General features: G+C 65.0%; 48 protein-coding genes (1 of these 48 running past the window's edge). 40 read left to right on the top strand and 8 right to left on the bottom strand.

The genetic code is table 11. The annotated features are described in order from the left end of the window. The 13 genes from AACH06_RS13600 to AACH06_RS13540 all read left to right on the top strand — a co-directional run. On the top strand, positions 1 to 125 hold the end of the coding sequence (locus tag AACH06_RS13600) for an ABC transporter permease (RefSeq protein WP_341426255.1). Its footprint begins 670 nt before the window's first position; only the last 125 of its 795 coding nucleotides appear in the window; its start codon lies beyond the left edge, outside the window; the stop codon is at positions 123 to 125. Beyond that, positions 122 to 790, top strand: coding sequence for an ABC transporter ATP-binding protein (locus AACH06_RS13595; protein ID WP_341426254.1), 669 nt, complete (start codon positions 122 to 124; stop codon positions 788 to 790). The genes AACH06_RS13600 and AACH06_RS13595 overlap by 4 nt, the downstream gene beginning before the upstream one ends. Further along, on the top strand, positions 787 to 1899 hold the full coding sequence (locus AACH06_RS13590; protein ID WP_341426253.1) for a KpsE/RkpR family capsule polysaccharide export protein: 1113 nt from the start codon (positions 787 to 789) through the stop codon (positions 1897 to 1899). The genes AACH06_RS13595 and AACH06_RS13590 overlap by 4 nt, the downstream gene beginning before the upstream one ends. A 28-nt stretch (positions 1900 to 1927) precedes the next feature. After that, on the top strand, positions 1928 to 4465 hold the full coding sequence (locus AACH06_RS13585; RefSeq protein WP_341426252.1) for a polysaccharide pyruvyl transferase family protein: 2538 nt from the start codon (positions 1928 to 1930) through the stop codon (positions 4463 to 4465). Between the two features lie 18 nt (positions 4466 to 4483). After that, positions 4484 to 5845, top strand: coding sequence for a glycosyltransferase family 4 protein (locus AACH06_RS13580; RefSeq protein WP_341426251.1), 1362 nt, complete (start codon positions 4484 to 4486; stop codon positions 5843 to 5845). Between the two features lie 98 nt (positions 5846 to 5943). After that, positions 5944 to 7548, top strand: a complete 1605-nt coding sequence (locus AACH06_RS13575; protein WP_341426409.1) for a glycosyltransferase family 4 protein — start codon at positions 5944 to 5946, stop codon at positions 7546 to 7548. A 42-nt stretch (positions 7549 to 7590) separates the two neighbouring features. Continuing rightward, on the top strand, positions 7591 to 8727 hold the full coding sequence (wecB, locus tag AACH06_RS13570; RefSeq protein WP_341426250.1) for a non-hydrolyzing UDP-N-acetylglucosamine 2-epimerase: 1137 nt from the start codon (positions 7591 to 7593) through the stop codon (positions 8725 to 8727). Beyond that, positions 8724 to 9998 carry a UDP-N-acetyl-D-mannosamine dehydrogenase gene (gene wecC, locus AACH06_RS13565; RefSeq protein WP_341426249.1) on the top strand — a complete coding sequence of 425 codons (1275 nt, stop codon included), beginning with the start codon at positions 8724 to 8726 and terminating at the stop codon, positions 9996 to 9998. Before wecB ends, wecC begins: the two co-directional genes overlap by 4 nt. A gap of 182 nt (positions 9999 to 10180) precedes the next feature. Then, on the top strand, positions 10181 to 15679 hold the full coding sequence (locus AACH06_RS13560) for an FkbM family methyltransferase (protein ID WP_341426248.1): 5499 nt from the start codon (positions 10181 to 10183) through the stop codon (positions 15677 to 15679). A 9-nt stretch (positions 15680 to 15688) separates the two neighbouring features. Further along, positions 15689 to 16585 (top strand): hypothetical protein, encoded by an 897-nt coding sequence (locus tag AACH06_RS13555; protein WP_341426247.1) that lies wholly within the window; start codon positions 15689 to 15691, stop codon positions 16583 to 16585. Next, complete coding sequence (locus tag AACH06_RS13550; protein ID WP_341426246.1) at positions 16582 to 18606, top strand: glycosyltransferase family 8 protein; 2025 nt, start codon at positions 16582 to 16584, stop codon at positions 18604 to 18606. The genes AACH06_RS13555 and AACH06_RS13550 overlap by 4 nt, the downstream gene beginning before the upstream one ends. A gap of 1 nt (position 18607) precedes the next feature. Next, positions 18608 to 20404, top strand: coding sequence for a polysaccharide pyruvyl transferase family protein (locus AACH06_RS13545; RefSeq protein ID WP_341426245.1), 1797 nt, complete (start codon positions 18608 to 18610; stop codon positions 20402 to 20404). 5 nt (positions 20405 to 20409) lie between these two features. After that, positions 20410 to 21495 carry a glycosyltransferase gene (locus tag AACH06_RS13540; protein WP_341426408.1) on the top strand — a complete coding sequence of 362 codons (1086 nt, stop codon included), beginning with the start codon at positions 20410 to 20412 and terminating at the stop codon, positions 21493 to 21495. Here the strand turns inward: AACH06_RS13540 and AACH06_RS13535 are convergent. The 3 genes from AACH06_RS13535 to AACH06_RS13525 form a co-directional block, all read right to left on the bottom strand. Continuing rightward, positions 21492 to 22979 carry a hypothetical protein gene (locus AACH06_RS13535; protein WP_341426244.1) on the bottom strand — a complete coding sequence of 496 codons (1488 nt, stop codon included), beginning with the start codon at positions 22977 to 22979 and terminating at the stop codon, positions 21492 to 21494. The genes AACH06_RS13540 and AACH06_RS13535 overlap by 4 nt on opposite strands. 61 nt (positions 22980 to 23040) lie before the next feature. After that, positions 23041 to 23766 (bottom strand): hypothetical protein, encoded by a 726-nt coding sequence (locus AACH06_RS13530; protein ID WP_341426243.1) that lies wholly within the window; start codon positions 23764 to 23766, stop codon positions 23041 to 23043. Next, complete coding sequence (locus AACH06_RS13525; RefSeq protein ID WP_341426242.1) at positions 23763 to 24944, bottom strand: GSCFA domain-containing protein; 1182 nt, start codon at positions 24942 to 24944, stop codon at positions 23763 to 23765. Before AACH06_RS13525 ends, AACH06_RS13530 begins: the two co-directional genes overlap by 4 nt. Here AACH06_RS13525 and AACH06_RS13520 point away from each other — a divergent pair. Further along, complete coding sequence (locus AACH06_RS13520; RefSeq protein WP_341426241.1) at positions 24943 to 27141, top strand: hypothetical protein; 2199 nt, start codon at positions 24943 to 24945, stop codon at positions 27139 to 27141. The genes AACH06_RS13525 and AACH06_RS13520 overlap by 2 nt on opposite strands. Positions 27142 to 27152: 11 nt before the next feature. On the opposite strand, the gene AACH06_RS13515 is transcribed toward AACH06_RS13520, so the two are convergent. From AACH06_RS13515 to rfbB, 3 genes are all read right to left on the bottom strand, one after another. Further along, positions 27153 to 28418: a glycosyltransferase family 4 protein gene (locus tag AACH06_RS13515; protein WP_341426240.1), complete on the bottom strand. Its 1266-nt coding sequence runs from the start codon at positions 28416 to 28418 to the stop codon at positions 27153 to 27155. Then, positions 28409 to 29488, bottom strand: coding sequence for a glycosyltransferase family 4 protein (locus AACH06_RS13510; protein ID WP_341426239.1), 1080 nt, complete (start codon positions 29486 to 29488; stop codon positions 28409 to 28411). Before AACH06_RS13510 ends, AACH06_RS13515 begins: the two co-directional genes overlap by 10 nt. 180 nt (positions 29489 to 29668) lie before the next feature. Next, a complete protein-coding gene (gene rfbB, locus AACH06_RS13505) occupies positions 29669 to 30742 on the bottom strand; it encodes a dTDP-glucose 4,6-dehydratase (RefSeq protein ID WP_341426238.1) in 1074 nt (357 codons plus the stop codon). Between the two features lie 112 nt (positions 30743 to 30854). On the opposite strand from rfbB, the gene AACH06_RS13500 reads away from it, so the two are divergent. Both AACH06_RS13500 and AACH06_RS13495 read left to right on the top strand, forming a co-directional pair. Next, on the top strand, positions 30855 to 32321 hold the full coding sequence (locus AACH06_RS13500; protein WP_341426237.1) for a DEAD/DEAH box helicase: 1467 nt from the start codon (positions 30855 to 30857) through the stop codon (positions 32319 to 32321). 52 nt (positions 32322 to 32373) lie between these two features. After that, on the top strand, positions 32374 to 32658 hold the full coding sequence (locus AACH06_RS13495) for a VanZ family protein (protein ID WP_341426236.1): 285 nt from the start codon (positions 32374 to 32376) through the stop codon (positions 32656 to 32658). A gap of 19 nt (positions 32659 to 32677) precedes the next feature. On the opposite strand, the gene AACH06_RS13490 is transcribed toward AACH06_RS13495, so the two are convergent. Next, positions 32678 to 33457 carry an SAM-dependent methyltransferase gene (locus AACH06_RS13490; RefSeq protein ID WP_341426235.1) on the bottom strand — a complete coding sequence of 260 codons (780 nt, stop codon included), beginning with the start codon at positions 33455 to 33457 and terminating at the stop codon, positions 32678 to 32680. Further along, positions 33454 to 34083, bottom strand: coding sequence for a Maf family nucleotide pyrophosphatase (locus AACH06_RS13485; protein ID WP_341426234.1), 630 nt, complete (start codon positions 34081 to 34083; stop codon positions 33454 to 33456). Before AACH06_RS13485 ends, AACH06_RS13490 begins: the two co-directional genes overlap by 4 nt. 51 nt (positions 34084 to 34134) lie before the next feature. Here AACH06_RS13485 and AACH06_RS13480 point away from each other — a divergent pair, with 51 nt between their 5' ends. The 24 genes from AACH06_RS13480 (at position 34135) to AACH06_RS13365 (ending at position 57443) form a co-directional block, all read left to right on the top strand. Next, the gene (locus AACH06_RS13480; RefSeq protein WP_341426233.1) at positions 34135 to 34695 is read left to right on the top strand and encodes a YceD family protein; all 561 of its coding nucleotides are present in this window, start codon (positions 34135 to 34137) and stop codon (positions 34693 to 34695) included. 255 nt (positions 34696 to 34950) lie between these two features. Continuing rightward, entirely contained in the window at positions 34951 to 35133 is a 183-nt protein-coding gene (gene rpmF, locus AACH06_RS13475) for a 50S ribosomal protein L32 (protein ID WP_341426232.1), read from the top strand. Positions 35134 to 35243: 110 nt separating this feature from the next. Next, positions 35244 to 36338, top strand: coding sequence for a phosphate acyltransferase PlsX (gene plsX / locus AACH06_RS13470; RefSeq protein WP_341426231.1), 1095 nt, complete (start codon positions 35244 to 35246; stop codon positions 36336 to 36338). Then, a complete protein-coding gene (locus AACH06_RS13465) occupies positions 36335 to 37339 on the top strand; it encodes a beta-ketoacyl-ACP synthase III (RefSeq protein ID WP_341426230.1) in 1005 nt (334 codons plus the stop codon). The genes plsX and AACH06_RS13465 overlap by 4 nt, the downstream gene beginning before the upstream one ends. A 54-nt stretch (positions 37340 to 37393) precedes the next feature. After that, positions 37394 to 38332, top strand: a complete 939-nt coding sequence (gene fabD, locus AACH06_RS13460; RefSeq protein ID WP_341426229.1) for an ACP S-malonyltransferase — start codon at positions 37394 to 37396, stop codon at positions 38330 to 38332. Next, on the top strand, positions 38329 to 39078 hold the full coding sequence (gene fabG, locus AACH06_RS13455) for a 3-oxoacyl-ACP reductase FabG (protein WP_341426228.1): 750 nt from the start codon (positions 38329 to 38331) through the stop codon (positions 39076 to 39078). The genes fabD and fabG overlap by 4 nt, the downstream gene beginning before the upstream one ends. Before the next feature lie 71 nt (positions 39079 to 39149). After that, on the top strand, positions 39150 to 39389 hold the full coding sequence (acpP, locus tag AACH06_RS13450; RefSeq protein ID WP_324153546.1) for an acyl carrier protein: 240 nt from the start codon (positions 39150 to 39152) through the stop codon (positions 39387 to 39389). A gap of 52 nt (positions 39390 to 39441) precedes the next feature. Then, positions 39442 to 40686, top strand: a complete 1245-nt coding sequence (gene fabF / locus AACH06_RS13445) for a beta-ketoacyl-ACP synthase II (RefSeq protein WP_341426227.1) — start codon at positions 39442 to 39444, stop codon at positions 40684 to 40686. A gap of 543 nt (positions 40687 to 41229) precedes the next feature. Continuing rightward, positions 41230 to 41844, top strand: a complete 615-nt coding sequence (gene rpoE / locus AACH06_RS13440; RefSeq protein ID WP_341426226.1) for an RNA polymerase sigma factor RpoE — start codon at positions 41230 to 41232, stop codon at positions 41842 to 41844. A gap of 31 nt (positions 41845 to 41875) precedes the next feature. Beyond that, a complete protein-coding gene (locus AACH06_RS13435; protein ID WP_341426225.1) occupies positions 41876 to 42523 on the top strand; it encodes a sigma-E factor negative regulatory protein in 648 nt (215 codons plus the stop codon). Between the two features lie 117 nt (positions 42524 to 42640). After that, positions 42641 to 43600 (top strand): MucB/RseB C-terminal domain-containing protein, encoded by a 960-nt coding sequence (locus AACH06_RS13430; RefSeq protein ID WP_341426224.1) that lies wholly within the window; start codon positions 42641 to 42643, stop codon positions 43598 to 43600. 59 nt (positions 43601 to 43659) lie between these two features. After that, positions 43660 to 45156 (top strand): DegQ family serine endoprotease, encoded by a 1497-nt coding sequence (locus AACH06_RS13425; RefSeq protein ID WP_341426223.1) that lies wholly within the window; start codon positions 43660 to 43662, stop codon positions 45154 to 45156. A gap of 137 nt (positions 45157 to 45293) precedes the next feature. Further along, positions 45294 to 45674 carry a hypothetical protein gene (locus AACH06_RS13420; RefSeq protein WP_341426222.1) on the top strand — a complete coding sequence of 127 codons (381 nt, stop codon included), beginning with the start codon at positions 45294 to 45296 and terminating at the stop codon, positions 45672 to 45674. Between the two features lie 32 nt (positions 45675 to 45706). Then, positions 45707 to 47515: a translation elongation factor 4 gene (gene lepA, locus AACH06_RS13415; RefSeq protein ID WP_341426221.1), complete on the top strand. Its 1809-nt coding sequence runs from the start codon at positions 45707 to 45709 to the stop codon at positions 47513 to 47515. Between the two features lie 33 nt (positions 47516 to 47548). Next, positions 47549 to 48514, top strand: a complete 966-nt coding sequence (gene lepB, locus AACH06_RS13410; protein ID WP_341426220.1) for a signal peptidase I — start codon at positions 47549 to 47551, stop codon at positions 48512 to 48514. Positions 48515 to 48543: 29 nt separating this feature from the next. Then, entirely contained in the window at positions 48544 to 48933 is a 390-nt protein-coding gene (locus AACH06_RS13405) for a DUF4845 domain-containing protein (RefSeq protein WP_341426219.1), read from the top strand. Positions 48934 to 48966: 33 nt separating this feature from the next. Next, complete coding sequence (gene rnc, locus AACH06_RS13400) at positions 48967 to 49659, top strand: ribonuclease III (protein WP_341426218.1); 693 nt, start codon at positions 48967 to 48969, stop codon at positions 49657 to 49659. 57 nt (positions 49660 to 49716) lie between these two features. After that, entirely contained in the window at positions 49717 to 50670 is a 954-nt protein-coding gene (gene era / locus AACH06_RS13395; protein ID WP_341426217.1) for a GTPase Era, read from the top strand. A 14-nt stretch (positions 50671 to 50684) separates the two neighbouring features. Continuing rightward, entirely contained in the window at positions 50685 to 51470 is a 786-nt protein-coding gene (gene recO, locus AACH06_RS13390) for a DNA repair protein RecO (protein ID WP_341426216.1), read from the top strand. Further along, positions 51467 to 52261, top strand: a complete 795-nt coding sequence (locus AACH06_RS13385; RefSeq protein ID WP_341426215.1) for a pyridoxine 5'-phosphate synthase — start codon at positions 51467 to 51469, stop codon at positions 52259 to 52261. The genes recO and AACH06_RS13385 overlap by 4 nt, the downstream gene beginning before the upstream one ends. 18 nt (positions 52262 to 52279) lie before the next feature. After that, on the top strand, positions 52280 to 52678 hold the full coding sequence (gene acpS / locus AACH06_RS13380) for a holo-ACP synthase (protein ID WP_341426213.1): 399 nt from the start codon (positions 52280 to 52282) through the stop codon (positions 52676 to 52678). Beyond that, positions 52675 to 53751 carry a beta-N-acetylhexosaminidase gene (gene nagZ, locus AACH06_RS13375; RefSeq protein ID WP_341426212.1) on the top strand — a complete coding sequence of 359 codons (1077 nt, stop codon included), beginning with the start codon at positions 52675 to 52677 and terminating at the stop codon, positions 53749 to 53751. Before acpS ends, nagZ begins: the two co-directional genes overlap by 4 nt. Before the next feature lie 7 nt (positions 53752 to 53758). Further along, positions 53759 to 54817 (top strand): LacI family DNA-binding transcriptional regulator, encoded by a 1059-nt coding sequence (locus AACH06_RS13370; protein WP_341426211.1) that lies wholly within the window; start codon positions 53759 to 53761, stop codon positions 54815 to 54817. A gap of 253 nt (positions 54818 to 55070) precedes the next feature. After that, positions 55071 to 57443, top strand: a complete 2373-nt coding sequence (locus tag AACH06_RS13365) for a TonB-dependent receptor (protein ID WP_341426210.1) — start codon at positions 55071 to 55073, stop codon at positions 57441 to 57443. The last annotated feature ends 228 nt before the right edge of the window (positions 57444 to 57671 follow it).

Below are 57671 nucleotides of genomic sequence, written 5' to 3'. Positions count from 1 at the left end.
GGCTACCGCACTATCAGCCGATTGCGCAACAGTCCTACGCGGTAGTTTTCTTCTCCTCTGCCGTGACTCTGTTCTTCGGCCTGTCTTTGTACCGCCTGCGAAGGCTCAGCCGGGTTACGACATGATTCGCGTCGAGTCTCTGACCAAGAGCTACCTGACCTTGAGGGGCCGCAAGACGGTCTTCCGCGACCTCGATTTCGAGGTGCCGGAGAACCGCAGTGTCGGCCTCATCGGTCGCAATGGTGCGGGCAAGTCCACCATGATGAGACTGTTAGCAGGAGTGGATCTTCCCGACAAGGGACGCATCGTCACTCCACAACGCTTGTCTTGGCCGGTGGGGCTGTCTGGCGGCATGGTGCCTTCAGCGAGCGCGCGCGAAAACGTTCGCTTCGTGTGCCGCTTATACGGCGTCCGCGGCGAAGCAATGAAACGAGTCGAGGAGTTTGTGGCGGGCTTCGCCGAGATCGGTGACTGGTTCGACCTGCCGCTCTCATCCTATTCATCCGGCATGCGTGCGCGAGTTGCATTCGGAACGAGCATGGCCTTCCAGTTCGACTATTACCTGATCGACGAGGTCATGGGCGTAGGCGACGCGCGCTTCAAGGCCAAGAGCCGGGTGTTGTTCGCGGAGCGGATGAAGTCTTCCAAGATCATTCTTGTGTCCCACAGTATGAAACTCATCAAGTCGATGTGCGAGGTGGTGGTCCACCTCGATAGCGGGCGGGCGACCGTCTATGAGGACGTGGATGCTGGCATCGCCGCGTATGAGCGGATCGGAGGCAAGGATTGAAGCGGCTACTGAAATTTCTGTCGCGGCGGAATCTTGCGCTGTTGCTCATCGGCATACCCACGTTACTTTGCGCGATTTACTTGTACGTCTTCGCGGCCGATCGCTACCAAAGCGAATCTGCAATCACGATCAAGCAAAGCGGCGACCAGTCGGTGGGTTTGGCGGGCTTGGCCTCGATCTTTGCGATCAGCGGTGGTACCAATGCGCACGCCGATTTGATGCTGCTGCAAACCCATATCCTGTCGATGGACATGCTGCAGGTCGTCGACAAGCAACTGGGCCTGCGTAAGGCATGGTCGGCCCCCAGGATGGACTTTTTCTTACGCCTGCCCGAGTCGGCGAGCGCCGACGATTTCCTCGAATACTGGCGCAACCGCGTCGAAGCGCGCTACGACGATGAGTCCGGGCTGCTGATCCTGCATACCCAAGGCTTTACGGCCGAGCAATCGCAACAGTTGAATCGCGTCATCGTCCAGGAAAGCGAGACGTTCATCAATCAAATCTCGCAACGATTGGCACGTGAGCAGATGAACTTCGCGGCTGGAGAATTGGCCACCGCATCCGACAAGTATCGCCAGGCCAAAACCAAGATGCTGGCGTTCCAGGAGAAGTACCGGATGCTCGACCCGGCCGCGCAGGCTCAGGCCACTACCGCGCTTTCCCTGGAGTTGCAGTCGCGTCTGACCAAACTTGAGGCAGATCTGCGAACCGCCAAGTCGTATATGGACGAGCACTCTTATCAGGTAAAGGCGATGCGGCAGCAAGCTGACGCCTTGCGTGAGCAGATGGCGGCGGAAGCTGCACGCGGCACAACGGATTCGAAAGGCGCAACGCGCCTGAGCACACTGGCTGGTGATTTTCGCGAACTTGAGATCGAGGTCAATTTCGCGGAGCAAGCTTACAAGTCCGCGACGATTGCCATGGAGACGGCGCGCGTCGAGTCGATGCGCAAGATCAAAAGCCTTGTACTCGTCGCGTCGGCAACCAAGCCTGATGAGGCGGCCTTTCCGCGGCGCGGCTACGACCTCCTGGCCCTCCTGCTGGCCTTCTCGCTCGCATTCGGTATTGTCCGCCTGCTCATCACCACCATTGAAGACCATCTCGACTGAACGTCGGCATTGATACGGATCGATTGCGATGAGTTGGCACAAAGACTCGTTTTGGGCCGGAGCCTGCGAAGCGGCACTCTTGGCCGCCGAAGAGTGTGAGCTGGTGATGGTGCCCAGCGAGTTTCTCGACCTCCACCCGAAGTTCGTCCCGTTGGAGTACTCGTGGGGACTCGACCATGTCGGTCGGCGAATTGCATGGTGCTGCAGCAAGGACGATGCCCATCGGCTGGCACCCTGGGTGCACGAAGACCATGCGAACCGTCGCCACTGTCGCTGGGCCAACGAAGTGTTCGTCCTGTGTGGGCGATTTGGCTGGGCCAAGGCCGCATCTTCGCTGAGCGTGCGGCATTGGCATGCTTGGCGCGAACGTGTCGGCGAATACCTCGCCGGGAGGGGTGACCCGACCAAGGAGTTTCGCCCCGCACCAGGAGCACTGACGGGCAGGGGGCCGCGGGTCCTTGTTGTCGGCGCATCGGCGATGGGCAACATCGGCGACGACCTGTTGTCCTATGTTGTGGCCAATATGCTCCGGCAGTACGCCAAGGCCAGGGTCTGGTGGAGCGACTCTGACGTCGCCCCCGGCCATCTGCGGCGATTCGACGCCGTGGTGGTCGGCGGCGGCGGGCTGATCTATGCGAGCAGGGACGGCCGCAACGAGACGCAGAACCTAGCCAACTATCTGAAGTTCGGCCCGATGTGCCGGGCGGCGGGGCTGCCGGTGGCCTTCATCGGAGTTTCGGACCAGGATCACGCGGGCGGCATCGACCGGGACGAAGCCACCCGCGAATTCGCGCGGCGCTGCCTGCCCGCATTCCAGCTGTCGTCCACACGCGATGCGAACAGCAGTGAGCTGCTTGAACGCTTCGGTGCGGTGGACGTCCGGACCGGGCCGGACTTGCTGTTCGCCTGGTGTTCTCGAGCGCAGAAGGCAGTGCGGCCGACGCGGGCCCAGCCGCCGCGCGTGGCCATGGCCGGCGAACTGCTGGGCAATCCCCACCTCGCCGCAGGTGTCCAGGAGCCTTCCAGCGCCCTGGCCCAGGCATTGGCCGGTCGGCAGATCGATCTGCTGCTGATGTCGAACGATGACGTCTCGCACATGAAGCGACTGTCCCCGCTGTTGATGAAACTTGGGTCGACGCCGTCGATTCAGGATGTCCGCGGCCTGGCTTTTGAGACACTCGTACACGCGTTCGCGCAGTACCAGGGTTTGATCACGACCCGCTTTCACGGGCTGGTCATGGCGATGCTTTGCCAGTTGCCGGTGCTGGCGCTGGATGTCCCGGACGGTAAGAAGTCGCGCCTGCTCAACAAGGTGTCGCGTGAGGCCGGGCAGCAGTTGCTGACCACAGATGTGACCGTGGAGGTTGGCATCCAGCGACTGGCGGACGCGGTTCGCGGCGAAATGAGCGCAGTGCCGATGCGGATGGTGGAAGCGCTTGAGCGACGCACCGTCGTCCACGTCGATGCGATCAAGCAATTGATGGCGCCATGGGGTGCGGTCGAGCCGGTCGCAGGTGACTTGGCCGCTGAGCCGGACGTCCAGCCCTTGCCGCCCACCTCAGGTTGCGGTGAGAGGTACCGCACCGACGACCTCGTTCGTAATGCGGCCGATCGTCGAGGCAGCGTCGCGCTGTGCTGGGCCGCTTCGACACCGGAAACCTCGGGATTCGGTAACTTGGGCGATTCACTGAGCGCGGTGATGGTGGCGGCCTTGTCGGGGCGCCGCGTCCGTCACGTTGGCTTTTCGCGTCCTGAGAGCAAACTGGTGGCCGTCGGCAGCATCGCTCATGCCATCCACGGCGGCGAGGCCATCATCTGGGGCAGTGGCGTATCGATTCGCGGCGGAGTTCTAGCCCGCAGCGTGCCGCGCACGCACTACGACGTCAGGGCTATCCGTGGGCCAATCAGCGCACGCCACCTGCGCGATTTCGGCATCGACGTTCCCGAGGTGTACGGCGACCCGGTGTGGCTGCTGCCCTCGATCTTTTCTGAGCCCGTCGAGAAGCGATACGAGTTGGGTGTCATCCCGCACATTCAGGATGTCCAAGGTTTCGGTCCCGGCGCCCGGCCGCCTGCCGATTCGATGCGCTATCGCATCGATCCCGCGGATGCGGATAAGGTGACGTTGATTAACACTTGGCACGAGCCTACTTGGCAGGGTCTGGTTGATAACCTCCGGAAGATCCTGGCCTGCAAGCGGATCGTGTCGCAGAGCTTTCACGGCGTCGTGATTGCGGAGGCTTACGGTATTCCGGTCCTGAACTTCCGTCAGATGGTCGGCGTCGAGAACGGGCCGATGACCATCTCGCTGCAGGAGGAGTGCACGACCGACCCGCGTATCTGGGAATTCTTCCGTGGTGGTCCTCGGCCGACGTTCGAGATGTATGCGCAGCGCCGCGAAGATCGAACGGACTGGGACCGGGTCATCCGGGCGATCGACGAGCGCTGGACCCCGTTCCGCTATGACGCCTCGGCGCTGGTGGAGAGCTTTCCTCTGCCGCTGGCCTACGATCCCTTGACATCGCGGCTGCCCAGCACTGCGGTCCTGCGCGATCTGCGCTTTTGACAACCCTCCACGCAAGCCATGCAAGCAACCGAGCAGCCTGATTCGATCGAGTCGGCAGACACGCTTTCCCTTGGGCGACCAGGTGGGCGTCCGGCGCGTATCGCCATCGACGGCTTCAACCTTGCGCTGGACAAGGGCACGGGCGTCGCCACGTATGGGCGCAATCTCAGCCACTCGCTGAAGTCCCTGGGCGCGCAGGTCGACCTGCTGTACGGGGCACCGATTAAGGCCAAGCACGACGACCTGTTGAAGGAAGTCATGTTCTTCGACTCGTCGCCGCCGGACCTCCACAAGATCATCAAGACCCTGCGGATGGTGCGCGCGCTGGGCTTCCGCAACCGCCACCAGGCCTTCCGAATTCCGGTGACAGGCGCGGTCATCACCGACGGTTTCGCTTCACGGCTGCCGCGGTTCGACAATCTCTGGAACGCTTACCGCCTGTTCGACCGGGGCCAGATCAAGTTCGACATCTTCCGCTCTTTGCAGAAGGTGAAGCTGCCGCAAGCCCCGGACGTGATGCATTGGACCTACCCTTTGCCGATGCGCGCGGCGAGTGTGCCCAACATCTACACTTTGCATGACCTCGTACCGCTACGCCTGCCCTACACCACGCTCGACCGTAAGGCCAGCTACTTCGGCCTGATGAAGTGGATCGCGAATACCGCGGACCACATCGTCACCGTCTCCGAGGCGTCGCGCCGTGACATCGTGAAGCTGCTGGGCGTGCCGGAAGACCGGGTGACGAACACCTACCAGGCTGTCCACGTGCCAACACACCTGGCCGAGCGAAGTGATGACGAGGTGGCTTCCACGATCGGCGGCGCGTTCGGCCTGGAGTTCCGCGGTTACTTCCTCTTCTTCGGTTCCATCGAGCCCAAGAAGAACATTGGCCGCATCATCGAGGCCTACATGTCGGCCGGCGTGGGGTCGCAAATGGTGGTTGTGGGCGCGCGCGCCTGGCGTTCTGCGCAGGAAACGCGGCTGCTCGATCTCGTGCCCGGCAGCGATCGCCGAATCAAGCGGATCGACTACGTGCCCTTTCCGATGCTGATCCAAATGATCCGCGGCGCTCGGGCGGTGGTCTTTCCCTCCCTGTACGAAGGCTTCGGCTTGCCCGTCCTGGAGGCTATGTCGTTGGGAACTCCAGTGATCAGCTCCACCACGAGCTCTATCCCCGAAGTCGCGGGCGACGCCGCATTGCTAGTCGACCCGTACGACGTGGCCGCGATCGCGCAAGCCATGCGACGCCTCGAGCACGACGATGATCTGTGCTTCGAGTTGTCGAAGCGGGGTCGGCGCCAAGCTGAGAAGTTCTCCGAGAAGGCGTACCAGGCGCGCCTGGCCAACCTGTACCGCCGCCTGGGCGTCGGGAATTGCTGAATCGCCTTCTTCACAGGTGGCGCTCTCGGCGCGAGACCGGGTCGGGTATCAGCAGCGTCGTTGCCGCGATGCAGGTATGGTGGCCAGGCTTGGCGTCGATGCAGTCTACGGCGGGCGCCCCGACCGTTCCATGGAGCGATGTGATTCGGAGGCTGCTCGCCGAGGCTGACGGCCTGCAGGCGGCTTGCGAGTATGCACTGGCCTGCGGCCAGCCTCTGTTGGCCACGGCCATTGCGGGACGTCTGCTGGAGCGGCGCATGGAGCGTGGCTGGCTGGCCGCCGCCTGTCGCGTCGCCTACGAGGCTGCCGATCTGTCATTGGCGTCTGCATGGGCCGGGAAACTGGCGGCGATAACCCCGCCCAGCGACGCGGACCGCGCTTTGATGGCGGCGATAGCAGGCCGAATCGAGCTATTGGCGAGACTGGATCGGCCTGGGCCTGCGCGTCCGGGATGGACGCAGGAGCCTCGCCGCGTACTCGCGATGCTGGCGTTCAGCATGCCTTTCACGTCGAATGGTTACGCGACCCGCTCAAACGGGCTGTTGTCGGCCGTGCGCGCGGCCGGCTGGGACGTTCAGCCTTTCACACGTCCCGGATATCCGGCGGACGCCGACCGCCAGTGGGCGGGCATTGAACTGCCGGTATTCCACGATGTCGGCGTTCTGCGCTACCGTTCTTTGCCCCAGCCCAGCCGCCGTGAATTGGGGCTGATTCCCTATCTGCAAGCCGCGGCCGACCAAATCGGCCGGACGATCTCCGAGCTTAGGCCGGGGCTCGTGCACGCGGCGTCCAACTACACGACAGCGCTGCCGGCGTGTGTCGCCGCGCGAGAGCAGGGCCTGCCATTCGTCTACGAGGTACGCGGCTTCTGGGACGTCACGCGGGCCTCGTCCGACCCAAAGTTCGCGCGATCGACCGAATATCGCTACCTGCAGCTGTTCGAACGGGCCTTGCTGCAGAAGGCGGATTCCGTCATCACGCTGACCGAAGCCATGAAGGACGAATTGGTGCGGCGCGGAGCGCCGGCTGACCGCATCGTAGTAGCGCCGAACGCCGTGGACGTTGACCGGCTAGTGCCTGTGCCGCGAGACATGGGCCTGGCCAACCAACTTGGCCTCCCTGAAGGCATGCCGGTCATCGGCTATGTTGGATCCTTCGTCGACTACGAGGGGCTGGATGATCTGGTCGAAGCCTGCGCCATCCTTCATCATGCCGGCCGGCGCTTCCGGCTGTTGATGGTTGGGGATGGCCTGGCGTGGCCAGACATCCTCCGCCGTATCACGGAGGTCGGCCTCCACGGATGCAGCATCCTGCCGGGCCGCGTTCCGCACGACTACGTGCCTGCGTACTACTCGCTGATGGACCTGTGCCCTTTTCCGCGCAAGCCGTGGCCGGTTTGCGAACTGGTGTCGCCGCTCAAGCCCTTTGAGGCCATGGCGATGGGCAAGGCCGTGCTGGTCTCCAGTGTCGCGGCCCTGGCCGGGTCGGTCATTGAGGAGGTCAATGGCCGCGTCTTTGACAAAGGCGACCCTTCCGCGCTGGCCAAGGTCCTGGCGCGGGGACTGGACGACCTCCAAGCTGCGCGCGAGTTGGGCCTGCGCGCCCGCCAATGGGTGACCGCCGAGCGTACCTGGCACACCTCGGCGCGGGCGGTTGAGCGCGCATACGCGCTGGCCGTTGTTCACCGTGGCGCCGCAGGTTGAAAAGTCCGTCGGCGATAATTGTCTGTTGACTAGACATCTGCGATGAAAGTTCTGACTGTTTTCGGCACCCGGCCCGAAGCCATCAAGATGGCGCCCTTGGTCAAGCGACTGGAGCAGACACCAGGCGTCGTGAGCCGCGTCTGCGTGACCGCACAGCACCGGCAGATGCTGGACCAGGTGCTCGACCTTTTCTCCATCCGCCCAGATCACGACCTGGACCTGATGCGACCCGGGCAGGACCTGTACTCGATCACCAGCGGAATCCTCCACGCGATCCGAGCCGTCTACGAGGCCGAGCAGCCCGACATTGTGCTGGTGCACGGCGACACGACGACCACCTTCGCCGCCACTCTGGCGGCGTTCTACCAGCGCATCCAGGTCGGACATGTCGAGGCGGGCCTCCGCACGGGCAACCTGTATTCGCCCTGGCCAGAGGAGGCCAATCGCAAACTGACGGGAGCACTGGCGGCGGTTCATTTCGCGCCCACGCAGGCGGCACGCGACAACCTGTTGCGCGAGAATGTGCCCTCGTCCTCCATCGTCGTCACTGGCAATACCGTGATCGACGCGTTGATCGACGTGAAGGCCCGGCTTGATGCGTCGGGGCCGCTGCAGGCTGAGATGGCGGCCCGGTTTCCTTTCCTGCGCAGCAGCAGCCGCATGGTGCTGATCACCGGTCACCGGCGCGAGAACTTCGGTGGTGGCTTTGACCGCATCTGCGAGGCCATTGCCGCCTTGGCCAGTCGCTACCCGGACGCCGATCTCGTCTATCCAGTGCACCTGAACCCGAACGTCCAGGAGCCTGTGCGCCGTTTGCTGTCGGGTTTGCCTAACGTGCACCTTATCGAACCGCAGGATTACCTGCCCTTCGTCTACCTGATGGCCCGCTCAACGATCATCCTCACGGATTCCGGAGGCATCCAGGAAGAGGCTCCGGCACTGGGCAAGCCCGTGCTCGTAATGCGCGACACGACCGAGCGTCCCGAAGCGGTCGAAGCCGGCACGGTCGTACTGGTGGGCACTGATGTCGAGCGAATTGTTTCCGGGGTGAGCCGCCTGCTGGACGATGCAGTCGAGTACCAGCGGATGAGCTACGCCCACAACCCCTACGGCGATGGCCACGCCTGCGATCGGATCGTCGCCGAGCTGCCGAATCGCGTCCAACGATTGACCTCATGACCATGACCCAGCAGAAATTCGCTTCCATCTCGATGATCGGGCTCGGCTACATCGGCCTGCCCACCGCAGCGATGTTCGCTGCGCGGCGAGTCAAGGTCGTCGGCGTCGACATCAACGAGCAGGCCGTCGAGACCATCAACCGAGGCCAGATCCACATCGTCGAGCCCGAGCTTGACATGATCGTCCACAGCGCGGTGACCCAGGGTTTCCTGCGCGCCACGATACGCCCAGAAGCGGCCGACGCCTTCCTGATCGCTGTACCGACCCCGTTCAAGGGCGAGCATGAGCCGGACGTCAGCTTCGTGAAGTCGGCAGCCGAATCGATCGCTCCTGTCCTGCGTCCTGGCAACTTGGTGGTGCTCGAATCGACTTCGCCGGTGGGAACGACGGAGCAGATGGTGGATTGGCTCGCCCAGGCACGCCCCGATTTGCGCTTCCCGCAGCAGGGCCGCACCGAGTTCGACGTCAATGTCGCCTACTGCCCTGAGCGAGTGCTGCCGGGGCAGGTGGTGCGGGAGCTGGTCTCGAACGATCGGATCATCGGCGGACTGACGTCCCAGTGCTCCGCGAGAGCCGTCGAGTTGTACAGCACCTTTGTGGAAGGCCAACTGCTCGTCACCAACGCTCGTACCGCGGAGATGTGCAAGCTCACCGAAAACTCGTTCCGCGACGTGAACATCGCGTTCGCCAACGAGTTGTCGCTCATTTGCGACCGCATCGGCATCGACGTCTGGGAGCTCATTCGCCTGGCCAACCGGCATCCCCGTGTCAATATCCTCCAGCCAGGTGCCGGAGTGGGCGGCCATTGCATCGCGGTGGACCCGTGGTTCATCGTGGACAAGACGCCCGATCTGGCTCGCCTGATCCGTTCGGCGCGCGAGGTCAATGACAGCAAGCCGGGCTGGATCTCCCAGCGAGTGCGGGCTGCGATCGCGGCCAAGTCCGCACGATGCGGCGGCGAAGACAAGGTCACCGTGGCCGTGCTGGGGCTAGCCTTCAAGCCCAACATCGACGACCTGCGCGAGAGCCCGGCGCTGCACATAGCTGAAGACCTCCTGCGTTCGACGGATGCGCGTTTCCTCTTCGTGGAGCCGAACGTCCAGCGCCTGCCACGCACACTCGGGGCCGCTGAGTCGACTCCGCTTGAGATCGCGCTGTCCCAAGCCGACGTCGTGGCCGTCCTGGTCGCGCACAAGGAGTTCTCGTCACTGCAGACCAAGCTGGCTCCGGAACAGGCAGTCGTGGATGCAGTCGGCATCCTGCGCGTCTGATGGTGCGGGCACCGACCATGGCGTCGTCGACGGCGGGTGCTCTCTCGACCCCTCAGACCGTTTTCGAGGTCCATGCAGGTCCCTCGACCTTCCGGATGGTGCTGCCCCATGCCGCGACGGACTACATCCAGAAGAAGCTTGCGACGACGCATGAGCCATACGAGCATGAGATGCTTGCGGACATGGCTGCCCGGCTGGCGACTGGCGATGTCGTCATCGACGTCGGGGCCAACGTAGGCAACCACTGCATCTACTTGGCCGCCGTTGCCGGCTGTCGGGTCGAGGCGTTCGAGCCGAACGAAGCGCTGTGCGAGGCCATCCGGGCCAGTGCCGCACTGGCGCAGCCGGCATTGCCGGTGACGGTGCACTGCTTGGCGCTGGGGCAGAGCAGCTCGACGGCCTCTTTCGAAGCCGATAAGCCGGACAACCTCGGGGCGCAGAGCCTCGCGATCGGCGCCGGGACCATCCAGGTCGCCAGGCTCGACGATCTGCAGGTGGCGCATCCGGTGCGAGCCATGAAGATCGACGTCGAGGGCATGGAGATCGACGTGCTGGAAGGCGCTGCTGGCCTGATCGCGACCGATCGGCCGATGCTCTACATAGAGTGCATTTCCGACAAGGCGTTCAGGCAGGTGACGCGCTGGCTGGAAGCGCGGCGCTACGTCTGCTGGGAGACATTCAATGCCACCCCGACACATCTGTTCCGGCCGATCGAATCCGTGGACATCGACGAGCGGCTCGCACGGATGCAGGCCAAGGCGTTCCACGAGACCTATCGCACCGGGCTGCTGCTGACATCTGTTCGCTCGCGGCTGACGACCGCACAAGAAGCGGAGCGGAAAGCGCGCGACGAGTTGCTCAAACTCGAGGTCACGCATGCCGCCGTCGTGGCGACCCATCACAACGACCTCAGGCAGCTCGAAGTAGCCCGCGTCGCCGCGCAGCAGGCACTGGTAGAGCGAGACGCAGCCCGTGCCCAACGGGGCGCTGCCCAGGCAGAGCGAGACGCCGCGCAGCAAGCCCGCGACGCTGCAAAAGCGGCGAGCGACGCAGCGCGCCGGGACCGGGATGGGGCATGCGCTGAGCGGGACAGGGCCTTGGCCGAGCGCGAACTGGCGCGGCAGGAGTCTGACAAAGCGCGGGAAGCCCTTTCGCAGGCACGTGCCGCCGAGGCGGGCGCAAAGCGACTGCACTTGCAGACCCTGGCTGAGCGTGACGCCGGTCAGGCGGTATTGAAGCGGTTGGCGGGGGAGTTGCAGCAGCATCGTGACCGCAGCAAGCGCCTGGTCGACGACCAGCGTAGGCTGAAGAAGCTGCTGAAGGAACGAGGCGCTGTCGAAGAAGAGCTGCGAAACGTGCGTGGCAGCATTCGGTTCCGGCTCGGCTCCGCGCTGGTGGATGCGGTGCAATCGCCAGCGGCACTGATGCGCCTGCCGCTGGCGCTGTGGCGAATCGGCAAGGATCGTCGGCAGCCCATCCAGGACCCAGTCGGGACGGCGCCTGTTGCCGTGGCGGCGCAGGCTCCGGTTACGTCGCCCATCCTGGTCCGCTGCAAGAAGCGGCCGACCTGGCGGCCGGATGCAGATGCATCCAACCTGCGCATCGCCGCACTGGCGTCTGAGCAGACCGGCCGGGATTTCGCACCCGACTGCACCTGGATACCCGTCACGCTGGACACGGCTGCGTTGTCGACACTTGGCGCTGACTTGCTGCTGATCGAGGCTGAACAACTGTCGAGCCTGGAGAGCGGTGATCCGATGTTCCACCGACTCCTGGACCAAGCCGACGACTCCGGGCTCGCCACCGCCTTGTGGTGCGAGGCCGGCCCTCAAAGTGACCCGAGAATCAGCGAATGGGCCTCGCGTGTTGACCTGGTGCTGGCGCAAGACCTCGACAACATGGAGATCCTGCGGCGCAGTTTGCCCGGGATTCGAGTCATACCGTGGCCGCGGGGTGTTCAGCTTCGGCACGACAACCCTTACCTGGCGGACCAGGGCTTGGCTCCGTCGACCGATGAACAGACGGTTCAGCTGGGGAAGCTGGCCGGCGCGTCGGCGGGCAGCGTCGACATCGTGGACGCACAGAGTCAGTCGAACCTGCCCTTGCTGCTGCTGCGCCGACTGGCGCGCGGGCAGCTTCCCGTCGCTACCTTTGCCAGGGCGCTTCAACTGTGCTTCGGAGAACTGGCGATCTCCAGTGACAGCCCCCAGCAGCGGCAACGCGCCGCCGAACAGCGGGGCGCAAGCCCCATCGGCCATGCGGGCTATGCGCAGCTGGCCCTGCGCAAGCTTGCGCAGGAACACACCATCAGCCATCGCCTCGAGGCGCTTGTGCGGGCGTTCAATCCGAAGTGCAATCAGCTCAGCGCACCTCGCGTGGCGGTGATTGCCAACGTGTCGTCGACGGAAGAAGCGCAGCAAGTCCTGGCCGCCGTGCGGCGGCAATCGTTGCAGCCCCAGGGTGTGTACTTACTGCCCAAGCCGCCCCTGGCCGCGCCAGCGCAGCTGACGGATGCGCGGACTCACTGGGTAGCCGACGTGGCCGCGCTGGTCGATCGCCTCGAAAGCGTCGATCTGGTGTCAGTGATGGATCCCCGCGATGGCTACGGCGCTGAATATCTCGCCGATCTGACGATCGCGGCGAGGTTTGGACAGGCACAGGCCTACGCCAAGATCGGGCCGGCTTGGCGCCGCATCGAATCGGCGCCTGCGCGTACCTGCATGATGCCAGTGGCCGTGGCCAGGCGCCTGCTGGCCTCTGCATCAGGCCCGTTGGGCGACTTGGTCGTCGATGGCTGCGAAGTCGCATCGACCGACGGATTCGACTATCGACTGGACGCAGTGGCGCACGCAGCGCCCGCTGTCGAACCGTCGCAGCACGGTGTGTGGCCCGGAGTGCCGTGGCACACCATCGAGCAAGCGACCCTGCCTTCCAACGGCTCCGATGCCGAGATGCTGGACCCGAGCCCCGGCCTCTCATTCGAGGCCGTGCAATGGGCGGCGTGGGTGCCGGCCGTCCAACCCGTGGGTGTGAGTCTGCAGCTCAACGGCGATGTGGTCGAGTTCGAGGCCAGGCTGGATGCCGGCGTCGTCGAGTACGTCTACCTTGACCGGCAGTTCAGTCCCGCCGAACTGAAGGCAGGACGCGGAACCCTGATGAGCCTGGTCGCTTCCGTCTCCGGTGACGTTCGAACCGTGATGGTCTTCTATGGCGCCAATGGAAAGAAGATCTCGCACCTGATGCGGGCGGTCGGGGCGACCGGCGAACTGCAGGTGCCGCCGGGCACCGCCTACGCCAAGCTGGCGCTGCGCTTCCAGAAGACGGCCTCGGGCCGCCTGGGACGATTGGTACTGGCCGATCCGCGACTGCCCCCACGGTGGCACGTGGCCAGTGCGGGGCACCTGCTAGTCGGGAAGCAGTACCCCAGCTACGACGACTTGTACCGCTTCGGTTTCGTTCATTCGCGGGTGCGGGGCTATCGCCGCGCGGGCACCCGCGTCGATGTCTTCCGTCTGACGCAGGACGCGCGCGGCCTGTTCCGAGAGTTCGAAGGTGTTGCGGTGAGCGAGGGAGACTCTGCGCGCCTCGATCAGGCGATCGACCGTGGCGGCTACCGCACGGTGCTCGTCCACTACATGGACCGCACGATGTGGCGGGAGCTCCAGCGGCACCTTGACCATGTCCGCGTCGTGATCTGGGTGCATGGCGCCGAGATCCAGCCGTGGTGGCGCAGGGCCATGAACCACGAGACGGATGCGCAGCGCGACCAGGCCCGAAAGAGCAGCGACGAGCGTCTGGCGATGTGGCGCGACGTGGTGTCTTGCGACCACCCCAACCTGCAGCTGGTCTTCGTGTCTTCCAAGCAGGCGGGAGAGGCATTCTCGGACCTGGGCGTTGCGCCGAATCCCTGCCGCTACCACGTCATCTCGAACTTCATCGATGGTGAACTCTTCTCCTACCGGCCGAAGACGGCCGAGCTGCGCCGGCAGATCCTTTCCATCCGCCCCTACGCCTCGGCCGTGTACGCCAACGACTTGATGGTGGCGGCCATCGAACGTCTGTCGACCCACCCCGTCTTCCCCTCTCTGCATTTCCGCGTCATTGGCGACGGCGTTTTGTTCGAGGACACCGTGGCGCCGTTAGCCGCGTTCCCGAACGTGACCGTGGAGCGCCGCTTCCTGAATCAGCACGAGATTGCCCGGCTTCACCGCGACTACGGCATCTTCCTGGTGCCGTCGCGCATGGATACGCAAGGTGTCTCCCGCGACGAGGCGATGGCTTCGGGGCTGGTGCCGGTGACGACCCGAATCGCCGCGATCCCCGAGTTCGTCAACGAAAGATGCGGGGTGCTGACGGAGCCCGAAGATCCGCAGGCCCTGGCGGACGCGATCTTGTCGCTGCAAGACGACCCTGCTCGCTACCTGCGGATGTCCGAAGCCGCAGCAAACGCTGTTCGCAGCCGATCGGGCCGCGAGCAGACCATCGACCGCGAGTTGGCCCTCATCTGCGGGGTGCCCTCGGAGATGGGGGGGCAAGTGAAGATGCCTGCCCAGCGTGTGGTCGTCTACGGCGACCTCAACTTGAACATCATGGACGGATCGGCCATCTGGGCTGCGTCCCTTTCCGAGACGCTGGCCAGCATGCCGGACGTCGGGGTGACGCTGCTGCTGAAGGCGCGAATCCATCGCACCCAGGTCATTTCACGACTGCTCGACCTGGCGCCCAAGGTGCGGTTCGTCGAGCCGGACACCGAGGATCGCAATGCGGTCATGAATGTCGCCGCCGCCGTGGCGAAGCTGAGCAGCCTCGACGATCAGGGGCGCTTCAATGCTTTTGTCCTGCGTGGTTTCGAGCTGTGCTCGGCCGCAGCGGCGCAGTCCCGCTTCGCCGGTCGCCTGTGGGCGTACCTGACCGACATCCCCCAGACCGATGGGGCGCTGGACGAGGCGAGCTGGCAGCGGGTCGCAGCGATCCTGTCGGCCTGTCGTTATCTGCTTTGCCAGACCCCGCAGTTCCAGCAGTTCGTCTTGCGGCACTGGCCCGAGGCCGAAGGCAAGACGATACTGCTGCCTCCCATGATTCCGCCCCGGGCGGCGTCCAGCGTGAGGCCCGCTCGAGGCACTGTGTTCAAGGTGGGCTACGCAGGCAAGTTCGCGCCCAGGTGGGGCATTCGTGACATGTTCGCCGCGTTCACCACCTTGCGCGAGGGCCTGCCGAGCGCCGAACTGCACGTATACGGCGACAAGATTCACCACTCGAAGGAAGAACCGGGGTTCCGCGACGACATCCGTCGCCTGCTCGAGACGACGCCAGGGCTGACCTGGCATGGCGCGGTGGACCGTGACGCGCTGTTGCGGGCCATTCCGAGTATGAATGCCTGCTGGGCTTTCCGCGACCCGACGTTCGAGGCGGCGACCCATGAATTGTCGACCAAGGTACTCGAGTACGCCAGCGCCAGCGTGCCGACCGTCTTGGCGCGCAGCGCTGTGAATGAGTCGGTGCTCGGCGCGGACTATCCATTGTTCGCCGACGATGTGGACCACGCCGCGCGGCTGCTTCGGCGCTTGAACGACGACCCGGATTTCGCCGCGGCTATTGCCGAGCGGCTCGAACGCGTTGCCGACAACTACAGCTTCGAGGCCGTGGGGCGTCACTTGATGGACCAGGGCATCCTGACGTGAGGCGGGTCCATGCCGCTGATTCTTCATATCGGACTGCCCAAGACTGGCACGACCTACCTTCAAAAGACCTTTGACGGTGCGCGTGCGCCGCTTCGGGAGTCCGGTTTCGTGTACCCGGACTCTGGCTACTACAACCACCAAATCGCGTGGTACGAACCGATAGGCCCCCACTTGCCCTGGTCGGCCAAGCCGGGTTTGCCCGAGCGCTGGCAGAGTCTGCAGCAGGTCCTGGCTCAGGAGGACGGACTGCCCACTCTGATATCGGCCGAAGCGCTGTCTGCCCTGACCCCGGCGGGCGTGTCGATAGTGAAGGCGAGGGTCGCCGCTCGCCGCGTGGACCGAATCATCATCACGTCGCGATCTTTGTCGCTCTCGCTGCCGTCGTATTGGCAGCAGAATCTCAAGCAGGGCGCGTTGGAGGACCTAGAGACTTTCGCGGAGGACGCGTTGCGGACCATTGAAGAAGGTCGCGCGCCGGGGGCGATGTACAGCCATGGCAGGACAGTGCAGGTTTGGCGGCATGTTTTCGATGAAACGCCGATCAGCGTACTTCCGATGGGCAGCAACTTCACCGCCAATTTGCGACGCTTCGCCGACCTTTGCGCGCTCGATCAGCGACAAGTCGATCTGCTGTGCGGCCATGTTCCGTCCGCCTCGCAGCAGAACCTGTCATTCTCGGTCGATGAGTGCAGCAAGTTGCTGCGTATCAACGAAAGAGTGGCCGCTGGCAGATTCGATGCTGCGGCTCGAAGGCGTGCGATGCGCATCTTCTTCAGCCAGCGCGACGACGGACTGAGCTATGAGAAGCCGCGACTGAGCAGCCGGTTGGCAAAGCACGCCACCCGACTCGACGCATGGGCGGATACCATCGTCAGGCAGATTCCTGGCTGCGAGTTGGTGTCATGACCGAAGCGACCCTCCGGCAGCGTCAGCGGGCGCAAGCCCACGCCATGCTCGATGCTGAGGCGAGTCCGGGTGCCGGGGCGCGTGCCGCCGGGCTGTCGGCGGCGGCCGAGCGATTTGATGACCTTGCTTGGGACCTGCTGACTCGCGTCGACGCGGGGCACCGTGATGCGGTGGTCGAGGCGACGTTGCAGTTGCTGGCATGGCGCATGGGCATTTCTCTCGGCGAGCTGAAAGATCCCGATATCGCCGCGATGCCGGCGGCGCAGGCCGTGGATCTGGCGCGGGACTGGGTAGAGACCGCGTTCGAGTGCGCCTGGCCTTTGGCGGCGCTCAGCGTCGTCGAGAGTGCTGGCCCGCATGTTGACGAGATATCGGCCTGGCGCGGTCTGGTTCGAGGCTACCTAGCGAAGCTCGGGCAGGTCGTTGTCCCCGACGGGACTGGCATCTCCGACGCGGCGCTGCTGCTCGTGTGCGCCCTCCCCACGGGGCTGAAGCCCTCGCAGGCTCTGGCGGGCGACCTGCCGCTCGACACCTCTGGCGAAGACCTGGCGAGCCTCCACGGCGGCCGCTCGCGCTCAATTTGGTGGAGCATTGTTGCGTCCGCCAGGGGGCGGCCCGCCCAAGGGCTGGTCTTGGCTCACCTGGCGGGGCATGCAGGTCGCCTGCCGGTCCTCCCGCAAGGCAGCCTGGTGCTGTTGAACCGCGGGCACCTCAATCGCTACACGGCCCGGCACTGGATCGAGGCCCTGGCGGCTTGGCCCGAGATCATTGTGTCGGGCTTGCGGGTCAATGACCCGGCCGTGGCGAGTGGCGACCTCATCCAGGCGCTGCAGCGGCACCAGCCGATCGCAGTCGACGATGTCTCGTCTTTGCTGCTCTTGCGCGAGTGGGGTATCGATGCCGTGCTCGACGGCGTCCAACGTCACCCCGCGCCCCTGTCGGCTCGAGATGGCTGGGCGCGAGGTCCGGTCGCGCAGGCGGAACAAGGTTGGTGGGCGCATCTGGCCGGATGGATGGCGAACCAATCGGCGCCCAGCGGTTCTGCCGTCAAGGCCGAGTGGTTGCACTGGCTGCAGGACGCGCGTGCGCGCCGCAAACCGTTGGACGTGCGTGCCTGGACGCTGCCGTTGCCACATCCGATCGAGTCGATGTTGACCAACGTGTCATCTCGTCGGATTGCCCAAGTCGCGTCTGGCGAAGCCGAAGTGATCGAAGTTGCCCTGGCCGTCGATGAAGAACTGGCCGAGTTCCTGCCAGTCGTGATCGAGAGTTGTCTGGAGCACGCTACCCAACCCCTTCGGTTCCATGTGCTGGCACGGCACATCGGCGAGCCGACCCTTCGCGATTGGCAGCGTCTGTTCGATCGCCGTGCTGAGGTGATCGTGTACGACTTTGCCGGTGTCAGCTACGGCGGACAGTTGCACCTCATCAGCCACACCACGGTATCGACCCTCGATCGATTGACGCTGCCGCTGCTCTTGCCGAAGTGCCGGCGTGTGATCTACCTGGACATCGATCTGGTGGTGCTGGGCGATCTCGCACCGATGTGGCAGCTTGACCTTGCCGGCTGCCCTCTCGCCGCCAAGCCGAGCAGCTCGCCCGGCATGAGATGGGGAACCCAGATGCTGTACCGGGCCCTAGGTGCGCTAGACACCGTCAGTGCCCAGGGCGCCAGGCAATGGTTGCACGAAACGGGCCCCATGGCATTCAGGACATTCAACGCTGGCGTGCTGCTCCTCGATCTTGAGCGCATGCGCCAGGACGGGGCGGTGCCAACCCTGCTGTCCTTCGTCGAACATTGCGGTATGAACGACCAAGACGCGCTGAACGCCTACACCCGCCATTGCTACCTTCCGCTGGCCCCCGAATGGAATGCCGCTCCGCGGCAAGATTTGACGCAGGGTGCCCGGATCATTCACTTCGTCGGCCCTGTGAAGCCGTGGCATGACCTTTACATCAGCCGCAAGCCCGAATTCGACCGCGTGCGCGCGCGCTTGCGGGCAAGACGCGAAGAGCCTTGAGATGACCACGCGCGCGACACTCGTCAGCTTCGCCTACGGCGGCGACTATTACCACGAGTCTGCCAAGAGTCTCAGGGCAGACTGCGAAGCCCTCGGCGTCGCCAGCCACATCGTCCGCGCCGACCTGCCGGCCGGCACCACCTGGATCGATGCCTGCCGCCACAAGGTCCGCTTCATCGCCGAATGCCGCCGAATGCTCGACACGCCGCTTTGGTGGGTCGACGTCGACTGCCGTTTGCGCAAGCCCTTGCCGGGCTTGGGCGACGGCGTCGATCTGGGATTCTTCCTGCGTGGCTTTCGCGACCTGCGTCAGTTCGACCCCGTTGCCTTGCCGCGGTTCATCCAGCCATCCATCCTCTACTTCGGCCGGGGCGAATCCGCGCAGGTGTTCATTGACCGCATGCTCGCGCTGGAAGAGAAGCACTCCGGCAGTGCCACCGACGACTGGTTCCTTCATGAGGCCTGGGTCGGCATGCCGTCGGTGCCGTCGACCTTCGTGATGCCACCTTCGTGGATACAGGTCGACAGCGAGTGCGCCCCGCAGGCGATCTTCGATTTTGGTCGCAGTGGCAACGCAACCGAGTTCAAGGGCCGCGCCGAGCAGCATCAGGTCGAACTGTGGTCGGCGCCTCGCCGCAAGTCCCTGTTCATGCGCGAAGCCTCCGAGGCCATGCGCAAGGACAACGCGACCGAGGCGAAGTTCTTCCTGCGCAAGGCACTGGACGCCGATCCGATCGACGAGAACCTGGCCTACCGCGTGGCGCGCGGATGGCTGCACGACGGACGCCGCGACGAAGCCGAAAGGGTGCTGACCAGGCTGCCGCCATCGGCGCAGGCCGTCGACCACTTGCGACGCTCCGACCTCGATTCGGCCCTTGAGCGATCCGACTATCGCCGGGCGCGTCGATTGGCCGATCAACTGATCGAGCAAGGCGTCTACTGCGACCGCGCGTGGGCGCAGAGCCGGATGATGCGCATCGACCTGGAGCAGCGGGCCCAGTCGGCGCGATTGAAGCCGGCGGAGCGTCCGCAGCTGTGGTGGATGGAAGGCCCTTACCCGGGCAATTTCGGCGACATCCTGAACCCCTACCTGGTCGAGAAGCTGACTGGTCGTCCGCCGCTGCGCGTCCAGAAGGGGGCCGGCGTCCTCGCCATTGGTTCGACCATCCGCTTCGCCCGCGACGATGCCGTCGTCTGGGGGGCGGGCACGCCGCGCATGACCGACCGACTCAACGCGAAGGCGCGCTACCTTGCGGTTCGCGGTCCACTGACGGCCCGCCTGGTCGAAGAGTCGGGCGGCCGCGCGCCTTCCGTCTTTGGCGATCCCGCGGTCCTGTTGCCGAGGGTGTATCGCCCACGGCCTGCCGCGCGCCGGCATGCGTTGGGTGTGGTGATGCACCACGCGCACCACGGTGCATGGCTGATCGAAGGCGACGTGAAGGTCATATCGATCCTGCGTGCAGGCTACGAAGGCATCGAGCAATTCGTCGACGAGCTTTGCCAGTGCGACCAGATCCTCAGCTCGTCGCTGCATGGCCTGATCGTCAGCCATGCCTACGGCATACCGGCGAGATGGTTCACGGCGGTCGACTCGCCGGATGCCATTCCCGGCGACGGCACCAAGTTCCATGACTACTTCTTGTCGGTAGGCTTGCCGGCGGACGGGCCTTTGCGCCTGGGGCCTGATGACCTGATCCATGCCGGGCTGGGCCAGGGCTCCTCGCTTCCGGTGAGGCCGATCGATGCGCAAGCCTTGCTGGACGCCGCGCCGTGGACGGTGCGGCAGGAATTGCGTTGAGTCGCGTGGACGAGGTGCACCTGGACCGCGCTCAGAGCGTGCTGGTCTTCAACTTCTTCGCAGGCATCAAGCTCCGCGGCATTCCTGTCTACTCCCGCGAACTTGAAGCTTGCTTCCGCCGCCTGGGGGTCAAGCATCGGGAGTTGCGCGCGCCGGCCTGGGTCGCCCGGATGCCGCAGTTCATCCAGAACGTGCTGTTCGTATTGTTCGAGCAACTGGTTGCCCCCGTCGCGCGGCGCCTGTCTGGTTGCGACTTGGCCATCTATCCCTACAACTCCGGCAGCTTCATCGATGCCCTGGCGGGCCGGGCGGTGATGGTGATCCACGACCTCATCCCCAACCGGCGCGACAGCCGTGGGTTGGCCGCGACCTACATCCGTGTCTGCCAGGCGTGGCACGCCCTCTTGCGCCGGCCTGTGGCCACCGTGTCACGCCACACCATGCGACAGCTCAACCGGATCGAGCGTTTTCGCCGCTGCGAAAAGTACCTTTGGGCGAATCCCTTCTATGGGTTCGAAGCTGCATTGGCCCGGCAGCCTGTTCGTCAGAAGGCACCCGGTGCTTCTCCGGTCGTGCTGCTGTGCAGCGGAATTGGGCCGAACAAGGATTGGCGCGGAGCGCTGAACCTGCTGCGGCACTTGCCTTCCGATCAAGCCCTGGATGTGCGCGTGCTGGGCTTCGGCGACGATGTGGGGCTGGCCCAGCGACGCATGACCTTACTGCCCGCGCAGTGGCGAGAACGCGTGACCTTGCTGCCGCGCCTGAGCCTGGACGAAACCGTCGTCGAATTTCTCAACAGCGACTTGGTGTGGGTCCACTCACGCAACGAAGGCTTTGGACGACCGGCCATGGAGGCGCGCATGTGCGGACGCCCTGTGGTGGCGTCTGACATCGGCGCTTTCCGCCAGTTGCGGCGCTTCCGACACGTCCACCTGTACCGCGACGAGGCCTTCGACCGCGCGTTGAAGGCGGGACTGGAAGATGCCCGGGCGGGGAACGTGAACCGGTCTTCCGCCAGATCCTTCAATCAGCAGCTGGAGGACGAGGTGACCCGCTTCCTTGCGGGCCGTCCGTGTCCCCGCCGGCGCTAGCGACCGCCGGTCACCCGCAGTTTGCGCTTGTCGCCGTTGAGTGCGTTCATCGGGCCGGACAGCCGATCGGCCTTCCCGTCGAAGCGGCTTTCGCCGACGGCATTGGGCGCATTCCCGCCGACGAAGCTGACCCCGCCTTGGGCGGACAGCTTGCTGAAATCGAAGGGGCCGGCCGCTTGGGTCGGCAACTCGAGGTGGACCAGGTCGCCGCGGTGATTGGTCGAACGGATGTCGCTGCCGCGGATCGACCCCACTGGCGCGCTTCGGCCGGCGCCCAGCGTCTCCGTGATGTAGACCGCTGATCGAACGGCACGGTCGGCGGTTACGTTGCGGACCTGACCGTTGCCGCAGCCGGCGAGGTAGACGACGTCGTGGCATGACGCCGCCGACTTGTCTGCCGCTGCCTTGATGTCCTCCACGGTGAAGTCGTTGACGACCTCCAGGCGCACGGCGTCTTCATTGACTGAGATCTTGCCGCCAAATCCGCAATCGAAGATCGACAAGCCTCGCACCGTGGCGCCGACGACCGCCGCGTCAGCAACGTCTTCGGCCTTGCCTGCGCTCCAGAATTTGACGCCGCACTTTCCGGGGCGGCGGATCGTCCCGTCGCTGATGCGGATGTTCTTGTTCGGCGCCTCGTTGGGATTGGTGGAGCCGCCGATGCGGATGGCATGCTCGCCCGAGTCCTCGATGCGGAACTTCTGCAGGACGAAGTTCTGCACGCGGGCTGCGAGCACGGCGTTGTGCCCGGGGTCCGTGCGTGCGTTCGAACTCTTGGTCTCCGCCACCAGGCCGTCGATCAGGCAATCCTGCGTGTTGTGCACGAGCATGCCGCACACGAACTGGCGCAAGCGCATGTCGCTCACTCGCACGTCGACCAGCGCCGCCATTTCCCCAGGCTTCGCACCCGAGCCGATGATGGCCACGGGTCGATCGACACCGGCGATCGAGCAGGCCGTCATGCGCACGCGGCTGCCCCGCACCTGGATCAGGCCGTCGCTGTTGTCATTTCCGCCGTTGGCGAACTGCCGCTCGGCGCTCACCTGCAGACGGTCGACCAGCGTGTCCTCGACGAAGGTCACCAGACGATCGCAATGCGCCGAGGACGCCAGCATCAGGTTCATGCCCAACACTTCCGACTTTGCGCCGAAGCGAATGAGCACGCTGTTGCCTTCGATGGTGCCGTCATAACGCACGGTCGTGCGGCCGAAGTCCCACCGCGTGTCCGAAGGCAGGTCGAACATGTGTCCGCCGGCCAATGCCAGGGTGCGCTGCCCCGTCGGGAAGCGCACCACCTTGGGCCCGGACGTGGTCCGCAGTTTGGCGATCAGCGCCTCGAACGCCTGGTCTTCCGGCTTGCCGTCGAGCTTGAGGAATTCGCCGGCATCGATCGTGCTGCCTGACTGGGCGAGCAGCCTCAGCGGCATCATCGGCCCCAGCAGGGTCCCGGCGCTCAAAGTCTGGACGAAACGGCGTCTTTGCATGGTGGTCCTCGGCGAAATCGGGGGTGGCGATGAATCCGGCAGGCGTGGCGACACGGCGCAGTCAGGAGGCCGTTTCCTGGGCGACCGGGCGAGCGGCCGGCGCGAAGCGGTCGACGATGCGTTGCAGCATCAGCTTTCCGAACGCGGCGTTGGCGTGATAGAGGTCGCGCGCGTTCTCGTTGCGAAAGCGTTCGAGCATGAAGCCTTGCTTGTCCAGACACGAGGGATCGATGTCGACGATCGGCACGTCCATCGATGCCAGCTCCGCCATAACGTACTCGCGGTACCAGCGGTGGACATGCTGGACGACTTCGATGCCGATGCGCATCACCGACGGATGCCGGGCGAATGGCCACGGCGAGTCGATGACGAACACGGGACTGTTTCGTCTCACGACCCTGATGAACTCCAGTGTCTGACGCACGTCGTCTTCGACGATGGCGCGCAGCATCCCACGGGAAATGGGCGTTCTACCGGTCAGAGGGTAGGGCCTGAATGTGGCGAAGGCTTCATCGCGCCAGACGCGTGCGGTGTTCAACGGCCCGCTGATGCCGATGGCGTCGAAAGCGCCCGCCACGGACGGAACCTTGCGCACGCGCTTGCGGAAGTCGGCGTCGAGGATCTCCGCGTGGTCGCCGCGATCGGCGAAGAACGGGGCCCGCAGGAGATGTCCCCGCCCAAGCGCTTCCAGCGTGAAGTCGATGGGCCAGGTGTTCGGCGAGTCGGGCTGCAGGAGGGCGCGACGAAGGGCGCCCAGGTGACTGTCACCGGTCAGGAAGACCTTCACGCGCGCTCTCCGAATGCCGCAAGCAGCTCCTCGTCGCAGACGACATCGTCATCGTTCAGATCGCTGCGCGCGGCGGTGTCGGCCGGCGCTTGTGCCGCAGGGGGGATGTGCTCCTTGAAGAACTGGCGCATGACATGCTCGACGCCCGATTCGACGACCGTGCGCTGGTCGGGGTTGTAGAAGGCTCCGCGCATGAAGGTGGATGAAATGATCTCGTAGGAAGGGAAGTAGTCGACGTACTCGCGGCTTTGGGCCAGGTGCCCCGCGACGGCTCTGAGCACCGACTTCGAGTAGGACGTCGCGACGGCGACGTGGTCCGGCGTCGCCGTCGCCATCAACGGCACGGGGCTGACGGTCAGCAGGAACCGCATGCGCGGATTGATCTGGCGAACGCGCTCGATGAACGACTCCATGTCGGCCAGGACTTCGGTGTAGCTGAGGTTCGCGAAGACGTGGCGCGCCGGATCGAAGGTGCCGCCGCTCGTGCCGGGGCACACCGGATAGGCGGCACCGTCGATGCGCGAAATCCATGCCTCTGTCAGGCCCAGCGTGAAGACGAAGAGATCACAGCTTTCGAACAGCTGCCGCACGGCCGTCAGGTGAGCCGCTCGCAATGCCAGCACTTCGTCAACGCAGGTCAGCGGTTGCGGCTCGATCGTTGGTCTGAAGGCGTCGACCCACCCGGTGCCGTGGCTCCATGCCACCTCCTGCGGCTGGAACTCTTCGAAGGCCTGTTGCACCAGTTGGAGCAATTGGCGCGTCGTATACACGTTCCCGTAACGCGCGGAGTACATCCCGTAACCAAATTCAAGGTGACGCTCCGGCGCCAGGAAACTGGGCGCCGGCTCGACGTCGACGAATCGGAATCCGCTGCCGCGCAGTCGACGACCAATGTGTTGTGCAAAGCAACTTCCTGCGGTCGCGACCCGGTCACCTTCGATCGTCCATTTGCGCCGGTACCAGTCGGCCACTTCCAAGAAGTGATGCTCCTGTACGGCCTGGCGCCAGAAGGCCCACGGAGGCTGGCTACGGTAGGGGTGGTCGCTCTTGGCGTTCATGGTCGGGTCCGATCGGGTGCCGAGCATGCTATCGCAGTGCAGCAAGCCACCCAGCGAGTGTGGACCGACAATCGCGTATCCATATTCACCCGGCCGATTTGTCTGGCGGCCGATCGTCATGCGTTCGAAAACCCCTGCCGGCGGCGCCGGTGCCATCTTGCGGGCCCAGCAGTCCGACAGCGGCCTCGAGATTCGTGTGAACCCTTCGTTCGTCGGACAGGTGTCGACGGAGTTCGCCTTTTACCTTTACCTGGCGGGCCAACGAATCGCGGCCCGTTGGTATTCCGGCGAAAGCTGCGTCACGTTCTCCGAGGCCTCGGCACCGGGCCGCTATACCGTCACCGCCTTTGCCCGCTCGGCGGACGGCAGTCAGCCTGCCAAACGCATCGGATCCGTCGAATTCGTCACCGGCGGCGGGGCGACCAAGGTGGCGGCGGCAGAACCCCGGCAGGTTCGCTCCGCGCCTGTGCCCCCGCCTGCGTACCCGATGCCCCGAGCGCGGCCGGTCGATGGCGTGGCGGAGCTGGAGGCGGCGGTCGAGCCCCATGCGGAGCAGCGGCTCGATGTGAAGGTGGGTGCCTTTGTGTACCCGCTTCTCAAACAGCCCGCCAAAGGGGACTCGATATTCGTGGTCCTCGGCGGTGCGGTGCCCGACCGGGCCACGATCGAACTCCCGCGCTTCAACCGGTTCAGCTGGCGCGACGACTTTCCCGGGACGTTGGTGTGCGCGGCCGACCCGACATTGACGCTCGATCCGGCACTTCGTCTCGGCTGGTATGTCGGCAAGTCGGACGATGACGTCATCACCGGTTTCGCCCGGATCATCGAGCGCCTGGCCCAACTGCTCGGCGTGAGCCTGGACAAGGTCTACACCTATGGATCGAGTGGCGGTGGGTTCGCCGCACTCCAACTGGCCGCTCGTCTGGGACGTGGCGTCACCGCCATCGCGATTAACGCGCAGACGCAGGTGCTGGACTATTCCGTGAAGCGCAGTGTCGATCGGTTCCTGAGTGCCAGCCTGGGCGGCATGCCGTCCGACCAGGCCCGCGAGCGCTTCAGCACGCGCTTGTCGGCCATGGCGGCATGGCAGCAGCCTCAGGCGGCGCAAGCACGCTGCCTGCTGGTGCAGAACCTGGATGACCCGCATCACCATGAGCGGCACTTCAAGCCCTTTTGCCGACTGTTCGACATCGCGCCGGATAGCGTGTCCGACGACGGCCGCATGGGGTCGCTGCTCTATCACCACGACAACGGGCATGGCGCGGAGCCGCGCCCGATGCTGGGGGCCATCCTCGAACGCGCCATGCGCCTGAAGTGGCCCGGCGACGCGCTGACGGATTCGGACGAGTCTGTCGGGCAGGCAGCGCAAGGCCGGCCGGACGCGAACGCCGGCGCACCGGTGTTTGTCCACATCGGACTCCCCAAGACTGGTACGACCTATCTCCAGCGGACATTTCATGAGGCATTGGGCAAGCCCGACCAGGGGCCGCTGCAGTACCCCGATGTCGGCTTCTACAACCACCAGATCGCGATGTACCAGCCGCTCGGCCGCTTTCTGCCGTGGAAGGCGCGCGAGACGACTTCCGAAGCATCGCAGCGCCTGCGTCGGGCGCTGAATCGATCAGACCCGCGCCCGATGCTGCTCTCGGCCGAAGCACTGTCGGCGCTGAATGCCGAGGGAGTCCACGAATTCCGGACGTTGCTGGGAGGCCGACGCGTCGAGCGCATCATCGTCACAGCGCGACCATTGGCCACGCTGTTGCCTTCGCACTGGCAACAGAACATGAAGCAAGGCGGGCGCGGCAGCCTAGAGGCCTACGCGCGGCGCATCCTCGGCGCGATCGATGCTCGCGAGAGCCCGGCTCAGATGTTCTGCGTGCTGGAGGCGGTGAGGCTGTGGCGAGCAGAGTTCCCCGATGTGTCGGCTTCCGTCCTCGTCATGGATGGTGGACACACGCAGAACTTGTTGGCCTTCGCCCGGATGTGCGGTGTCGGCGATGACCTGCGTGATCACCTGCTGGCCAGCGTCCCGCTTGCGGCCGAGCAGAACTTGTCCTTCTCCGTCGACGAATGCCATCGGTTGCTGGACATCAACGAGCGCATTGCCCGAGGACTGCTGCCCTTGACGGCGCGGAGCGAGGCAATGAACAATTTCTTCGCCAATCGGGAATCGGGCGTTTCGTATGCCAAGCCGGAGTTGCCTCCCGAATTGCGAGCGAAGGCGCAGAGGATCGATGACCAAGCCTTTGCGGAACTGGCCGGCCTCCCTCGGCTCGAGGTGCTGCGAGGCAGCGACCAGCCGATCGCCTCAAGCTGAGGCGTCGAGCGTCACCGGTCTCCTTCCGGTGGCGGCGTTGCACGCCCTCGCTCGCCGGTGCCCAGCAACCCGGCCATCGCGTCGATGGCCGGCGCCAGGCACGCCTCCCAGCGATAGGCGGTGTTCACCAACTCGCGCCCGGCGCAGCCCAGTCGCGAAGCCTGTTCATCGTCGACCAGCAGCCGGTGGATGTGTGTCACCCATTCATCGTGCGAACGCGCCACCACGAGATCGTGGCCGGGGGTGGCTATGAGCCCCTCCAGGCCCACGGTGGACGTGACAGTGGCCAGCCCGTGGGACATATAGTCGAGCAGCTTGTTCTGCATGCCGGCACCAAAGCGGACGGGGCACACGCCGACACGACACAGGCGAAGCACGCTCGACAGGTCTTCCACGACGCCTTCCACATGAACACCCGGCATGGTCTCCAGCCGCCGGGCGTCACGGGGCGAGACGTGGCCGATCACGTGCAGTCGCGCCCTGGGCGACTGCTCCAGAACCCGGGGAAGAATCTCGCGGACGAAGAACCAGAGGGCGTCCCTGTTGGCCATCGAGTCCATGCGTCCAATCAGGGCGATGCCCGGTGGCCGTTGTCCCGCGGGCGGCAGCATGTCCGTCGGGGCCTCGACGCCGTTGGCTGCCACGATGACCCGCTCGGGAGGGACCGTGGTGCCGGCGAACACGCTGTCGCGGTCGACGCCTGAGATCAGCGTGACCAGGTCGAATGACGGCGCCATGCTGCGTTCGAATTCGCGCATTCGCGAGGCTTCCATCCGCAGGATGGGCCCAGTGAGCACAGCGCCGCCGCGAGCATGTCTGGATGCGCGCTCCATCGTCATCGAGATCGCATCGGTCATTTCGAGCCAGCGCGGGCGCGCGGAGGCCATGGCGTAGGGGGCCATCCGCACCAAGTGGCAGCACACCAAGTCATGGTCCTTCGCCAGTCGATCCACCGCGAGCCCGAACTCGCGGCTGCGGTAGTACGCCACTTGCAAGGGTTCAGCGCTTCCCACGGCGGCCAGCATCTGTAGCCAGGATCGCCATTTCGGCAACAACACCCGATGCGCACTGGTGAACACGCCGTCGTCGGGTAACTCAGCCGACAGCTCGGCGGGCGTCTGGCACAGGCTGAGCAGGGTCACATCGTGGTGCCGGGCGGCCGCTTTGGCCAGGTGCCAGATGCGAAGCCGGTCACCGCCGATGACGGGGTACGGCCAACGGGGCGTGAGTAGCAGGATCCGGCGACGCGGGGCCTGCGTGCCCTCGCTCAAAGCCATTTTGGCGCGCGGAATCGCACGATGCTGCGGTAGAGTAGCAGATAGACGATGACGAACGCGAAGATCGAGGCCACCAGCGCCCAGAAGTTGTCGTACATGAACACTGCCGGTACGACGGAGCCGAGGCACAAGGCCCACAGGTAAGGCGTCGTCACCGAGTTGCGTCTGCGTTCGGTATTGCCCAAGCGGCGTCCCAGCCGCGAGTCGAGCCGGCGGAACAGCAGGCTGTGCAGATGTCCCCGGTCCGGGCGGCTGACCGGCTTGTTCTTCAGGCCCCGCCGGTAGACCGAGAAGCAGGTCTCCGCGACAGGGTAGATGCACAGCAGCATCGGAAACATCGGCGAGACCTGGCCCGGATTGCGCGAGAGCAGCAGCAGGCCCAGCGTGCACACGACGAATCCGCACAGGTAGGCGCCGCCGTCTCCGAGGAAGATGAAGCCCCCGGGGTAGTTCCAGATGAAAAACCCGGCCACCGCACCCAGCGACACCGCACAGAAGGCGGCCACCCACAAGTCGCCGACGAGGAACGCCACGTAGCCGATGGCTGCCAGGATGATCATCGCGCACGCCGAGGCGAGCCCGTTCAGGCCGTCGATGATGTTGAAGGCGTTGGTCAGCCCTGTGATGATGAAGGCGGTCAGCAGCAGCGAAGTGATCGGCGAATTGGCCAACACCCAGTCGAGCCAGGCCAAGTCCGTGTGCTGGACTCTCACGCCATCGATGAGGCTTGCCATCAGCGCCGCGATCGTGACCCACACCAGACGCAGGCGTACCGACACCGACCCAGTGAGGTCTTCGGTCAGGCCGATCGCCGCAGCGGCGAGCGCCGCGCCCAGCAGTTGCAACTGGGGCCCTGACAGTTGAGGCGCCGTCCACAGGATCTGCAGCACGCCGAAGCCCAGTGCCAGCGCGATGCCGATGCTTCCCAGTCGCGGCACGGGGTGAACGTGCAGCGCCTGGGGGTCATTGCGCGAGCTGTGGTTGATCCAAAGCACGTGTCCGCCGAACAGGCGTAGCACGACGAATGTGAACAACACGGACAGGACGAACGGCAGGACCAGGAATCTCATCGGATCATCGTCACCAGGCGCTGCTGGCCGGTCCGCGGCTAAACGTCGACAGCGCCCGATCGTCGCTGCGCAGTCTGCGATTCCTGCCGACTTGGCGCCCGTTCCGCGGCGACGACTTCATGGGCTTGGTTGGCTCCTTGGCCTGGTCCGCCCCGCGCGTTTCGTTTCTAGAACAGGACACTAGGCGCCGCGCTGTACGTAGTTCGTTTCCAGCCACTCGCGGTACTCACCGCTTTGCATTTCGGCCACCCATTCGGCATGGTCGAGATACCACTGCACCGTCTTGCGGATGCCTGATTCAAAGGTCTCCGCGGGTCGCCAGCCGAGCTCGCGCTCGATCTTGCGTGCGTCGATCGCGTAGCGTCGGTCGTGACCGGGCCGGTCGGCGACGTGGGTGATCAGGCGGGCATAGGCTCCCGCCGGATCGGGGCGCAACTCGTCGAGCAGTGCACAGATCGTCTTCACGATGTCGATGTTGGCCTGCTCGTTCCAGCCGCCAATGTTGTACGTCTCCCCGAGGCGGCCGCCCTGCAGCACGGCGCGGATGCCGCTGCAGTGGTCTTTGACGTAGAGCCAATCGCGGATCTGCTGCCCGTCACCGTAGACCGGCAGCGGTTTGCCGGCCAGTGCGTTGACGATCATCAGCGGGATCAACTTCTCGGGGAAGTGGTAGGGCCCGTAGTTGTTGGAGCAGTTGGTGGTCACCACCGGCAGGCCGTAGGTGTGGTGCCAGGCCCGCACGAGGTGGTCGCTCGCAGCCTTGCTGGCAGAGTAGGGGCTGTTCGGCTCGTAGGGGTGGGTTTCGGTGAACGCCGGCGCGCCGGGGGCCAGGCTGCCGTATACCTCGTCGGTGCTGACGTGGTGGAAACGGAAGGCGCTGCGTTCGGACTCGGGCAGTGATGCCCAGTGGGCCCGCGCCGCCTCCAGCAACGTGAATGTGCCCTGCACATTCGTCCGCATGAATTCACCAGGGCCGTGGATGCTGCGATCCACGTGGCTTTCGGCGGCGAAGTGGACGATGGCGCGTGGGCGGTGCTGCTCCAGCAAGCGGTCCATGAGCTCTCTATCGCAGATGTCGCCGCGCACGAACACGTGCTTGGCATTTCCTTGAAGGGACTCGAGGTTCCGAAGGTTGCCGGCGTAGGTCAGGGCATCCAGATTGACGACCGCCTCGTCGCGCGTCTGCGGGTGTTCGAGCCAGTCGAGGACGAAATTGCTGCCGATGAAGCCGGCGCCGCCGGTGACAAGGATCATGGGTCGAATTCTCTCTGCGCCGCCCCTCGGACGGCAATATTCTGATAAAGCTGGGCTTCGGCCCCAATTGTCAAAGTGTAGTCGCCTGTTGTAAGAGCGATAATGCGAGCCGATGAGTTCCGACCTGCAGGTTGGCGCCCCTGAGGCCGCCGAAAATCCTCCCCCCGCCCGTTTCGACACGCTGCCGCTCGACGGCAAGCTGCTGCGGGCCGTGGCCGACCAGGGCTATGCCACCATGACGCCGATCCAGGCCAAGGCGATTCCGATCGTCTTGGCGGGTCGCGATGTGATGGGGGCGGCTCAGACCGGCACCGGAAAGACGGCGGCCTTCTCCATTCCATTGCTTCAAAAGATGTTGAAGCATGAGAACGCCAGCGCTTCACCGGCCCGCCATCCGGTGCGCGCGCTGGTGTTGGCGCCGACGCGAGAACTCGCGGACCAGGTGGCCAACAACGTCAAGGCCTACGCCAAGCACTCGAATCTGCGGGCAGCGGTGGTCTTCGGCGGTGTCGACATGAAGCCGCAGACCTTGGAGCTCAAGGCCGGTGTCGAGATTCTGATTGCCACCCCGGGCCGCTTGCTCGATCACATCGAAGCCAAGAACGCGGTGCTCAATCAGGTCGAGTACGTGGTGCTCGATGAGGCTGACCGGATGCTGGACATAGGCTTCCTACCGGATCTGCAGCGCATCCTCAGTTATCTGCCCAAGCAGCGCCAGACGCTGTTGTTCTCGGCGACGTTTTCGCCAGAGATCAAGAAGCTGGCGGGCAGCTACCTTCAGGATCCGATCCTCGTGGAGGTGGCGCGGCCCAATGCCACGGCCTCGACGGTGGAGCAGCGCTTCTACAGCGTGGCCGACGACGACAAGCGTCGGGCTATCGTGCATTTGTTGCGGGAACGCTCGATCACCCAAGCGATCGTCTTTGTCAACTCCAAGCTGGGCGCAGCCCGCCTGGCGCGCTCTTTCGAGCGCGATGGCATGCGGACGTCTGCGTTGCATGGTGACAAGTCGCAGGACGAGCGGCTCAAGTCACTGGCCGCCTTCAAGGCTGGCGAGGTCGACCTGTTGGTCGCTACTGATGTGGCCGCGCGCGGTCTGGACATTGCCGATCTTCCGGCGGTGTTCAATTTCGATGTGCCGTTCAATGCCGAGGACTACGTGCACCGCATCGGCCGCACCGGCCGGGCGGGTGCTTCGGGCCTGGCGGTCACCTTGGTCACGCGCAACGATGCGCGCTTGGTGGCCGACATCGAGAAGCTGATCAAGAAGAAGCTCGATCTCGAGGCGTTGGAGTTGGACGAAGACCGCCCGCGCAGGCGTCCGTCTCGGGAAGATGAGCGTGGCGCCGCTCGCGAAGGGCGCGCCGATGCGGCCCCGGCGTCGCCTTCACGTCGCTACGAGCCTCGCTCTGCGCCACGCGATCCGTTTTTCGACAAGCCCTACGAGCCCAAGCCCAGCGACGGTCCCGCCGCATGGGAGAAGAGTGCTCCGGTCACACCCAGCCCCAATCGGCTGTCCCCCAATATCCGGCCCAAACGCAAGGTGGCTGCGCTTCTGGGTGGGCTGTCGAAAGTCTGATTGAACAATGCTCGATCGGCTTGCTTGGTGGCGTGCCGCCTTCGCGTTGGCGATGCTGGCCATCCTGGCGTTGGCTTTGATGCCGGGTGGTCAGGGGCCTGACTGGTTCGCCCACGCGGACAAGGTTCGACATGCGGCGGCCTTCTTGTTGCTTTGGGCCATTGGAAAGCAGGCACGCTTCGAGCCGGCTTGGTGCTTGGCGGTGGCGCTGCTGGCCTTTGGCATTGGCATCGAGTGTTTCCAGGCCTTGACCCCGACCCGCGAGTCCTCTTGGGGGGACGTGCTGGCGGACGTGGTGGGTATCGCGCTCGGTCATCTGGTGGTACGTACCGCCTGACGTCCGCGCGTGCTGGGCTTCAGCCTGCCAGCCACATGAAGACCGCGGGCAGTGTGTCTGGCATTAGTGGGCGCTCGGACTCTTGCAGCTCACGTCGCCAGGCTGAGACGTGCTGCGTTCGGCACCACCCCGCCTGAGAGGTCAGGCCGCAGGCCACGGACAGGCGGGTGTCGGGGTGAAGTGCGTCGCTCAGCGCCTTGAGCAGCCCTTCGTTGCGGTACGGCGTCTCGATGACCAACTGGGTCTGCCCCTCACGGCGGGAGCGCTGCTCCAATTCACGCACGCGCTGCAGTCGCTCCGCTGAGTTCTGCGGCAAGTAGCCTTCGAACGCGAAGCGCTGGCCATTCAGGCCACTGGCGGCCACCGCCAGTGTCACTGAGCTGGCCCCGGCCATGGGCTCCACCGTCAGCCCCAGCGTGTGCGCCGTGGCGACGAGGGCGGCGCCGGGGTCGGCCACCGCTGGCAGGCCCGCGTCAGACAGCAGGCCGATGTCGTGGCCGGCCAGTGCGGGAGCCAGCAGCGCTTTCCACTCTGCGCTGTCCACCGAGGTGCCGCTGCCCTTGCGGGCGCGAGGCAGCTCTTGAATCGACAGCTGCTGCAGCGGGGTGGTCAGCGCGGCGTGCGCATCGACGCGCTTCAGAAATGCGCGTGCGGTCTTGGCGCTTTCGACCACCCAATGCTTCAGATGTGCAGCGCGTTGCAGCGCATGGGCGGTGAGGACCTGATCGATGGGCTCTGGAGTGGCTCCCAGATCGAGCGTATTGGGCATCAGGACCAAACGACCGGGGCGCGCGCTCATGGGGCCAGACCCGCCATGGCGATGGGGTCCAAACCGGCGGCTCGCAGCAGTTCGCAAGTCCTGATCAGCGGCAGCCCGACCAGCGCGGTGGGGTCGTCCGATTCGATGGCGCTCAGCAGAGCGATGCCCAGCGTCTCCGACTTAGCGCTGCCGGCGCAGTCATAGGGTTGCTCGAGCCTCAGATAGCGCTCGATCTCGGCATCGCTCAAGTCCCGGAATTGCACGCGGACGGGGGCCAGTCGGACCGCCTCGAAGCCGGTTCGGGCCCGGACGACCGCAACTGCCGTTTGAAACACGATGCTCCGCTGGCTCATGCGGCGCAGCTGGGCCACGGCGCGTTCGTGGGTGCCTGGCTTCCCGATGGGTTCGCCATCAACGTCCGCGACTTGGTCCGAGCCGATCACGATGGCGTCTTCTCCGTGGCGAGATGCGGCGACCGCCCGCGCCTTGGCCAGTGCCAACCGCTGCGCGAGTGCGGCAGGCGTCTCGCCGGGAAGTGGGGCCTCATCCACATGGGGTGAGGCCACATCGAACGGCAGCTTCAACCGTTCGAGCAGCTCGCGGCGATAGCGGGAGGTGGAGCCCAGAATCAGGCGAGGCGTCGTGTGGGAGGGCAAGTCGGGCATGAACAATTATTTCACCCGAAGCTCGTATCGGCGGGCCGCTAAACTGCCTGCATGAATGCGAAACCGATCGACCCTCGCCGGCTGGATGTGGGGGCGTTTGTGGCCGCCGCCGGTGAGTTGTCGGGCGAATGGCCATTGACGGAACTGGAGCGCCTGTCCGGCTCGGTGTTGGGGGCGCACCCTGAAGGTGAGCCGATCCATTGGCAAGTGCAAGGGGAGCAGCGGCCGGTCACTGGCGGCGAGCCCGAAGTTTGGTTGCATGTGACGGCCCAAGGCTGCGTCAGCATGCAGTGCCAGCGCTGCCTGGGCCCGATGCCCGCGGCGCTGGATGTGGACCGGTGGATTCGCTTTGTACGCGACGCGTCGCAAGCCGAGGCGCTGGACGCGGAGCTGGAGGAGGATGTCCTCGAGTTGCAGCGCCACATGGATCTGCGAGAGCTGGTGGAAGATGAGCTGCTGCTCGAGCTTCCCTTGGTGCCCCGCCATGAGGCCTGCCCGCAACCCCTGCCGATGACGCCGGAGCAGGACGCTGTGGATGAACCGTCGCCGCGGCCCAATCCATTTGCCGCACTCGCTCAGCTCAAGAAGAAGCCTGGCGAGGGTGAGACGTAGTCGACAGGCACTCTTGGGTCGCCTGGTGGCACGCCCTGACCGAAGGGTGCTATACTTTCAGGCTTTCCCGGCCAAAGGTGCGACTTCAGATCGGCCTGCTGGCAAGAAGAAGATAAGGCGGCGCGTCTTTGTTGAGCGCGTTGCGTGGCCTTCAAGCGGCGCCGGGTGTGTCCAACTTTCATGAGTGTTCGTGCGTCGCCATTGGCGCCGAGCACACGCTGCGCCGCCGCTGAGGTGGTGTTCCAGGAGCATTCCATGGCTGTCCAGCAAAACAAGAAGTCGCCGTCCAAGCGCGGCATGCATCGTTCGCACAACGCACTGGTCCAGCCCGGCACCGCGATCGAGCCGACCACCGGTGAAGTGCACCTGCGTCACCACATCAGCCCGACAGGTTTCTACCGCGGTCGCAAGGTGTTGAAGACCAAGGCAGACGCCTGATCCGGGTCTGACCGCTTTCTTTTGCACCGGCCGGGTTGGCGAGTGCCTGCCCCAACGAGTGAATTGAACACAATGCCGCAGCTTGACTGCGGCATTTGCCATTCCAGAACGTGTCGCACGCACATTCCCTGACGCCGCTTGATCGCGTTCGCGTCGTTGTCGACTGCATGGGTGGCGATCACGGCCCGTCCGTCACGCTGCCTGCTTGCAAGGAATTCCTCGCGAGCCACCCTGAAGCTGATCTGGTCTTGGTGGGCATCGCTGACGCGATCGCGCCAGCCAGCCAGTGGCCCCGCTGCACGTTGGTGCCCTGCACCGAGATCGTCTCCATGGACGATCCCATCGAGGTCGCGCTGCGCCGCAAGAAAGACTCGTCGATGCGGGTCGCCATCAATCAGCTCAAGGCAGATGCTGACGGGAAGGCCCGTGGTGACGTGGTGGTCTCTGCCGGCAACACCGGCGCCCTGATGGCCATCTCGCGCTATGTGCTCAAGACCATCGACGGCATCGATCGCCCTGCCATTGCCTCGGTCATCCCGAATGAGCGGCCCGGCTTCACGACGATGCTGGATCTGGGCGCGAATGTCGATTGTTCCGCCGAACACCTGCTGCAATTCGCCGTCATGGGCAGCGCACTGGTCTCCGCGCTCGATGGCACCGCAGAACCCAGCGTGGGTCTGCTGAACATCGGCTCCGAGGTCATCAAAGGCAGCGATACCATCAAGCAGGCGGGCGAGCTGCTGCGCGCGGCCGCCAATGCCGGCCAGCTCAATTACTACGGCAACGTCGAGGGCAACGACATTTTCAAGGGCACCGTCGACATCGTGGTGTGCGATGGCTTCGTTGGAAATGTGGCGCTGAAGACCAGCGAAGGTCTGGCGCACATGCTCACCGGCTTTCTTCGTGCCGAGTTCAAGCGTCATCTGATGGCTAAATTCGCCGCTTTGGTGGCTTGGCCCATCTTGCGGCATTTCAAGAAGCGCTTCGATCCACGCGGCTACAACGGGGCCGCTCTTCTGGGCCTGCAGGGCTTGGTGTTCAAGAGCCATGGGTCCGCCGATGCGTACTCATTCCGCCAGGCACTTGGGCGGGCTTATGATGCGGCCCGCAATCGCCTGCCCGAACAGGTGCACGAGCGCATCGTCGAAACGCTGCGAGCCGCTGAGCTGCCGCCTAAAGACGAGCCCGTGCGCCCCGCCGCATGAACGCTTCCGTCGACCGCATCCCTCCCCACCGCTACGCTCGCATCACTGGCACCGGCAGCATGCTGCCGCCCAAGCGCGTGAGCAACGTCGAATTGGCCGCCCAGCTGGCGGCGCGGGGTCTCGAGACCTCTGACGAATGGATCGTGGAGCGCACCGGAATCCGGGCGCGCCGATTCGCTGAGGCAGATGTCAACGCCAGCGACCTGGGTGTCGAAGCCGCTCGGCATGCACTGGAGTCTGCCGGCCGCGTTCCCGACGATGTCGATCTGATCATCGTCGCCACGTCGACACCGGACATGGTGTTCCCGTCGACGGCCACCATCATCCAGCGCAAGTTGGGCATACAGGGTTGTCCGGCGTTCGACCTGCAAGCCGTGTGCTCGGGCTTCGTCTACGGCTTGTCGGTGGCCGACGCGATGATCCGATCCGGTGCGGCGAGCTGCGCGCTGGTGATCGGGGCCGAAGTCTTTTCGCGGATCCTGGATTTCAACGACCGTACCACCTGTGTGCTGTTTGGCGATGGCGCGGGTGCCGTTGTACTGGAGGCGTCCGCAGAGCCTGGCATCCTCGCGACGCGCTTGCACGCGGATGGGCAGCACATGGACATCCTCTGCACGCCTGGTACGGTGTCTGGTGGGCAGGTGCTCGGAGATCCATTGCTCAAGATGGACGGTCAGGCCGTGTTCAAGCTGGCCGTCAAGGTTCTCGACGAAGTGGCTCGCGAAGTGCTGGAGGCCGCCGGCCGCCGCGCCGAGGACATTGATTGGCTGATCCCCCACCAGGCCAACATTCGCATCATGCAGGGCACCGCGCGCAAGTTGAAGCTGCCCTCTGAGCGCGTGGTCGTCACTGTCGATGAGCATGGCAACACGTCCGCTGCGTCGATTCCGCTGGCGTTGGACCACGCGGTGCGATCGGGCCAAGTCCAGCGTGGGCAGACCCTGATGCTCGAGGGCGTCGGGGGCGGCTTCACCTGGGGCGCCGTGTTGCTGGATTTCTGACCCGCCATTCGGCAGCGTCTTTCCATCCCTTTCCGACCAGTAGGTGTTTTCTTGATGAGCGCGTTTGCATTCGTCTTTCCGGGCCAGGGTTCGCAGGCTGTAGGCATGCTCGATGCCTGGGGCGACCATCCAGCCGTTCGGCAGACGCTGGCCGAAGCCTCTGCCGCACTGGGCGAAGACATCGGCGGTCTGATTCACTCGGGTCCGAAAGAGCAACTGGACCTGACCACCAACACCCAGCCGGTGATGCTCACGGCCGGCATCGCCTGCTACCGCGCTTGGCTTGCCGAAGGCGGCGCCCAGCCGGCGGCGGTGGCGGGCCACTCGCTGGGCGAGTACACCGCGCTGGTCGCGGCGGGCTGTCTGACGCTTGCCGATGCGCTGCCGCTGGTGCGGTTACGCGCACAGGCCATGCAGGAAGCGGTGCCTGTGGGGCAGGGCGCCATGGCGGCCATCCTGGGCATGGACGCCGATGCCGTTCGCGCGGGTTGCTTCGAGGCTGCAGAAGCCAGCGGCGAAGTGGTGGAGGCGGTGAACTTCAATGACCCCAAGCAGACGGTGATCGCTGGCAGCAAGGCGGGCGTCGAAAAGGCGTGTGAAGTGCTGAAAGCTAAAGGGGCGAAGCGCGCGCTGCCCTTGCCGGTGTCGGCACCATTCCACTCGAGCTTGATGAAGCCGGCCGCCGAGCGGTTGAAGACCCGTCTGGCGGACATCGACATTGCCGCTCCGAAGATCGCCGTGATCAACAACATCGACGTGGCGTGCGTCGATGAGCCCGTCGCGATTCGCGACGCGCTCTATCGCCAGGCGTTTGGACCGGTGCGGTGGGTCGAGGTGATCCAGGCGCTGCGGGCTCGCGGCCTCAGCCACATCATCGAATGCGGGCCAGGCAAGGTGCTGGCTGGTATGGTCAAGCGCATCGACGCTGAAGCCGTCAGCGCCACTTTGTTCGACCCGGCCTCGCTGGCCGAAGTGAAGGGTTTGTTGGCATGAGCGACATCACCATGCAGGGGCAAGTGGCCCTCGTGACGGGCGCATCTCGCGGCATTGGCCGGGCGATCGCACTGGAGCTGGCCGCGCGCGGCATGAAGGTCGTGGGTACCGCCACCAGTGACGGCGGCGCCGCGGCGATCAGCGAAGCGCTGGCCGGGCACGCAGGTTGCAAGGGTGTGAATCTGAACGTCAACGATGGCCCCGGCGTGGACGCCCTCGTGGACGCGATCGTGAAAGAGCATGGTGCCCTGCATGTGCTCGTCAACAACGCTGGCATCACGCGCGACATGTTGTCGATGCGAATGAAAGACGAAGACTGGGACGCCGTGATCGACACCAACTTGAAGGCCGTCTTCCGAATGTCTCGCGCCGTCATGCGCCCCATGATGAAACAGCGCTACGGCCGCATCGTGAACATCACGTCGGTGGTAGGGGCTTCAGGCAACCCTGGGCAAGCGAACTACGCGGCGGCCAAGGCCGGCGTGGCCGGCATGACCCGCGCGTTGGCCCGTGAGTTGGGCAGCCGCTCCATCACCGTCAATTGCGTCGCGCCTGGCTTCATCGCCACCGACATGACCGACTCATTGCCCGAGGCGCAAAAGACCGCCTTGTTGCAGCAGATTCCCCTGCAGCGCCTGGGCCAGCCTGGCGAGATCGCTGACGCGGTCGCCTTCCTGGCCTCGCCCCGAGCAGCCTATATCACTGGCACTGAACTGCACGTCAACGGCGGCATGTTCATGGCCTGATGTCCCCCGCCGGGGCTGGCACCCTGCCAGCGTAGAATCCGGCCCGTTTTACGCAACCTCCTGGAGGAGTCATGAGCGATATCGAAGCACGCGTCAAGAAGATCATTGCCGAGCAACTGGGCGTTCCGGAAGCCGACGTCAGCAACGAGAAGGCTTTCGTGGCCGACCTCGGCGCTGATTCGCTGGACACCGTGGAGCTGGTGATGGCCCTCGAAGACGAGTTCAGCATCGAGATCCCCGACGAAGAAGCCGAGAAGATCACCACGGTTCAGTTGGCGATCGACTACGCCAAGGCCCACGCCAAGGCCTGAAGTCCATTCGGACGGCCTGTCCCGGGCCGCCAGCGATCAGCATTTCGAACGCATGACCCGTCGACGTGTCGTCATCACCGGCCTGGGCCTTGTCTGCCCGGTCGGCAATACCGTTTCCGAAGGTTGGGCCAACATCCTGGCCGGCCGTTCGGGCATCGGCCCCATCACCCGGTTTGATGCATCCGCCATCGCCTGCCAGTTCGCAGGTGAAGTGAAGAACTTCCCGCTCGAAGAGTACATCCCGGGCAAGGAAGCGAAGCACATGGACAGCTTCATCCACTTTGGGATGGCAGCAGGGATCCAGGCGGTTCGCGATGCGGGCTTGCCCACGAACGATGAATTGACCGAAGAAACGGCCGAGCGCATTGGCTGCATGATCGGGTCAGGGATCGGTGGCCTGCCGGAGATCGAGTCCACGGCGAAGACCACTTTTGAGCGAGGCCCACGCCGTATCTCGCCCTTCTTCGTGCCGGCATCGATCATCAACATGATCTCGGGCCATCTGGCCATTCGGTACGGCTTCACCGGGCCGAACCTGGCGGTGGTCACGGCCTGCACGACGGGTTTGCATTGCATTGGCCAGGCCGGTCGCATGATCGAGTACGGCGATGTCGATGTCATGGTGGCAGGTGGTGCGGAAGCCACCGTGTCGCTGTTGGGCGTGGGTGGCTTCGCGGCCGCGCGGGCGCTGTCGACACGCAACGACGACCCGGCTACCGCCTCGCGCCCCTGGGACAAAGACCGCGATGGCTTTGTGCTGGGCGAGGGCGCGGGCGTGTTGGTGTTGGAAGAATACGAGCACGCCAAGAAGCGTGGCGCCAAGATCTACGCTGAGCTCCGCGGCTTCGGCATGGGCGGCGATGCGTATCACATGACGGCGCCGAACGTCGACGGCCCCAAGCGCTCGATGATGGCGGCACTGCGCAACGCGGGCATCAATGCCGATCAGGTCCAGTACCTGAACGCCCATGGCACCTCGACGCCGCTGGGCGATGCCAATGAAACCAACGCGATCAAGCTGGCGTTTGGCGGCCATGCCAAGCAACTGGTCGTGAACTCCACCAAGTCGATGACCGGTCACCTGCTGGGTGGCGCCGGTGGCATCGAATCGGTGTTCACCGTGCTGGCATTGCGCGACCAAGTGTCGCCGCCGACGATCAACATCTTCAACCAGGATCCCGAATGCGACCTGGACTACTGCGCCAACACAGCGCGGGAGATGAAGATCGATCTCGCGGTGAAGAACAATTTCGGCTTCGGCGGCACCAACGGTACGCTGGTGTTCGGCCGCATTTGACGCACACGCGTCGCCACCTTTTGCGTCGCGCCTCATGCGCGTAGCGCCACCTGCCGATTTCCCCGTCGCGCGTCGCGGCCCGTGGGCCCTGGCTGCGGCGGGTCTCGCCATGTCGGCTGTTGCCGCCCTGGGCGCCTGGATGATCAGCCATGACCTGGGCTTGGCGGCTCATCTCGAGGGGCGCCTGCTGTTGCCGGCGGCCATGGTCATGGCGTCAGCCTCTGGGGTGGCTGGGGCCTGGGCGTGGCGCCGCGTGGCCACGGTGGCGCCCTGCCTCCTGCGCTGGGACGGGGCAGGCTGGCATTTGAGACATCTCCATACCCCGGGTGGACCCGGTCGGTTGATCGCACTTGACCTGGTCAGAGTCGAGCTTCGCCTGGCCCGCTTCATGCTTTTGAGTGCTCGAACGGTGATGGGCGAGCGGCTTTGGTTGCCCATTCAGCGTCGTGATGACGAAAGCGGTTGGCATGGCTTGCAGGTGGCACTGCGACAGCCAGCGCCCAATGGCCCTTCGGCTCGCACCAGCGTACCGGAGGGCCTCGCATGACTGCCGCAGGCCCCGACGTCGACGCCGCGCTGGTCGAGCGCGTCAAGCAGGGTGACGTTCGCGCCTTCGAACTGCTGGTCGTGAAGTACCAGCGCCGTATCGAGCGGCTGATTGGCCGGATGGTGCGCGATGTGGATCTCGTGGCCGACATCGCCCAGGAGTCCTTCATCCGCGCCTATCGCGCGCTGCCGCAGTTCCGAGGAGAGAGCGCCTTCTATACCTGGCTCTACCGGATCGCGGTCAACACGGCGAAGAAGGCACTCGTCGACCTAAAGCGCGACCCCTTGGTGACCGACGCCGCCCTGAGCGGCGGCGATGACGACGATGAAACTTCGCGCCGAGGATTGGAACCAAGCGACATGGCCACGCCAGATGCTCTGCTGGCCAGCAAGGAAATCGCTGCCACGGTGAACGCGGCCATCGAAGCCTTGTCAGAGGATTTGCGGCAGGCCATCACCCTGCGGGAAATCGAGGGTCTGAGCTACGAAGAAATTGCGGATGTGATGAATTGCCCCATCGGCACCGTGCGGTCACGGATCTTCCGTGCCCGCGAAGCGATCGCACAGCGGTTGCGCCCATTGCTGGACACGCGCGACGGCGAGCGCTGGTGAAGACCGAATACGCCGAGACTGGAGTGTTCCCATGACCCATCCTGTTGACGAATCGAACGAACGCCGTTGGTTGCAGCTCTCGGCGCTGTGTGACGGCGAAGCGAGTGCCCACGAGGCAGCTGCCACCTTTGACGGCTGGCGAGACGACGCGTCGCTGCGCGCCCGATGGCACAGCTATCAGCTGATCGGTGATGTCATGCGGTCCGACGATCTCGCCAGCGACGCACAGCACGATCAGGCGTTTTTGCTGGCCCTGCGCCAGCGACTGGCCCAGGAGCCGGTCGTGTTGGCGCCGTCCCGGGTCGAGCCGCTGGCCGCGCCGGTGGCCCTCCCGATCCAGGCCGTGGCCGGCGGCCGACGCCAGCGCTGGGCCGCGCCGATGGCAATGGCAGCGGGCGTGATGGTCACGGGGGCGCTGGTGGTGATGAGCTCGTCGGGCCCCCAGCCCTCGGTGTCGTCGGGCGCGACGCTGGCGGCCGTTCCCGCTTCGACGCAGGCAGCGCCCTCCATGGTGGCTGTCGGCGCCGGGGCCGGTGCGAGTGCCGTTCAGGTCGGTGACATGATTCGCAACCCAGAGCTCGATCGATATCTGAATGCGCACCGCCAGTTCGCCCAAAGCTCAGCGTTGAGCGTGCCGGGCGGGGTGCGTCAGGTGGCGGTCACGCCGGATGGGCGCTGATCGCGCATCATGACCTCGCGTGTGCCGGTGAGTGTTCGGTTGAGGAAAGGCGGCTGCGCTCTTTGGGTGCGGCGCATTTCGGCCGCCAGCCTCGCGGCGGCCTGTACCTGGCCTTCGTTGGCTTGGTCGCAAGACACCGGTGCGCCGGGGGCTGAAGCCAGGGCCCGCGCGCTCGACGCACGCAGTTGGTTGACGCGCTTGCACGAAGCAGCCTCCCAACGCAACTACCACGGCACCTTGGTCGTCAGCACGGCCACGTCCGTCACCAGTTCCCGTGTCACCCACTTTGCCGATGGGGATCAGCAATACGAGAGCGTGGTTGCGCTCGACGGCGAAGCCCGCAGCATGCTGCGCCACAACGAGGTCGTCCACACCGTGTGGCCGCGAGCCCGCGTGGCGGTGGTCGAGCAACGCGACGTGCGGGCGACCTTTCCGGCGGTGGTGGCCGGTGGCGACCTGCGGGTGCTCGAATCGTACGAACTGCGCCCCCTGGGCGTCGACCGCATCGCCGGCTATGAGGCCGAAGTCGCGTTGTTGCGCGCCCGCGATGGGCTGAGATTCAGCCAGCGGCTTTGGGCCGAACGCCAGACGGGCCTGCTGTTGCGGGCGGACATCCTCGCGCCCAATGGGCAAATGCTGGAGTCGGCCGCTTTCTCCGAGCTGGCCCTGGGCGGCAAGCCTCGGCCGGCGATGATCCTGGAGCCCTTGCGGCGACTGGATGGGTATCGTGTGGTTCGGCCCGCCGTGCTGCCGACCAGCCTGGACAGCGAGGGCTGGCGTCTGGCCAGCCTGCCTTCGGGATTTCGCCAAGTGCAGTGCGCCAAACGCACGCTTGATCCCAATGGCGGACCTTCTGCGCCTGTCGTGTTGCAGTCGATTTACTCGGACGGCCTCACGCATGTGTCACTTTTCGTCGAACCTTTTGATTCGAAGCGACACCAAGGCGAGGTCGTCGGTTCGATCGGTGCGACGCACACGCTGATGACCCGCCGGGACGACCAGTGGGTCACCGTGATGGGCGACGTACCCATCGATACCCTCAAGCAGTTCGCTACGGCACTCGAACGCAAACGTTAGGGTCCGTGGTGGGCGGGCGGCAGACTTGTCTATCCCTCGCCGTTCTTCAAGGAGAACCCATGCAATCCCAAGCCATCACGATGGCCGGTCGCCGCGCTCCGCGTGGCTTGTTCGCTGCCGCAACCCTTTCGCTGGCAGCCACTTTCGCACTGCTTCAGCCGGCGCCCGCGTCGGCTCAGCCGCAGGCGCAGCCCCAGTTGCGCGCCATGCCCGACTTTGCGGACCTGGCCGAAATGGTCGGGCCCTCGGTGGTCAACATCCGCACCAGTGAAAAGGCCAAACGCGCGGGCCGTGGCAATGCGCAGGTGGATCCGAATCTGGAGGAGTTTTTCCGGCGATTCGGGATCCCCATGCCCGGCGGCCGCAATCCGCGCGGAAACAACGACGACGAGGATGACGATCTCCCGCAGCGCCGTGGCGTGGGCTCGGGCTTCATCCTGAGCGCAGATGGCTTTGTGATGACCAACGCGCACGTCGTGGAAGGCGCCGACGAGCTCATCGTCACCCTGACCGACAAGCGTGAGTTCAAGGCCAAGGTCATCGGTGCCGACACACGCACCGACGTGGCCGTGGTCAAGATCGAAGCGTCCGGGCTGCCGGCCGTGAAGATCGGCGACGTGAACAAGCTTCGCGTGGGCGAATGGGTGATGGCGATCGGCTCGCCATTCAACCTCGAGAACACGGTGACAGCCGGCATCGTCAGCGCGAAGCAGCGAGACACGGGTGACTATGTGCCGCTGCTGCAAACCGACGTGGCAGTGAACCCGGGCAACTCGGGCGGCCCGTTGCTCAACCTGCGCGGCGAGGTCGTGGGCATCAACTCCCAGATCTACAGCCCCTCGGGTGCCTATGCCGGCATCTCCTTCGCGATCCCGATCGACGAGGCGATGCGCGTGGCCGATCAACTTCGCGCGGGGGGCCGCGTGGTCCGCGGCCGCATCGGCGTGCGCATCGGCCCCGTCACCAAGGAAGTGGCCGAGTCGATCGGTCTGGGCAAGCCGGTGGGTGCGCTGGTGCAAAGCGTCGAGCAGGGCACACCGGCGGAGAAGGCCGGCATCGAGGCGGGCGACATCATCGTGAAGGTCGATGGCCGTCAGGTGGAGAAGTCGGTCGATCTGCAACGCATGATCGGCGCCACCAAGCCCGGTACCAAGTCAACCCTGCAGGTGTTCCGCCGTGGCGCCTACAAGGACATCACCTTGACGGTGGCTGAATTGGAAGCCGACAGCGCGAAGTCGCGCACCCCGACGCCGGCCGAGACGCCGTCGTCGTCGGCGGCCAAGGCACACCTGGGCTTGACCGTGGCCGAACTGACCGACGCGCAGAAGAAGGAACTGAAGGTCCGAGGAGGCGTTCGGGTCGAGGCCGTCGAAGGTGCTGCCGCGCGGGCTGGCATCCGTGAGGGTGACGTGATCCTCTCGATCGACAACACGGAGGTGGCCGACGTGAAGCAGTTCGGTGTCGTCGTCGGAAAGCTCAACAAGGACAAGGCGGTGACCTTGCTGGTGCGCCGTGGCGACTGGGTGAACTACATCGTCATCCGGCCGACCCGCTGATCCATCTCCGGGCGATTTGAGAGACCCGCTGCCCGACTGGGGTGGCGGGTCTTTTCACGTCGTGGGAGTGTTTCAGACCAGGCCGATTGGCATGTCACTTGCTGCTCGTCGCTCCGTTGCGACGGATAAGTTTGTGTGTGCCAACAAACATTTATTGGGTGACCTGGATTGCGGCTGTGGACGGATACAATGACACCCGCAATCTGCTGTTTAGTGAGCGCTTTGGCATGTTCTGGAGGTCCGTAAAACTGTCCCCAGGGTATGCACAACAGGTTGTGGATAAACTGTTGAAAGATTTCGCTGTTGGCACCCTGCAACGAGCGCCAACCCAGGAAATACGCGGCTTGCAGCGGGGGCCTTTTGGCTACAATGAAGGCCCAACAAGCAGTTGCCATACGTTTTTGTTGGAAGGCGCGTCTCCATTTTTGGACGTGCCTTTTTTTTATGTCTGGCCCCACCCGGCGGGCCTTCACATCGCTTCGCGATTCGAGCTTTCCGTGCGACGCCTCAGTCGTTGAAGCCATCCGCAGGAAGCTCCGTCCCCAGTCTCATGGACCACATCCGCAACTTCTCCATCATTGCCCACATCGACCACGGCAAGAGCACGCTGGCTGATCGGATCATCCAGCGCTGCGGTGGCTTGAGTGACCGAGAGATGGAGGCGCAGGTGCTCGATTCGATGGACATCGAACGCGAGCGGGGCATCACGATCAAGGCGCAGACCGCGGCACTGCAATACACCGCCCGCAACGGTCAGACCTACAACCTCAATCTGATCGACACACCGGGGCACGTCGACTTCTCGTATGAAGTGAGCCGATCGTTGTCGGCCTGCGAGGGCGCATTGCTGGTGGTCGACGCCAGTCAGGGCGTGGAGGCGCAGACGGTCGCCAACTGCTACACCGCGATCGAGCTGGGTGTCGAGGTCGTGCCGGTGCTCAACAAGATGGATCTGCCGCAGGCCGATCCCGAGCGCGCCAAGGAAGAGATCGAGGACGTGATCGGCATCGACGCTGCCGATGCGATTCCCTGTTCAGCCAAGACCGGTCTCGGCATCGACGACATCCTCGAAGCCGTGATCACGCGCATGCCAGCGCCCAAGGGTGATCCTGTCGGCCCGCCGCGGGCGATGATCATCGACGCCTGGTTCGACAACTATGTGGGCGTGGTCATGCTGGTGCGCGTCGTCGATGGCCAACTGGCCAAGGGCGACCGAATCCGGATGATGGCGACGAACACCGTCTATCCCATCGAGCACATGGGTGTGTTCACACCCAAGAGCGAGAACCGGGACATGCTCCGGGCAGGCGAGGTGGGCTTCATCATCGCGGGCATCAAGGAGCTGGCCGCCGCCAAGGTGGGTGACACCGTCACGCTGGAAAAGAAGCTGCCCAACAATGCAGGCCCCGCCACGCAGGCCCTGCCGGGGTTCAAGGAAATCCAGCCTCAGGTCTTCGCGGGCCTGTATCCCACCGAGGCCAGCGAGTACGACCAGTTGCGTGACGCGCTGGAGAAGCTCAAGCTCAACGACAGTTCGCTGCGCTTCGAGCCTGAGGTGTCGCAGGCGCTTGGCTTTGGCTTCCGTTGCGGCTTCCTGGGGCTGCTGCACATGGAGATCGTGCAAGAGCGGCTGGAGCGCGAGTTCGACCAAGACCTCGTCACCACGGCCCCGAGCGTCGTCTACGAGGTCGAGCTGGGCGACGGCGAGGTCATCGAGGTGGAGAACCCGAGCAAGATGCCGGACCAGGGCCGTATCCGCGAGATTCGCGAGCCCATCGTGACCGTGCATCTGTACATGCCGCAGGATTACGTCGGCCCGGTGATGACGCTGTGCAACCAGAAGCGCGGCATCCAGCTGAACATGGCCTACCACGGCAAGCAGGTCATGCTGACCTATGAGTTGCCGTTGGCCGAGATCGTGCTCGACTTCTTCGACAAGCTGAAGTCGATCTCGCGCGGCTACGCGTCGATGGACTACGAGTTCAAGGAGTACCGCTCGGCCGATGTGGTGAAGGTCGACATCCTGATCAACGGCGACCGAGTCGATCCGCTGGCCATGATCGTCCACCGCGCCCAAAGCCAGTACCGCGGGCGTGCTGTCGCCGCAAAGATGCGAGAGCAGATCCCGCGTCAGATGTACGACGTGGCGATCCAGGCGGCCATCGGCGCCAACATCATCGCCCGCGAGAACATCAAGGCGTTGCGCAAGAACGTGCTGGCAAAATGCTACGGCGGCGACATCACCCGCAAGCGCAAGCTGCTGGAGAAGCAGAAGGCGGGCAAGAAACGCATGAAGCAGATCGGGACGGTCGAGGTGCCCCAGGAGGCCTTCCTCGCCATCCTGCAGGTCGACGACTGACAACAAGCATCCAACTTACGGCAACCCCTTCCCATGAGCTACCTCACCGCCGCGTTGTACGGCGCTCTGATCGTTTACCTCGGCGGCTGGTACATGGACAAATGGGTGGGCAACTTCTCGTTGCTGCTGTTCATCCTGTCGTTCGTCACGTTCTTTTACTGGCTGGCCGAGCGCTTTCATTTCCGGCCCCGCCGTGAGGCGGCAGCACGCCGCCTGGAAGAGCAGGATGCCGCACGCCGCGCGGATCTGGCCAGCAAGGGCATCAAGCAGGTCGACGGCAACCTCGAAGAAGCGCGGGTCCGGTTGCTGATGCAGCCCTGGTGGCTCGACTGGACCGCCGGCCTGTTCCCGGTGATCATCGTCGTCTTCCTGCTGCGCTCGTTCCTGTTCGAGCCGTTCAAGATCCCGTCCGGCTCGATGATCCCGACGCTGGAAGTGGGCGATCTGATCCTGGTCAACAAGTTCCACTACGGCATTCGGCTGCCGGTGCTGAACACCAAGATCATCGCCAACAACGACCCCAAGCGAGGCGACGTGGTGGTGTTCCACTACCCGGTCGACCCGCGCATCGACTACATCAAGCGCGTGGTCGGTTTGCCCGGCGACGAGATCAGCTACGCCAACCACGAGCTCAAGCTCAACGGGCAGGTGGTGGCGCACACGCCGGCGGGCGACGGCTACGACGAAGAGCGCATGCGCTACATGAACATCCTGCGCGAGAAGCTGGGTGACGTGGAGCACCGCATCCAGCACGAAAAAGGCCCGGGCCAGCTCTTCCGTCCCATCACCGTGTTTCCGTACCAGAAGAACTGCACCTACAGCGCTGAAGGCGTGACGTGCAAGGTGCCCGACGGCCACTACTTCGTGATGGGCGACAACCGTGACAATTCGCAGGATTCGCGGTACTGGGGCTTCGTCCCCGACGAGAATCTGGTCGGCCGGGCCTTCTTCATCTGGATGAATTTCAGTAATCTGGGGCGCTTCGGCCCGTTCCAATGACCTGCCACCAACGAGGAGCATTCAGCGTCATGAGTTTCGCGTCTTCGAAAGCGTCATCGGCCCGCCGCCAACGTGGCCTGAGCCTGTTTGGCATGCTGTTCTGGGCCGTCGCCGTGGCCATGGTGGGTCTGCTCCTGCTGCGCGTGTACCCGTCGGTGCAGAAGTACATCACCACGCGCCAGTCGGTCGACAAGGTCATGCGCGCCGAGCCTCGGCCCAACTCGGTGCCCGGCATTCGCAATGCGTTCAACCGGCAGCGCGACATCGAGTACATCCAGGACATGATCAAGGGCGAAGACCTGGAGATCGAAGCCCAGGGTGACACGTTCCGCGTGGGGTTCGCGTACGACGACGAAGTCGAACTGGTCGGGCCCGTCTTCCTGCTGATCAAGTACCGGTACAGCACCGGCGGTCACTGAGTCGGCGCCGGCAAGGCCCCGGCATTGGCATTCATGGATGCAAAACAGGACGCGCTTCAGCAGCGCCTGGATTACCGCTTTCGGCGGCCCGATTTGCTGCTGCGGGCGCTCACCCACCGCAGTTTCGGCGCCGAACACAACGAACGGCTGGAGTTCCTCGGCGACGCGGTGCTGAGCCTCGCCGTCTCGAGCCTGTTGTTCGATCGCTTCGGCGGATCGGACGAGGGTGACTTGACCCGCGTCCGCGCCCATCTGGTGCGTGAAGACTCGTTGTACAAGCTGGCCCTGGCCCTGCGTCTGCCTGAGGTGCTGCGCCTGTCCGAAGGCGAGGCCCGCGGCGGCGGCGCGCAGCGCCCTTCGATCCTGGCCGATGCCATGGAGGCGGTGATCGGCGCAGTCTACCTCGATGGCGGCGGCGACGCGGCCCAGGCCCTGGTGGCGCGGCTGCTGGGCGAAACCATCACCAGCACGACCGTGGACAGCTGGCGCAAGGACGCCAAGACGGAGTTGCAGGAATGGCTGCAGGCGCGCAAGCTGGCGGTGCCCACCTACCGCATCGTCGCGACGCGCGGTCAGGCGCATGCGCAGACATTTGAGGTCGAGGCGAGCGTACCGGCCCTTGAGCGCAGTGCGCGCGGCGAGGGCAAGTCGCGTCGCGCGGCCGAGCAAGAGGCGGCACAGGCTCTGCTCGATCAACTGCTGCGCGCCGAAGGCGGCCGCGGCTGACAACCTGGCATTTCGACCGGTCGACGACCGGGCGGGTGCCGCAGCACAATGCTTTTCGTGGACGCTTCATCCCCTTCCCCTGATCCCGGCGCCACCAGCGGTGTCTCCAACCCGGCCCAACGCTGCGGCCTGATCGCCATCGTGGGCCGGCCCAATGTGGGCAAGTCCACGCTGATGAATGCGCTGGTCGGGCAGAAGATCAGCATCACGTCGAACAAGGCGCAGACCACGCGTCACCGCATCACCGGCGTGCGGACCGTGGAAGAGGCGCAGTTCGTCTTCGTCGATACTCCCGGCTTTCAGACCAAGCACTCGGCGGCGCTCAACCGCTCGCTCAATCGGGCCGTGGTGGGCACGTTGTCGGACGTCGATGTGGTGTTGTTCCTGGTCGAGGCGGGCCGATTTGGCATGGACGACGCCAAAGTGCTCGCCCTGCTGCAGGGTGAAGGGCTCAAGCACAAGCCGGTCGTCTTGATTGCCAACAAGCTCGACGCCGTGCAGCGGCGAACCGACCTGCTGCCCTGGCTCAAAGGCATGCAGGATCGCCACACCTTCGCCGAGTACGTGCCGATGTCGGCGCACAAGATGGCCGATGTCGATCGGCTGTTCGCCATCCTCAAGCCCTACCTGCCCGAGCAGCCCTGGTATTACGACGAGGACATGCTCACCGACCGCAGCGAGAAGTTCCTCGCCAGCGAGATCATTCGGGAGAAGCTGTTTCGACTGACCGGCGACGAACTTCCGTACACCTCTACCGTCGTGATCGACAAGTGGGAGGAAGAAGAGGGCGGCCAGCGTCGCCGCATCAGCGCATCGATCGTGGTCGAGCGCGATGCCCACAAGGGCATGATCATCGGCGACAAGGGCGAGCGGCTCAAACGCATCGGCAGTGAGGCGCGCCAGGAAATGGAGCGCCTGATGGAGGCGAAGGTCTTCCTGGAGCTGTGGGTGAAGGTGCGCTCGGGTTGGGCCGACAGCGAAGAGCACCTGCGCAGCTACGGCTACGAGTGAGAGCGGGCCGATCAGTGGCCCGATCCGCCCAGGCCAGTGCCGCCTTCGTGCTGCACCGCTACGACTGGAGCGAAACCAGCCTCATCCTGGATCTCTTCACGCGCGACCGCGGCCGCCTGGCCGCCGTGGCCAAGGGCGCCAAGCGGCCTTATTCGCAGCTGCGCCCGGCGCTGTTGCCGTTCCAGCGGGTACTGGTCTCGGTGAGCCAGGCGGCGAAGGACGAGGCCCCCGACATCGTCACCTTGCGCAGTGCCGAATGGGCGGGAGGCGGGCCGATGCTTGCGGGCGTCGCGCTGTTCTCCGGCTTCTACCTGAACGAGCTGCTGATGAAGCTGCTGGCACGCCAGGATCCTCACCCTGTCCTGTTCGACGCCTATGCCGCCACGCTGCCTGCGCTGGCCGCGTCGGACGAGTTGCTCACGCCTGCTGCGCTGCGCGCTTTCGAGTTGGTGCTGCTGCGCGAGATCGGCCTGCTGCCGCAACTGGATCACTTCACCGCCACCTTGCGGCCGGTCCCGGCGGAGGGCGGCTGCCTGCTGCGTCCGGAGATCGGCGTGGTCGAGGCGGGCCCGGGTGACGCCGCCATGACCGGCAGCCTGCTGCAGCGGCTCCAGCGGGCCCTGGACGAGGGCGAGATGGCGGTGCTGCAGGCCGCCTGCGCCGAAGGCGGCGGCGCGCTGAAAGCCGCGTTGCGGGCCTTGCTTCACTATCATCTGGGAACCTCACGCCTTCGCACACGCGAGGTCATGATCGACGCGCAACAGCAGTGGCTCGACGTGCCCCGCCAGGACATGCCATGAACCCCCTCGTCGCCCCCGAATCGCACGGCCCCGAGTCACTCGGCCGCACCGCCTTGTCGGTCAACCTGAACAAGGTGGCGCTGCTGCGCAACACCCGGCACCTGGGCATCCCCAGCGTCACGCGCGCGGCCACGCTGGTGCTCGAAGCCGGGGCGGATGGCATCACCGTCCACCCCAGGCCGGACGAGCGCCACATCCGAGCCCACGATGTCCATGACCTGGCCGCCTTGCTCACAGCCTGGCCGCAGGTCGAATACAACATCGAAGGCAACCCGCAGCACAACCTGATGGACTTCGTGCGCGCGGTGCGCCCGCACCAGGCCACCTTCGTCCCCGACAGCGTAGGCCAATTCACCTCCGACCATGGCTACGACCTGAAGCGAGACGCCCAGGCGCTGAGGCCGCTGATCGACGAGTGCCACACGCTTGGCGTGCGCGTCAGCCTGTTCATGGACCCCGATCCGGCCGCGATGGCGCTCGCACGCGACGTGGGGGCAGATCGCGTCGAGCTCTACACCGAAAGCTACGCCAGCGCTTTCGGCACCCCTCGCGAGGCCGAGGTGCGGGCAGGCTTCGCTGCCGCCGCCCGGGCCGCACTGGCGGTGGGCCTGGGGGTCAACGCGGGCCACGATTTGAACCGCGACAACCTGACCGCCTTCCTGCGCGAGGTGCCTGGGGTCAGCGAGGTGTCGATCGGCCATGCGCTGATCGCCGATGCGCTCGAACTGGGCTATGCCGAGACCATCCGGGGGTACCTCAAGGCGATCCATGCGGCCGGCCCGCAGCGCTGATTCGCCGCACCAGCACCCATGATCTTCGGCATCGGTACCGACGTCTGCGACCTGCGCCGCATCGCCGCCACGCTGGAGCGCCGCGGCGAGCGATTCGCCGAAACGGTGCTGGGGCCTGCCGAGCTGACGATCTACCGTCACCGGCGCGCGCAAGTCGAAGCGCGGGGGCTGGCCTATCTGGGCAGCCGCTTCTCCGCCAAAGAGGCTTTCTCCAAGGCCATCGGCCTGGGCATGTGTCATCCGATGCATTGGCACGCCTGCGAAATCCTGAACCAGCCCGGCGGGCAGCCGTTCATCCAACTCCATGGCGAACTGGCCGACTGGTTCGCCGAACGCCGCCTGCGCGCGCAGGTGAGCCTCAGCGACGAAACCGACTACGCGGTCAGTTTCGTCGTCATCGAAACCGAACCCTCATGACCGACCACGCCTCCACGCACTCCCCCGTCGTCCTCGACATCGCTGGCCCGCAACTCGATGCGAATGACCGCCGCCGCTTGGCCCATCCGCTCACGGGCGGGCTGATCTTCTTCGCGCGTCATTTCGAGAACCGCGCCCAATTGACCGCCGTGGCCGCGGAGGCGAAAGCCATTCGGCCCGACCTTCTGGTCTGTGTGGACCACGAAGGCGGCCGCGTGCAGCGCTTCAAGACCGACGGTTTCACCCACCTGCCACCGATGCGCTCGCTCGGCGAGCTGTGGATGAAGGACGCGATGAAAGCCACCGACGCAGCCAGCGCGGCGGGCTACGTGCTGGCTGCCGAGCTGCGCGCCTGTGGTGTCGACCTGAGCTTCACGCCGGTGCTCGACCTCGACCATGGCCACAGTGTCATCATCGGCGACCGGGCCTTTCATCGCGACGCCCGTGTGGCCACGCTGCTCGCCAAGAGCCTGATGCACGGCCTGCTTCAGGCCGGCATGGGGCACTGCGGCAAGCACTTCCCCGGTCATGGTTTTGTCGAGGCTGACAGCCACATTGCCGCGCCTGTTGACAAGCGAGGCAAGCGGGCCATCATGAGCGACGATGCCAAGCCTTATGAGTGGCTGAGCAGCACGCTCGCCAGCGTCATGCCTGCCCACGTCACCTATCCGAAGGTCGACAGCCGCCCTGCGGGCTTTTCGCGGGTGTGGCTGCAAGACATCCTGCGTGGCCAGTTCGGCTTCACCGGCGCCATCTTCAGCGACGACCTCAGCATGGAAGGCGCGCGGGTGATCGACGGGCGACCGGTCAGTGCGCCCGATGCCGCGGTCGAGGCCCTGAATGTCGGCTGCGATCTCGTGCTGCTGTGCAACCAGTCCAAGGTCGATGGGGGCGCGCCGGTCGATGCGCTGCTCGATGGCCTGGCCGAGGCCTTGGCGCGCGGTCGCTGGAGCGCCGATCCGGACAGCGAGGCGCGCCGCGTCGCGCTGCTGCCCCAGACCGACCCCTTGCCTTGGGACGAGCTGATGCACGAAGCCCGCTATCAACGCGCGCTGGAACTGCTGGCCTTTTGAGACGGTGATGAGCAGCAAGCCCCCCGACACCCCGGCCGACCGTCGCCGCCTGCAGATGGCCGACATTGCGCGCCTGGCGGGCGTGTCGATGTCGACCGTATCGCGGGCCCTCAACGGCAGCACGCTGGTCAATGAAGAGACGCGGCGTCGCATCGGCGAGCTGGCCCGATCGCTGAACTACACGATCAACGAGAGCGCCAAGAATCTGCGGCTGCAGCGCAATCAGACGATCGCGGTGGTGGTTCCGTACGACGCCCAATCGCGCCAGCACATCTCCGATCCGTTCTTCCTCGCCATGGTCGGCAGCCTGGCCGACGCACTCACCGACCGCGGCTACGACATGCTGCTGTCGCGCGTCGATGCCGAGGCGCTCGATTCCGTCTCGTCGCTCTACGACGTCGGCCGCGCCATCGGCATCGTGCTGATCGGGCAATGGCGCCACCACGACCAGCTCAATGCGCTGGCCGCACGCGGCGTGCCCGTGGTGGTCTGGGGCGGCCAGTTGCCGCAACAACTCTACTGCACCGTCGGGGGCGACAACGAACTCGGGGGGCGCCTGGCGACGCGGCACCTGCTCGATCACGGGCGGCGGCGCATCCTGTTCCTGGGCGATGCCCAGTTGCCCGAGGTGGCGCTGCGGCTGGATGGGTATCGCCGCGCGCTCGCCGAGGTCGGCGTGTCCTTCGATGAAGCACTGGTGCACACCGTGCCCTTCGAAGAGCAGGGCGCGGTGAGGGCGATCGATGCGGTGCTGGCCGCCGGGGCCGAGCACTTCGACGCTGTCTTTGCCTGCAGCGACCTGCTGGCCATCCTGGCCATGCGGGCACTGCGTCGTGCGGGCCGGCGGGTGCCGGACGACGTGGCGGTGATCGGCTACGACGACATCGCGCTCGCGGCCTATGCCGAGCCTCCCTTGAGCACCATCCATCAGCCGGTCGCGTTGGCCGGGGTCGAGCTGGTGGATGCCTTGACACGCCTCATCGGCGGCGAGCCCCAGGCTCCGCGGCAGTTGCCGGTGAACCTGGTGGTCCGGCACAGCAGTTCGACGGGCCTGGCTTCACGCTGACCCCATCTTCCGGAATGCACCGATTTAGCAATCGATTGCAAAGAAGCCTTTACGGCAGCTGAACGAGGAGAGATAGACACGCACTGGATTGGTGTTTCTACTGAATTGCAATCGATTGCAATGGCCGCGACACTGCGAGCCGTCCCGTTGAAATGCGCGCTGGAGGTGCGTGATCCGACGGGTCGGAGACAACCTTGGTGCGGCCTCGACGGAACGCGCCATGCTGCACACCAACTCGACTGGAGCGACCCCCATGTCCGCCAACCCGCGCCGCCTGCTGCATCGCCACCCGCTGGCCCTTGCCGTGTCCCTGGCCTTTTTGCCCGCCACCTTCGCCTGGGCCCAGGCCGCCAACAACGACGCACCGCCGGCCGATGCGTCCCGGGCGCAGGAGGCCTCTTCTGCCGACGCTGCCAAGCCAGCGCCATCGGACGCGGTGGGTTTCGACCGCCTCATCATCACCGGCACCTCCACCGCGCGGACGAAGATGAAGCAGAGCGTCTCGGTCAGCTCGCTCGGGGCCGACGACATCGCCAAGGCACCGGTGTCCAGCACCTCCGAGCTGCTGCGGGCGGTGCCCGGGGTCCGGGCCGAGTCCACCGGCGGCGAAGCCAACGCCAACCTCACGGTTCGCGGCCTGCCGCTGTCGGCCGGAGGCATGCGCTACGTGCAGATGCAGGAAGACGGACTGCCCGTGCTGCTGGTGGGCGACATCTCGTTCTCGACCCCCGACACCTTCGTTCGTGCGGACTTCTTCAACGAATCGATCGACGTGCTCCGCGGCGGCTCAGCCGCCACCCTGGCCACCAACTCGCCGGGCGGTCTGATCAACTTCATCACCAACAACGGCAAGACCCAGGGCGGTGCCTTCGGCTACACCCTCGGGCTGGACTACTACCAGCAACGAGCCGACTTCGTGCTCGGCACCAAGCTGGGGGCCAAGACCTATCTGGCGGTGGGGGGATACCAACGCGTCGGCGAGGGCACGCGCAACACCGACACCACCCTCGAGCACGGGGGCCAGGTGCGCCTGTCGCTGATGCAGGAGCTGGACAACAAGGGCAGCTACGTGCGTGCCACCTTCAAATACCTGGACGACTACGTGCCGCCCTACATGGAGGTGCCGGTGCAGGTCGTCGACGGCAAGGTCAAGCCGCTGCCGGGCATCGACCCCCGCGAGGCCTACTTCGTGGGATCGAACTGGGGTCAGGACATCGTCCGTGACCGCAACGGCCAGTTGATCTCCACCGATCCCACCGACGGTGTGCACGCCAAGAGCGTCGCCCTGGGATTCGAGGGCGTCTTCAAGCTCGACAACGACCTCACCGTGACCGAGCGCATGCGCACCGCCAAGAACTCGGGTCGCTTCATCAGCGTCTTCCCCGCGGGCGGCCAGCCCACCGACTACCAAGGCCCCGTGCCGGTGTTCTCCGTCCACCTGTTCAACACGAACCTGGACGACATGAGCAACTTCTTCAACGACCTGCGCGTGCAGAAGGGCATCTCGCTCGGCGACGAGAACAAGCTGACGCTGCTGGGGGGCCTGTTCAACGGCAAGCAGAACATGTACCAAACCTGGTACTGGAACCGCTACAACGTCGAACTCACCGACAACAACCCGCGCCTGTTCGACAACGACGGCAACGTCACCACCTCTCCGGTGGCGCAGGGGGCCACCTGGGGCTACTGCTGCATGCGGTACCAAACGCCCAGCCTCACCTCGGTCGCGCCCTATGGCGCCGTCACCTGGGACATGGGCCCGCTGTCGATCGATGCCAGTGTCCGTTACGACAAGCTCCGCCTGACCGGCTACTGGATCAACGGCAACGCCGACAACACCGCCTACGACCCGGCCACGCGCACGGTGATGCACAACAGCACCGATGCCACCTCCTATTCGGTGGGTGGCAACTACGCCTTCAGCAAAGACCTGGCCGCCTTCGCGCGCTACAGCCAGGGCACCAGCTGGGCTTCGCCCGACCGCACGGTGGTCAACAACAAGGACATCTCCAGCGGCGCCCAGCCCATCCCTGAAAACAAGACCGACGAGCTGGAAATCGGCATCAAGTACCGGTACCCGGGCCTGTCTGTCGCGGCCACCTTCTTCGACGCGAAGACCAAGGAAGACGGCGGCTTCGAAGTGACATCGCAAAGCTACCTGAAGGACACCTACCACTCCACCGGCGTCGAGGCCGAGGTGCAATGGAGCCTGGGTGATTTCAGGCTGGTCGGCGGTGGTACCTTCACGCAGGCCCGGATCCAGGGGGGCACCAACGACGGCAAGAAGCCGCGCCGCCAAGCGCCCTTCATGTACCAGATCTCGCCCTCTTACACCTTCGATCGCCTCGAAGTGGGCGCCCAGGTGATCGGCCTGACCGACGTCTACGCCGACAACGCCAACACCGTGAAACTGCCGGGCTTTGCCGTGGTGAACGCGTTTGCCAACTACGAGGTCATGCAGAACCTCACCCTCCAGGTGGGCGTCAACAACCTGTTCAACACCATCGGCTTCACCGAAGGCGAGGCTCAGGACAACGGCTGCTGCACGCCGGGCGGCACGCCGATCTACGAAGCCCGTTCCGTCAACGGCCGCAGCGTGAAGGCCAGCCTGAAGTACACGTTCTAGGGCGTGTGCACACTACGGAGCCACGATGCGTTGCCACCAGAACCGGTCGAGCGCAAGGCGCAAAACGAAGCCGGGGTGCGGCCCCGGCGAGGCTTTGCAACGCTGCGGGCGGCTGGTTCTGGTGGCAACCCTTCGGGAACGGGCCGTCCAGGGCGCATGGCGGCGTTGCCCAACTTGCCCAGGCACCAGCCTGGGCGGCGTCGGGCGCCTTGCCCTGCATCCCTGGAC

Origin of the sequence: Ideonella lacteola (assembly GCF_038066555.1) — a bacterium.
GTDB lineage: Bacteria > Pseudomonadota > Gammaproteobacteria > Burkholderiales > Burkholderiaceae_C > Ideonella > Ideonella lacteola.
The sequence above is the reverse complement of the archived record's forward strand: the minus strand, read 5'-3'. Positions and strand labels throughout refer to the sequence as shown.

What these genes read in the sequence shown, in the direction of transcription:
- AACH06_RS13370 (WP_341426211.1), top strand. Translation starts at nt 53,759, where the DNA reads ATGAGCAGCAAGCCCCCCGACACCCCGGCCGACCGTCGCCGCCTGCAG.
- AACH06_RS13510 (WP_341426239.1), bottom strand. Translation starts at nt 29,488, where the DNA reads ATGAGATTCCTGGTCCTGCCGTTCGTCCTGTCCGTGTTGTTCACATTC.
- AACH06_RS13490 (WP_341426235.1), bottom strand. Translation starts at nt 33,457, where the DNA reads ATGAGCGCGCGCCCCGGTCGTTTGGTCCTGATGCCCAATACGCTCGAT.
- lepB (WP_341426220.1), top strand. Translation starts at nt 47,549, where the DNA reads ATGAGCTACCTCACCGCCGCGTTGTACGGCGCTCTGATCGTTTACCTC.
- AACH06_RS13560 (WP_341426248.1), top strand. Translation starts at nt 10,181, where the DNA reads ATGGCTGCCCGGCTGGCGACTGGCGATGTCGTCATCGACGTCGGGGCC.
- wecC (WP_341426249.1), top strand. Translation starts at nt 8,724, where the DNA reads ATGACCATGACCCAGCAGAAATTCGCTTCCATCTCGATGATCGGGCTC.
- AACH06_RS13435 (WP_341426225.1), top strand. Translation starts at nt 41,876, where the DNA reads ATGACCCATCCTGTTGACGAATCGAACGAACGCCGTTGGTTGCAGCTC.
- acpS (WP_341426213.1), top strand. Translation starts at nt 52,280, where the DNA reads ATGATCTTCGGCATCGGTACCGACGTCTGCGACCTGCGCCGCATCGCC.
- AACH06_RS13485 (WP_341426234.1), bottom strand. Translation starts at nt 34,083, where the DNA reads ATGCCCGACTTGCCCTCCCACACGACGCCTCGCCTGATTCTGGGCTCC.
- AACH06_RS13515 (WP_341426240.1), bottom strand. Translation starts at nt 28,418, where the DNA reads ATGGCTTTGAGCGAGGGCACGCAGGCCCCGCGTCGCCGGATCCTGCTA.
- fabG (WP_341426228.1), top strand. Translation starts at nt 38,329, where the DNA reads ATGAGCGACATCACCATGCAGGGGCAAGTGGCCCTCGTGACGGGCGCA.
- AACH06_RS13545 (WP_341426245.1), top strand. Translation starts at nt 18,608, where the DNA reads ATGACCACGCGCGCGACACTCGTCAGCTTCGCCTACGGCGGCGACTAT.
- AACH06_RS13580 (WP_341426251.1), top strand. Translation starts at nt 4,484, where the DNA reads ATGCAAGCAACCGAGCAGCCTGATTCGATCGAGTCGGCAGACACGCTT.
- rpmF (WP_341426232.1), top strand. Translation starts at nt 34,951, where the DNA reads ATGGCTGTCCAGCAAAACAAGAAGTCGCCGTCCAAGCGCGGCATGCAT.
- AACH06_RS13495 (WP_341426236.1), top strand. Translation starts at nt 32,374, where the DNA reads ATGCTGGCCATCCTGGCGTTGGCTTTGATGCCGGGTGGTCAGGGGCCT.
- wecB (WP_341426250.1), top strand. Translation starts at nt 7,591, where the DNA reads ATGAAAGTTCTGACTGTTTTCGGCACCCGGCCCGAAGCCATCAAGATG.
- AACH06_RS13520 (WP_341426241.1), top strand. Translation starts at nt 24,943, where the DNA reads ATGCGTTCGAAAACCCCTGCCGGCGGCGCCGGTGCCATCTTGCGGGCC.
- rnc (WP_341426218.1), top strand. Translation starts at nt 48,967, where the DNA reads ATGGATGCAAAACAGGACGCGCTTCAGCAGCGCCTGGATTACCGCTTT.
- rpoE (WP_341426226.1), top strand. Translation starts at nt 41,230, where the DNA reads ATGACTGCCGCAGGCCCCGACGTCGACGCCGCGCTGGTCGAGCGCGTC.
- AACH06_RS13535 (WP_341426244.1), bottom strand. Translation starts at nt 22,979, where the DNA reads ATGCAAAGACGCCGTTTCGTCCAGACTTTGAGCGCCGGGACCCTGCTG.
- AACH06_RS13585 (WP_341426252.1), top strand. Translation starts at nt 1,928, where the DNA reads ATGAGTTGGCACAAAGACTCGTTTTGGGCCGGAGCCTGCGAAGCGGCA.
- AACH06_RS13555 (WP_341426247.1), top strand. Translation starts at nt 15,689, where the DNA reads ATGCCGCTGATTCTTCATATCGGACTGCCCAAGACTGGCACGACCTAC.
- AACH06_RS13465 (WP_341426230.1), top strand. Translation starts at nt 36,335, where the DNA reads ATGAACGCTTCCGTCGACCGCATCCCTCCCCACCGCTACGCTCGCATC.
- acpP (WP_324153546.1), top strand. Translation starts at nt 39,150, where the DNA reads ATGAGCGATATCGAAGCACGCGTCAAGAAGATCATTGCCGAGCAACTG.
- AACH06_RS13525 (WP_341426242.1), bottom strand. Translation starts at nt 24,944, where the DNA reads ATGACGATCGGCCGCCAGACAAATCGGCCGGGTGAATATGGATACGCG.
- fabD (WP_341426229.1), top strand. Translation starts at nt 37,394, where the DNA reads ATGAGCGCGTTTGCATTCGTCTTTCCGGGCCAGGGTTCGCAGGCTGTA.
- AACH06_RS13385 (WP_341426215.1), top strand. Translation starts at nt 51,467, where the DNA reads ATGAACCCCCTCGTCGCCCCCGAATCGCACGGCCCCGAGTCACTCGGC.
- AACH06_RS13405 (WP_341426219.1), top strand. Translation starts at nt 48,544, where the DNA reads ATGAGTTTCGCGTCTTCGAAAGCGTCATCGGCCCGCCGCCAACGTGGC.
- lepA (WP_341426221.1), top strand. Translation starts at nt 45,707, where the DNA reads ATGGACCACATCCGCAACTTCTCCATCATTGCCCACATCGACCACGGC.
- rfbB (WP_341426238.1), bottom strand. Translation starts at nt 30,742, where the DNA reads ATGATCCTTGTCACCGGCGGCGCCGGCTTCATCGGCAGCAATTTCGTC.
- AACH06_RS13500 (WP_341426237.1), top strand. Translation starts at nt 30,855, where the DNA reads ATGAGTTCCGACCTGCAGGTTGGCGCCCCTGAGGCCGCCGAAAATCCT.
- AACH06_RS13595 (WP_341426254.1), top strand. Translation starts at nt 122, where the DNA reads ATGATTCGCGTCGAGTCTCTGACCAAGAGCTACCTGACCTTGAGGGGC.
- AACH06_RS13425 (WP_341426223.1), top strand. Translation starts at nt 43,660, where the DNA reads ATGCAATCCCAAGCCATCACGATGGCCGGTCGCCGCGCTCCGCGTGGC.
- AACH06_RS13575 (WP_341426409.1), top strand. Translation starts at nt 5,944, where the DNA reads ATGCAGTCTACGGCGGGCGCCCCGACCGTTCCATGGAGCGATGTGATT.
- nagZ (WP_341426212.1), top strand. Translation starts at nt 52,675, where the DNA reads ATGACCGACCACGCCTCCACGCACTCCCCCGTCGTCCTCGACATCGCT.
- AACH06_RS13480 (WP_341426233.1), top strand. Translation starts at nt 34,135, where the DNA reads ATGAATGCGAAACCGATCGACCCTCGCCGGCTGGATGTGGGGGCGTTT.
- AACH06_RS13550 (WP_341426246.1), top strand. Translation starts at nt 16,582, where the DNA reads ATGACCGAAGCGACCCTCCGGCAGCGTCAGCGGGCGCAAGCCCACGCC.
- AACH06_RS13365 (WP_341426210.1), top strand. Translation starts at nt 55,071, where the DNA reads ATGTCCGCCAACCCGCGCCGCCTGCTGCATCGCCACCCGCTGGCCCTT.
- fabF (WP_341426227.1), top strand. Translation starts at nt 39,442, where the DNA reads ATGACCCGTCGACGTGTCGTCATCACCGGCCTGGGCCTTGTCTGCCCG.